Genomic DNA, 57,671 nt, shown 5'->3' with positions numbered 1-57,671 from the left:
AGCGAATTTGGTCTTGGTGCAGGTCTCTGGACCCGGGATACTAACCGTGCCTACCGCATGGGCCGGGCCATTCAGGCTGGCCGGGTATGGACCAACTGCTATCACTTGTATCCGGCGCACGCGGCTTTCGGCGGCTACAAACAGTCGGGTGTTGGGCGCGAAACGCACAAGATGATGCTCGATAGCTACCAGCAGACCAAGAACCTGCTGGTCAGCTATGACGCTAATCCGCTGGGCTTCTTCTAAGGCCCGGTTGCGTCCGCCCGGGACCGCTCCTCCCAGGCGGCGCGCTCTGTCTGGTTACAACGGACAGGGTTTTGTATTGATGTTCTGGATCATTGCGCGGCTTCGGCCGCGTTTTTTTATGCCCTATCGGTAGCTCACCGAACGGCAACCAAGGAGCCTCAAGCCCTACCAAATCGGGCCGAAACTAGTTCCAAAGTACCATTCTTGGGGTGGCAGTCGGGTGGTTAACTGAGGTTGTCGGCTTTGACCGACATGACCTATTCGTAAAACAAGAGGATCGACCTATGTGGACTAAACCGAGCTTTACCGATCTGCGTATCGGCTTTGAAGTCACCATGTACTTTGCTAATCGTTGAGCGGTCGGCACCCCGGCTTGCCGGGGTGTTTCCTTGATTAAGCCGATTCGGTGAACACCAGGAAAACCAATGCATATTCAGATACTAGGTTCGGCAGCAGGAGGCGGTTTTCCGCAATGGAACTGCAACTGCAATAACTGCGACGGGTTGCGCAAGGGCACCCTGCGCGCCAAGCCGCGCACCCAGTCTTCTATCGCGCTGTCCGACGACGGCGTCAACTGGATCCTGTGTAACGCCTCGCCGGACATCCGCGCCCAGCTCGAGAGCTGCCCGGTGCTGCAGCCCGCGCGCTCAGTGCGCGATACCGCCATTGGCGCCATCGTGCTGATGGATAGCCAGATCGACCATGTCACCGGCCTATTGACCCTGCGCGAGGGCTGTCCGCACCAGGTATGGTGTACCGACATGGTGCACGAGGACCTCAGCAGCGGATTCCCGCTATTCAAGATGCTTGAGCATTGGCATGGCGGGCTGCGCTGGAACCCGATCCCGCTGGCAGGGGAATTCAGCATTCCCGTTTGTCCCGCTCTGCGCTTTACCGCCATCGCTTTACGCAGCGCAGCGCCGCCTTATTCGCCGCATCGCAACAATCCCCATCCCGGCGACAACATCGGGCTGCTGGTGCGCGATCTGAATACCGGTGGGGTGCTGTTCTACGCGCCGGGGTTGGGGCAGCCGGATGCTCAGGTCAAAGCGCTGATGGCTGACGCCCACTGCCTGCTGGTGGACGGCACTCTGTGGCGCGATGACGAGATGGCCTTCGCCGGTGTCGGCGACAAACTCGGCAGCGAGATGGGCCATCTGCAGCAGAGCGGCGCCGACGGGATGATGGCGTTACTGGATGAGCAGCATGCCTCCCGCAAGATCCTGATTCACATCAACAATACCAATCCAATCCTGAATGAGGATTCGCCCGAGCGCGCCGAACTCACCCGGCACGGCATCGAAGTCGCCTTTGACGGCATGCACATCACGCTTTGAGGAGTTTATCTTGCAGCCCGAACCAATGAACGCCGACGCTTTCGAGCAGGCCCTGCGGGCCAAGGGAGCTTATTATCATATTCATCATCCCTACCATGTTGCCATGTACAACGGCACGGCCAGTCGCGAGCAGATTCAGGGCTGGGTCGCCAATCGCTTCTACTACCAGATCAATATTCCGCTGAAGGACGCGGCGATTCTGGCCAACTGCAACGACCCGGCCACCCGTCGCGAATGGATGCAACGGATTATTGATCACGATGGCGAGCAGGACGGGCAGGGCGGCATCGAAGCCTGGTTGCGACTGGGCGAGGCGGTAGGGTTGCAGCGCGAAGTATTGCTGTCGCAGGAACGGGTCTTGCCGGGTGTGCGCTTTGCGGTCGATGCGTACGTCAATTTTGCCCGCAGGGCGAGCTGGCAGGAGGCTGCCAGCTCGTCCCTGACCGAGCTCTTTGCACCGCAGATTCATCAGTCACGTCTGGATAGCTGGCCGGCGCATTATCCGTGGATCGACAGTCGCGGCTACGAGTATTTCCGCAAGCGCATGAGCGAGGCGCGCCGCGACGTCGAGCATGGCTTGCGCATCACGCTCAGCCACTACCAGACCTATGCTGCCCAGCAGCGCATGCTCGATATCCTGCAGTTCAAGCTGGATATACTCTGGAGTATGCTGGATGCCATGAGCATGGCCTACGAATTGGGCCGCGCACCCTACCACACGGTCACCAATCAGGCCGTTTGGCATCGGGGAATAGACCTGTGATCGCCTTCCAGCGGCACCAAGTGCCAATACTGCGTCCCGGGTTCCGGCTGCAATGGGAGCCGATCCAGAACAGCCACGTTCTGCTGTACCCCGAGGGTATGGTTAAACTGAATGACAGTGCCGCTCAGGTGCTGCTGCTGATCGATGGCGAGCGGCCGATTGACGACATCATCGACAGCCTGTCCGGTCGGTTTCCGAATGTTCCAGGCTTGGATGAAGATATCCTCGCCTTTATCGAGGTGGCCAATGCTCAACACTGGATCAAAATCTGCTGACAGCCCGCTGACGCCGGAGCAGGGGCCACCGTTGTGGCTGCTGGCCGAGCTGACTTATCGCTGTCCGCTGCAATGCCCCTATTGTTCCAACCCGCTGGAGTTCGCCAATCACAAGGATGAGCTGACGACGGCCCAGTGGATAGACGTCTTCACCCAGGCTCGGGCGCTGGGTGCGGCCCAGCTTGGCTTCTCCGGTGGCGAACCATTGGTGCGCGAGGACCTGATCGAGTTGATCGAGGCGGCCCGCGAGCTGGGGTTCTATACCAATCTGATTACCTCGGGTATGGGGCTGACCGAGCAAAAGATCAATGCGTTCAAGCAAGCGGGGCTCGATCACATCCAGATCAGCTTCCAGGCGTCCGACGCGGAGATAAACAACATGCTTGCCGGTTCGCGCAAGGCCTTCGAACAAAAGCTGGCGATGGCTCGCGCGGTGAAAGCGGCCGGATACCCCATGGTGCTGAACTTCGTCACGCACCGGCACAATATCGACGAGATCGAAAAGATCATCGAACTCTGTCTGGCGCTGGAAGCCGATTTTGTCGAGTTGGCGACCTGTCAGTATTACGGCTGGGCGCACCTGAACCGGGCTGGTCTGCTCCCCACCAAGGCGCAACTGGACCACGCTGAAGCCGTCACGCAGCGCTACCGGCTTAAACTGGCTGCCGAAGACCACCCCTGCAAACTGATTCTGGTGACCCCCGACTACTATGAAGAGCGTCCCAAGGGTTGTATGAACGGCTGGGGCAATATTTTTCTGAGTATCACTCCAGATGGGACAGCGTTACCCTGCCATAGCGCGCGGCAACTGCCGGTAACCTTCCCGAATGTCACCGCACACAGTCTGTCGCACATCTGGTACGACTCATTTGGCTTCAACCGTTTCCGCGGTTACGAGTGGATGAGCGAACCCTGCCGCTCCTGTGATGAAAAAGAAAAGGATTTTGGCGGCTGCCGGTGTCAGGCGTATATGCTTACCGGAGACGCCACCCAGGCGGACCCGGTGTGCAGCAAGTCGCCGCACCACGACAAGATTCTGGCTGCTCGTGCCGAGGCAGAACTGCCCCAGCCCCCCATAGAGGCACTGACGTTTCGTAATGAACGTACCTCGCGAATCATCTGCAAAGGCTGAACAGCCTGGATTCTGGACCAGCTCTCTGGACGCGGCGCAGGCGGTCGCAGCAGCGAGCGATTATGCTGATCTGGTCTGCGACGAGCAGCGTCTGCTGTGGGTCGAGTTTCATCCTGAGGACGGTCGTAGTCTGATTCATGAGTGGACAGAAGCCGGCCAGCGCTGCCTGACCCCGCCGGGTTATAGCGCTCGCAGCCGCGTCTACGAATACGGTGGTGGTGCATTGTGTCTTGCCTCTGGCTTCCTGTGCTTTGTCAACGAAGACGATCAGCAGATCTACGTGCAGGGTCTGCACGATCTAGACTGCCGAGCGCTGACTCAGCGCGGCGATTGCCGCTACGGCGCACTGCTGAACGATCCCTTGCGTGATCGCCTGATTGCGCTGGAGGAGTGCCACACGGCAACGGCAGTTGAGCATCGGTTGGTGGCGATCAGTTACGCCGGTGAGCGTGACGTGATCACTGAGGGGGCTGATTTCTACAACAGCCCCTGCCTCAGTCCGGACGGTCTGCACCTGGCCTGGATCGAGTGGGACCGACCGCATTTGCCCTGGACGCAGACCCGGCTCATGTCGGCTGTGGTGAATGATCGGGGGCAGATCGTCAGTAAAAAATCGATTCCATCTGCGCAGCCCGAGGTAAGTCAGCCCGAGGCGTTTCTGCCCGAAGCCTTTCAGCAGCCGCAATTCGACTCTTCGGGGGAATTGTTGTGCCTGACTGATCGCAGTGGGTACTGGTTGCCTTGGCGCGTGCTCGCCGACGGCGGATTGGAGTCTGTGCCCAGCCAGACGGCAGATCACGCCCCAGCGCCCTGGCAGTTGAACCCACGACATGTTCTCGGTTTAGCCAATGGCTGGTTGGCGCTCAGCTGGCTGGAGGGCGGCTACGGGCATCTGGCCTTGCGGCATAACACCAGTGCCGAAGAGCGTCGGCTAGCACACGGTTATCAGCGTTTCCGCTCACTGGCGAGCAACGGGCGCTGGTTGTTCTGTGTCGCCGGCTCGGCCCTGTGCAGCGCAGCAATAGTGCGTATTGATCTGCACACACATGCGCTGCAGATTATACGAGAAGTCCCTGCAGCCTTGCCGGCAGAGGAAGTATCGCAACCGCAGAGATTACTTTATATGAGTGGAGGCGGTGACATCGCACATGGGTATTTCTACCCTCCGTGCAACTGCATTCACGCTTCACCCGAGACTCTGCCGCCATTGCTTATCTTCACCCATGGCGGTCCCACGTCGGCCACCTATGCGGTACTTGATAACCGGATACAGTACTGGACCCAGCGCGGTTTCGCCGTTGCAGACCTGAACTATCGCGGCAGTGTGGGGTTCGGCCGCGCCTACCGCCAGCGTCTGCAGGGGCAGTGGGGCGTGATCGATGTTGAGGATGTGCTGGCGGCCATTGATAACTTGGTTGCTGCAGGGCGTGTGGATGCTGCAAAGGTATTTATCCGTGGCTCCAGTGCGGGTGGCTATACCACGCTGTGTAGCCTGGTTGCAGCCGGTGGCCGCTTTCGGGCGGCGGCCAGCCTGTATGGGGTAAGCGATCCGTTAAGGCTGCGTGCCAATACCCACAAGTTTGAAGCCGATTACATCGACTGGCTGATCGGCGACCCTGCCTGCGATCCCGAGCGCTACCTTGCGCGCTCCCCGCTGGAACGGGCTGCTGAGATCACCACCCCGGTTATTTTCTTCCAGGGCCTACAGGACGGGGTGGTTTTGCCTGATCAGACCGAGCGCATGGTTGCGGCGTTGCAAACCCACGGCGTCCCGGTCGAATGCCTTACCTTTGCCGATGAACGTCATGGCTTTCGCGCCGCGCAGACACTGCGCAGCGTGCTGGAGCACGAGCTGGCGTTCTATCAACGCTGGCTGCAGGATTGAACGTGCAGGCATCCACCAACTGAATCATCGCGCGCACGATAATTGGAGCTGCTCCCCAGCACGCCTGGCGCCGCATGCAGCGGTTTCAGACTTCCGGCGACGCAGCCGCATTTTGCCAGAGCGTATCAGTCGCAATGATGCTGCCCTGTTCCAGGCGTTTTTGGGCTTTAGCCGCTTGTTTTGCCGCGCTGATGCTGGCCACGCATTGGTCGTCATTGTTGAGGATGACGATGCATTCCAGGCATTGAATGCACTCGTTGTAGTCGATACTGCCGTCGCGGTTGATGGCGCCGATTTCGCAGTGGTTCTTGCAGTGCTGACAGGGCTTGCCGCAAGCGTCGATACGTTTGAGCCAGGAGAAAAGATGATATTTGCCCAGCATGGCCAGGCCAGCACCCAGTGGGCAAAGGTAACGGCAATAGAACTTGTGCACGAACAGGCCAAGGCCCAGTAGAACCAACGCATACAGCACAAAAGGCCAGTTACGTACGAAAAACAGGGTGATAGAGGTTTTGAACGGCTCGATTTCGGCGAGGCGCTCAGCCAGGGTCAGAGAGATAAACGCAGTGGCCAGCAGGCCGATCAGAACAGCATATTTAATCCATTGCAGGCGGCGGTGTAGTGGGTCCGCGATTTTCCATTGCCTGATGTGCAGCTTCTTGGCCAACCAGGCGAGCATTTCCTGTAACGCACCGAACGGGCATAGCCAGCCGCAGAATAGTCCCCGGCCCCAGATAAACAGGCTGATGAAGGTGAAGCTCCAGAGAATGAATATCACCGGGTCCATCAGGAATACGCTGAGGTCGAAATCACTGCCCAGCGCAAGCAGTAGGGTGAAGATATTCACTACCGACAGTTGCCCCTGGGCATACAAACCGAGAAACACCAAGGTGAAGACCAGAAAGCCGCCACGAAATAGATGAAAGGCGCGGCTGTGACGGCTGATACGCTGTTGGAATACGAAAACTCCCGTCAGTAACACCAGCGCCAATAAGGTGATCCCCACTTGCCATCCGCGCTCCTGCCACATGCGCAGCCAGATGGGCTTAGGCTTGGCAACCGCCGGGGGAGGTTGAATATCGAACAGCGCTGGGTCCAGCGTTAGCGCCTGGGTAAATAGGGCGTTATCTTCGACCAGTGGATTGCGTTTGAGGCTGACGTTCAGTTGCAAATCAGCTGGCTCGGCGGGGTTGAATCCGGCGTGGGGCTTGATTCGGAATATATGCGCTACAGCGTCGCGCAGCGGCGTGTTGAGCACCTCCAGTACGGCGCCATTGTTATAGTTCATGTCGTGCAGTTCGATTGCCTTGTTGTTCTGCATCAATACCAGGCGGCTGGGCGCGGTGGCGGGCGTGAAGTCATCAGGTACATGGCGGTAAAGACCATCGGAAATCACCAGCAGGGCCTGTTCATTGGCTTTCAGCTCTTGACTGAGCTTGTCGAACTCGACTTGACCAAGCAGGTTGCGACCACTGTTGGGCGTGTTCAGATAGGCAAAATAGACTTCGCTGAAAGGCTGCTCGGCACTGTCTATCTGCAGGCTCGGAAAGTAAGCCAAGCGCTGAGCCAGAGCTGTCTCGGCCTCGGCTTGGGAAATATGCCAGCGTTGCAGGTACTGGCGGTCCAGCAGCTGCTGCCAATCCAACGGCTCGAATAGATCGACTCTAGGTGTTGCCAAAGGGCTGCTGGCGAATCCTTCGAGAAGCTGGCGGGCGACGCTCATGGCGGCGATTAATACTGTTTCATTGAGAATAACCACGGACACCGTGGCCTTACTTACGCCATCGAATTGGGTAATAGAGGTGCCATCGACTGTCTCTGCCTGGCGACCGCCGACGACAATCGGCGTGCTGATATCCTGCTGACGGTACTGTTCAACGAAATCAAACAGCGCCTGCTCGCCCAGCCCGTGAAGAAACACCGGCTCATGGTGCTCAACTACCCTGACGCCGCTAAGCACGCCCTGTGGGTCCATGCCGATCAACAGGCGAATAGGCTTGCCGGAGAAACCCTGTAGATTGGAGTAGTCATTAGACTCAAAGGCGTAGCCGAGCAACTCGTCAAGCTGATAGACACTGTAAACCGGTGGTCTTTCCTGCTTGGGCTCGATGCGGGTAGCTTTGGGAAACAGTGCCTGGATCTGATTGTCATTGATCGCAGCGGGCGAGGCCTGGCTCAGCAGCAGACAGAACATACAGAAGGCCCGTAGACCGCTGGTTAGAAAAGAACGGGCTGACATGGATAACCCCGTGCCGAGTTGTGGTCTTGTCCATGGTGAACGTCAGATCTGCCCAGAGCCATGCGACTTGCGAGCAACCTCGGCGCTACTTAGGTCGTACTATGTGGCAGCGGTTTAACTGGGTTGGAAGGGCTTGGTTAGGTCAGTACTGGCTTATGGTCCAGCGCTAAATCAGGTACTCTTGGAGGACAACAACAAGCCAGTCGAATCGCCATGTCCTACGATATAAGTCAGTTACGCAAGTTCGTTACACCAGAGATCATCTTCGGTGCCGGAGCGCGCAAGACCGTTGCCAACTATGCCTCCACCTTTGGTGCAAAAAAGGTTCTGCTGGTATCCGATCCTGGAGTCCAGGCCGCAGGTTGGCTCGCTGATGTCGAGCAGAGTCTGCTGGATCAAGCTATTGATTACGTGCTCTTCACCCAAGTATCGGCCAATCCGCGTGTCGAAGAGATCATGCTGGGGGCCGAGGTATACCGCGCTGCCGGTTGTAACGTCATTGTTGCAGTGGGCGGTGGCAGCCCCATGGATTGCGCCAAGGCAATTGGCATTGTGGTCGCGCATGACCGGCACATTCTCACCTTTGAGGGCGTTGACACCATACGTGCGCCCATTCCTCCGCTGATCATGGTGCCCACCACCGCAGGCACCTCGGCCGATGTGTCGCAATTCGTGATCATCTCCAATCAACAGGAGAAGGTGAAGTTCTCCATCATCAGCAAGGCGGTGGTGCCGGATGTATCGTTGATCGATCCGGAAACCACCTCGACCATGGATCCGTTCCTGTCCGCCTGTACCGGTGTTGATGCACTGGTGCATGCCATTGAAGCCTTCGTATCCACCGGCAGTGGTCCGATGACGGACGCGCACGCGCTGGAAGCCATGCGCCTGATCAATGGCAATCTGGTGGAGATGATCCAGAATCCGCAGGATATTGTACTGCGCGAGAAAATCATGCTCGGCAGCCTGCAAGCGGGGCTAGCGTTTTCTAACGCGATTCTCGGCGCAGTGCATGCCATGTCGCACAGCCTTGGCGGGTTTCTTGATCTGCCCCATGGGCTATGTAACGCGATCCTGGTAGAGCATGTGGTGGCGTTCAATTATGCCTCGGCACCTGATCGCTTCAAGATCGTGGCCCAGACCTTGGGCATTGATACCCGCGGGCTGACTACGCCACAGATCCGGCAGAGGCTGGTCCAGCACCTGATTGATCTGAAAAAAGCGGTTGGATTTGAACAGACCCTGGCCATGCATGGCGTCAGCATGACCGACCTGCCGATGCTCTCGGTGCATGCCATGCATGACCCCTGCATTCTCACCAACCCTCGCGAGTCCAGCCTCAAGGACGTTGAGGTGGTGTATGCAGAAGCCCTCTGATCCACGGCGTGAGGTTCTTACCGGTTTGCTGGGGCTCGGGTCTCAGTCCTCGCGCAAGAGCTATTATCCTGAACTGCTGGCGCGGTTAGAGGATCTTGAGGCCGAGCGCAACCGTTACAAATGGCTATTCGAGAATGCGCTGCACGGCATTTTTCAGGCCGGGCTGGGCCAGGGCTTTGTGTCCGTCAATCGAGCTCTGGCACGCATGCTGGCGTATTCTGATGCGCAGGCACTGCTTAGCCGCCACCAGGCCAGTTGGGCGGGAATCTTCGTCGGCGGCGAGAATGAATTCAAGACCATCCACCGCACGCTAATGAGCCAGGGTGAGCTGGCAGGCTACGAAACCCGCCTGTTACGAGCCGATGGCCAGCAATTGGATGTTCGCATCAATATGCTGCTCAGGCCTGATGCAGAGGGTCCTGTGGTCGAGGCCTTTGTCGCCGACATAACAGAACGCAAGAGTGCTCAGGCAAGCATGCAGCGGCTGAATGAGGACCTGGAACGACGTGTTCAGACGCGCACCCAGGAATTGGAAGCGCTGAATGCCGATCTGCGCTACGAGATCATTGAACGTGAGAAAGTTCAGCGGGCTCTGCGCGACGCCCGCGATGCTGCCGAGCAAGCCAATGCCAGTAAAGATCGCTACCTTGCCGCAGCCAGCCACGATCTGCTGCAACCCATGAATGCCGCGCGGCTGTTGATGTCGACCCTGCGCGAACGAACAATGCCGGCTGCCGAGGCGCAGTTGGTCGAGCGCTCCCACCACGCGCTTGAAAGTGCCGAAGATATGCTCACCGACCTGCTGGATATCGCCCGGCTGGACCAGAGCAACGTCAAGCCTGAACTGGGCAACTACAGTCTTGCCGAACTTATCGAATCGCTAGTAGCCGAATTCCAAGGGCTGGCGGAGGTAAATGGCGTCGAGCTGCGCATGCACCCGGCGGTGTGGGCGGTCCATACCGACTACCGGCTGCTCAGTCGCATTTTGCGCAACCTCCTGAGCAATGCTATCCGTTATACCGATCAGGGCGCGGTACTGATCGGCGCTAGACGCCGAGGGTCTAGGATCGATATTCAGGTATGGGATACCGGACGCGGCATTCCTGCCGCCCAGTTTGGCGCTATTTTCAAGGAGTTCAATCAGCTCTCTCAGGCGGCTGGCCAGCAACTGGACAGACAGGGCAAGCGCAAGGGCGTGGGACTGGGCCTGGCCATTGTTGAGCGCATCGCGACGCTTCTGGCAGCGCGCGTGGAAGTGCGCTCCCAGGTTGGCCGGGGCTCTGTGTTTTCGGTCAGTGTCCCGCTGGCTACGCAGGTTCCGGCAGTACCGCTGCCCTCAGCAGGTATCCTCGAACGGCTTGCCGAACCGCTTCAGGGGCGACTGTTGCTGGTGATCGATAACGAGCAAATCATTCTTGACAGCATGTGCGACCTGTTGGAGCAATGGGGCGCCAATGTGCGGGTGGCCGTTGATGTCGAATCCGCGCTGGGGCAGCTTGGTGGGGCGGTTCCAGACGCGATTATGGTCGACTATCACCTGGACAATGGTTGTAATGGTTGTGACGCGGTGAGCCGCTTGCGCAGCCATTGGCAACGAGCCGTCCCGGCAATAATGATCACCGCTGATCGCAGTGAACACTGTCAGCAGACCCTGCGTGAACTGGGTATCCCGGTGCTCAACAAGCCTCTGAAGGCCGGCAAGCTGCGCGCCATGCTCGGGCAGATGCTCAAGGCGTGATCAGGCGTAATGCTTTGGTGTCAGTCGCTTGCTACTTTGGTGGTGCTTGCGAATACAACCTTAGCCTGTAGCGTTATTCTGGTCTCCCATGGCCTCCCGTGGCCTGCCCAGGAGCGCCGCCCCCGTGCATTGTATCCCACTGGCTGATACTCCCAATGACGGTCGTGACCATCGGCTTTATCAGCATGCCAATGGCTTGCGCTGCCTGTTGATCAGCGACCCCTGCGCCAGTCTTGCTACCTGCGTGGCCCAGGTAGACGCGGGTAGCCACGACGAACCCGCCAACCAACCCGGCCTGGCGCACTTGCTGGAGCACATGTTGTTTATGGGCTCGGAGCGGTATCCCCAGTCCGGCTCGTTCCCGGCACTCGTGAGCCGCTGTGCAGGACGTTTTAACGCTAGCACAGCCGCAGAAGCCACCCGGTTCTTTTTCAGTGTGAGCCCGGCAGGCCTTCCATCCTGTATCGCCCAGTTGGCCGATATGCTGGCGGCTCCGTTGTTCGCGCCGGACCTGGTGGGTGTCGAGCGGCAGGTCATAGACGCGGAGTTTCATACTCGCCTGGCCGATGATGCGCTGCATCAGCAGGCCGCACTGGCGACTGTGCTCAATCCTGAACACCCGATGAGCCGTTTCAGCGCGGGTAACGCTATCAGCCTGACAGGTTCCGACAGCGCGCTGGCGTTGCAGCTGCGCCACTTTCACCAGCAGCATTACCGCGCCGCAGATATGCTACTGATATTGCACGCCAATCAATCGCCGAGGGCATTGCTGGCGCTGGCGACGGCATTTGCGGACCGGCAGAGCCCTGGCAGGCGACCGGAACGCACTCGTCCGCGGCTATTTGCCGAGCATAAGTTGCCTTGCCGCCTTCAGCGTGAGGCCGTGCATAGTGCGCCCAAATGGCAAATGGTCTATCCACTGACCGGGCTCGATTGGCTGGCACACGACAGTACCGGGTCGTGGCTGTGTGAGTGGATTGCCAGTCCCAGTCCTGCGGGTGCCCTGGGCTGGCTGCGGGAGCGCGGTTTGGTTGCCGAACTCAATGTGCGGATTGATGACCTGTCCGATACTCAGGGGCTGCTCTGTGTTGAGTTGGAACCTCTGCTTAAGCTCAAGGATTATCGGCAATTGCTCGACGCCTGGCAGATGTGGTTGAACTGGCTGGGGGATGCAGACCCGCAGTGCTGGCCTACCGAATCCCGCACCCGGCTGCTGGATCAGGCGTTTTCCCGAGGCCCCCAGGGTGATCCAGTCGAATGGCTCAAAGTGCTGGCGCACCGGTTGATGCGCTTGCCAGTCGAAGCTTTGTTTGAACCCTCAGCCAATCGGCAGCCCGTCAGTGTTCAACGTTGGCGGAGCTTGCTGGGTCAATTGCAGCCGGCGAGATTGCTGCTGGTGCAGCCGCATTGCCATACGCGCTGGACGGGGCGCACCGAGTGGACCGGGACCGGCTACCAGAGCCAAGGGCTGAGGTGGCGCGTGCCGGTTCAGAAGGCACCGTTGAGATCGGCGGACGGTCCCCATTTCGATTTCCCGGTCCCAATCAGTGACTCCCCGGAAGCCTTCCCCGACTTACCGGGTCTTCGATTGCTAGAGCTGCCGCCCCAGAACAGTGAGGCCGGGCCGGCATCACAACAGCTGCAGACACGTTTGACCTGGTGCTGGCCAGCAGGACAAAGCACTGAAGCGCAGCGGTTTTTTCTGCAATCCTGCTGGGCGTTGCAGATCGAATCCCTGGCACGCCGTGCCGAGCTGTGCGGGGTGAACATCGCCTGGCAGCAGGGCCCGGGTGTGCTGAACCTGACGTTATCAGGCCCGTCGGACGGCGCTGGCGATCCTTTGCTCAGCATTCTTCGCAGCGTACTCAGTGCCATTACACAGCGTCCAACCCAACCACTGCTCGACCTGGCCTGTCACCGGCTACACAGCTGGCAGGCCGAACAGGCCGCGCAGTTGCCTGCGTATCGTTGCCTGGCGGTCCTGGATACTTTGCTGGTCTCCGAGAATGCCGAGCTCTGCACTTGTCTGGCTGCTGCATGCCCCGGTGGCTGTATCGGCTCGTCAGACAGAATGAGCACGGCAACGGCTTTGAGCCTGTGGCGGTATTTACGCGAGCAGGCACAACTGCTCTGGCTAAAACCGTCAGTCTGGCCCGACAGTACGCTCGACAGTCAATTGCTGGTTGCCGGATTTCCGGGCCTGAAGCGCTGCTTTGGCTGGGTCGAGACAGGTTCGAGGGTATTGTCCGAGGGCATCGAGTTGCGCAGTGTCTCGGTGCTGGCGCCCGATCGTAGCCAATTGCTCTATTGTCAGGCGCGCAGTGCCAGCGCACCTGATCGCGCGGGCTGGCGGCTGCTACAGCAGCTGCTGGCCAGTCCGTTCTTTGACAGTCTGCGTACCCGACAGCAACTGGGGTACTGGGTAGTGGCTCGCTATCATCCGGTTTCGGGATGGCCTGGTCTATTGTTTCTGGTTCAGTCGCCTAGTCACGACCAGGGGCAGATAACCGCCGCCGTGGACCAGTTTCTTCTGGAGCAGCAACAGTGGGTAGCGGCCATCCCCTTTGCTGACGTCAAGGCTCAGGCAGAGCGTCTGGCTGACGTGCTTGAGGCTCGGCAGAACTCCACTGAAGACGCGTTTGAAAGCCACTGGCACAGCTTGCTGGGGCGTACCGACGCCAGCCTGCTTGCCGAGTGCGAGGCCCTGCGTTACATGCAGCCGGAGCAGTGGCAAGCCCTGCAGCAGCAACTCTGGAAACGCCCGGCGCGCCTGCGCCTGATCAGCGAAACTCCTCCCAAGGTAGCGAAAAACCCACACCTGCCAAAGCACGAGACGGGCAGGGCTTTGTAACCACAACCAAAGCGCAGTGGTTTCAAGCCCTAGGCAGAATGGGGCAGGGGGTAAGGCTTTCCGATAATCGACTGGACGCTTTCATTCCGTCAGCCATCGATTCCATCGGAGAGCATATGAACAAGAAAAAATCGGCCTACCCTCTGTTGACCGCCCTGACGGCGGCCATCCTCAGCGCCCCGGCGAGTGCAGCCATTACCCTGTATGACCAGGACGGCACCACCTTCTCGGCGGATGGTTACGTTAACGCCTTCTATGTCCAGACCGAGACCGACAACATTGACGACACGCTTGATCGTGACCAGTCACGGGTCAAGATGGGCTTCCTGCCTAATTACATAGGTTTCACGATGGGCAAGGAGATGGACAGCCTTACCCTCGGCGCCCGTTCGTCCTTCTGGGTCACCATCAATGACAGCGAAACCAACGGCACCAGCACCGGGATCGACGTGCGGCAGTTCTACGGTACGGTAGCGGGTGAGTGGGGCGAGGTGCTGGTGGGTAAGGATTTCGGCCTGTTTTCACGCTCAAACATTTTCGTCGACGAATTTCTCTCTGGCTACGGTCAGGTTAGCGACACCCTGGGTTTGGTTGATGGCGGTGGCGTGTCCTTTGGCAATATTGGCACCGGCTATCCTTATCCCTTCCCGAGTGCACAGATTACCTATCGCTCACCGGTCATGAGTGGCTTTCGCGTCGCGGTAGGCATCATGGATCCGGTGGATACGACGGATGATTCCCTGGTGGGCAAGAACTACCAGGATACCCCGCGTTTCGAATCTGAAATCACCTACCAGACCCAATTGGGCGGCGTGGATCTTTTTAGCTGGGTTAACGGCATGCGCCAGAAGTCGGAAAATACCGACTCCTCGGTCGATTCAGTCACCTCCCAGGGGTTGGGTTACGGTCTGCAGGCGAAGATGGGCAATCTGTCATTGACCGCTTCCGGCTTTGACGCCGAAGGCGTCAATCCATTCTTTACCAACAACGCTGGCGAGCCGGTTCTGCGCGAGATCGACAGCACTGGGTATCTGCTACAGGGGTCTTACAAGTTTGCTGGCAAAACTCGCGTTGCCCTGTCATTCGGCAAAACCGAAGACGACGGCAACGGTCTGGGCTTCAAGGCCGACTATGAAACCCGCGGTCTGGGTGTGTTCCACAGCATCAATGACAATTTGACGCTGGTAGCCGAATACAACCAGTTCGAAATTGAAGATCGCACTAACCGTCTGACTATCGAGGAGACCGACACGGTTGCACTGGGTGTTGTACTTAGCTGGTAGATCCAGGCAGGCAGTGCAGACAACCGAAGCCAAGCTTCGGTTGTTTTGTTTAAGGGGGTTCAATTTGCTTGAGATGGGGTTATGTGCGCCTTAGGACTCATTCATCCAGTACTCAAGTAGCATATTGATGCGCTCCGCGCCTTCCTAGAATCAATGCTGGGGCACAATGCCCCGTCACGGAGCCGACACATGCACTGCACAGCGGAACAATGCTTCCTTACAGCCATGACCAGCGCGCAGGATCCGGTGCAAGCCGCTGGGGAGCTGGCCGCTCAGTTACGCCATCCCAGTCTTGGCTGTGTATTGTTTTTCTGCTCTGCAGAGTACCCGCTGGCGAGCCTGGCAGCGGCATTGGAAGATGCCTTTGGTGCGGTGACGGTGATCGGCTGTACTAGTGCTGGCGAGATTACCGCGGCTGGATACGGACGCGGTTGTATCAGTGCCATTGGCTTTGACGCTAACGCCTTTGCTGTGGATTGCACCCTGATTCGCGCGCTGGACAAATTCACCCTGGTTGATGCGCAAGCCGCCGTCGAGCAGATGCTCAATCACTGCCGGCAGGTGGATCTGGCGCCGATCAAGGATCGAACCTTTGCCCTGACATTATTGGATGGTCTGTCCAGCCGGGAAGAGGTGGTGCTGTCCACGCTGAGTACGGCATTGGGCAGTATCCCGCACTTTGGCGGTTCCGCCGGCGATGATAATCATCTGAGCCACACGCATGTCTATTACCAGGGCGGATTTCACACCGGTGCTGCGGTACTGGTCATGATCAATACCTGGCTGGATTTTGAAGTATTCACCAGCCATCACATGCAGCCGATGGATGCCAAGCTGGTGGTTACCGCAGCAGACAGTGAGAGCCGTACCGTACTGGAGCTCAACGCCGAACCAGCCGCTGAGGAGTACGCGCGCCTGGTCGGTGTGCCGGTTGAGGAATTGAAGCTTTCGACCTTTGCCCTCAACGCCCTCGCTGTGCGTATTCGCGATCAGTTCTACGTACGTTCCATTCAGCGGGTCAATGCGGATCATAGCCTCACCTTCTACTGTGCGGTGGATACCGGCATTGTGCTCACCGCCATGCAGCCTGGCCCCTTGTTGCCGGGTCTGCGTCTGCAGTTGGAAAAGCTCCGCCAGCGGCTGGGCGAGCCGGTACTGATCATTGGCTGCGATTGTTTCTTGCGGCGTATGGAAGCGGAGTTGCGCGGGGAAGATGACAGCTTGTCGGCCTTTCTCGCAGCCAACAAGGTAGTGGGCTTCAATACATACGGTGAGCAATACAACGGCATGCATATCAACCAGACGTTTACTGGGGTCGCCTTTGCCATACCTGAATGAAGTGCTACCGGCGACATCAGAGAGCGCTGAACTCAAAGCGCTGCGTGTCGAGAACAACAAGCTGCGGCGCATCAATGCGGCGCTGATTGAGCGCGTGGAATCCAGCTCCAGCCAACGTACCGAAAGTTACGCGGCCTTTCAGCACTCGGTGGAGCTGGCCGAGCAGGTACGCGAGCGGACCCACGCCTTGAACGAAACCATGGCCGAATTGCAGGCCAGCAACCGCTTGCTGATCGATGCCAGGGCGCACGCCGAGCGCGCCCACCATCACCTGACAGATGCCATTGAAAGCGTCTCTGACGCCTTTGTGTTGTTCGATAGGCACGAACGCATTGTGCTGTTCAACAGCCGCTTTGCCGCCTTCTGGAAAGGCACGCGGGCGGGCGTCAAGGCGGGCACCTCATTGGCCGAGATTAAGCGTTTAGCAGTTAGCACCGGGCTGGTAACCGAAGTGGACGCCGCAGCCGACGGTCATGTGCTTTATCAGTTACGCGGCATGCGCTGGGTTCAGGTCAGTGAACGACTGACCAGCGAAGGCGGCCTGGTGATCATGTACACCGATATCACTGATCTCAAACAATCGGAAACCGCACGCCGGGAAAAAGCCCTGGCGCAGAAAACTCGGCTGTTGCAACGTACTGTCGATAGCCTGTCCCAAGGCGTGGCCGTGGTTAATGAAGAAGGCGCGCTGGAGGTTTGGAACGGACGATTCCTGGAATTGGCCGGCCTGGCGCCGATCGAGGCACATCGCCCCTTTGCCGAAGTCATGGAAGACAGTGAGCTAGAATTACTGGCCCCTAGCCGGCAAGGTTTCTCCAGCGCCGCCCAACTGACCTGCGAACAGCGGCTGAGTAACGGGCGGGTACTCGAAGTGCGTACCCACCCAATGCCTAGCGGCGGTTACGTCAACACCTATACCGACATTACCGAGCGTGACCTGTACGCCAAGGCGCTGCTGGAAAGTGAACGCTGGGTCAGGCTGATTACCGACCACGTGCCGGCGTTGATCGCCTATGTGGGTGAGGATCTGACCTACCAATTCACCAACAAGGTATATGAAGAATGGTACGGTTGGCGGCGCGGCGAAACCCAGAGTAAAAGTCTGCGGCGAGTACATAGTCCTGAGCAGTTTTCCCGCCTGCAACCCTACATAGAACGCGCCTTTCAGGGCGAAAGCGTTACCTTTGAATTTGCTGAACATAATGCCCAGGATCAGGAGCGTTATCTGTTGCGCTCCTACGTTCCCAACCTGGATGCACAGGGGCGGGTGATCGGGATATTTGTCCTGATCCGCGATATCACCGATCGACGGCGTACTGCAGAAGCCTTGCATGAAGCCTATCAACACTTGGAGCAGCGGGTGCTTGATCGTACTCAGGAACTGACTCAGTTGAACTCGCAATTGCGCCAGGAGATCAGTGAAAGTGCTCAGGCTGAAGCACGCTTGCGCGAAGCCAAGCGCGAGGCGGAGCAGGCGAACATGTCGAAAACCAAGTTCCTGGCCGCAGTCAGCCACGACCTGCTGCAGCCATTGAATGCGGCTCGGCTGTTTACCGGAGCGCTGCTTGAGCACGAGGTGCCGGCTGCCAGCGTGCAGCTTATTCGCCAGGTCAGTCACTCGCTGGGGGATGTGGAGAATCTGCTGGGTACGCTGGTGGATATTTCCAAGCTGGATGCGGGGGTCATCAAGCCCGATATTGCCGCGTTCAAACTCTCCGAGTTGCTCGACAACCTCGCCAATGAGTATCGCCAGATCGCCGCGGTAGAAGGTCTGGATATGCGCTTTGTCGGCTGTGATGCGGTGATCCGCAGCGACGCCCAATTATTAGCCCGTATCCTGCGTAACTTTCTCAGCAATGCGATCCGCTATACCCAGTCCGGTCGCCTGCTGTTGGGCTGCCGCCGCCAGGCACATGGTTTGCGTATTGAGGTTTGGGACACCGGCATGGGTATTCCCAGCGACAAGCTGCTCGAAGTGTTTCAGGAGTTCAAGCGGGTCAATCCCAACGCGAACACCAAGGATCGTGGCCTGGGTCTGGGGCTGGCGATTGTCGACAAGATTGCCCGGATGCTCGGGCATCGTATTCGGGTGCGTTCCTGGGAGGGGCGAGGCTCGGTGTTCTCGGTGGATGTACCGTTCGGGCGATTGCTGGCGCAACCTGAACATGTCACGGCATTGCCTGCCGGCCTGGACTATCGCCTGCGAGGTGCGCGGGTCTGGGTTCTGGATAACGACGCCTCGATCTGTGCGGCCATGCGGACGCTACTGGAAGGCTGGGGTTGCCAGGTAGTCACGGCATTGTCTGAGGAGGACCTGGCCAGTCAGGTGGATAACTTTCATGCCGCAGCCGATCTGCTGATAGCCGATTATCACCTGGATAACGATGTTAATGGTGTGGATGTGGTGGCGACCATCAATGCGCGGCGAGGACATGCATTACCGGTGTTGCTGATCACCGCCAATTACAGCAACGAGCTGAAGCTGCAAGTACGCCAGTTGGGGCACGTTCTGATGCACAAGCCGGTCAAGCCACTAAAGCTCAAGGCTGCCATCAGCCATCTACTGAGCACGCAACGCGACCAGTAGAGGATCGCTCAGCGTCTCAGGTAGGAGCTGAAGTCAACATCACTTGCCGACAGTATTGCCTGCACCCGGTTATGCACGTTCAGCTTGCGCAAAATCGCCGAGACATGTGCCTTGACCGTGGTTTCGGCAATTTCCAGATGGTAGGCAATCTGCTTGTTCGACTCGCCCTTGGCCATGCGCTCCAGTACCAGCAATTGCTTGCGGGTCAGCGCATAAAGCAGCTCGGGTGACACGGGATGTTCCTCGGGAAGTCGGCGGGTTACCACGCGATTTGAGCGAATAATGTCTGAAGGCAGGTAAACATTGCCGGCCATGATCTGCTCGATGGCTTTGGTCATTTCCGCCCGTGGTGACGATTTGGTTATAAACCCGACGGCACCGTAGGTAATGGCTTGCAACACCACCTGCTTGTCCTCTTCGGCAGAGACAATGACTACAGGGATGGAGGGGGATTCGTTGCGCAGCGTAATCAGGCCGTTCAATCCGTGCATGCCAGGCATGTTGAGATCGAGCAGAATCAGGTCCAGGTCGTCATGCTCCTGGGCGATTAGCAGAGCGCTGTCCAGGTCGTTGGTTTCAATCAACTCTGCGCCAGCAAAGCCGGTGCTGATGACATTGCAGATGGCTTCACGGAATAACGGGTGATCGTCGGCTATCAGTATCTTGTACATGGCCAGTTTCAACCTGTTTTGTTGTTGTTTTATTTGGGCTCGGGGTAGAACAGTGTGCGCTACCATGAGCATTGCTACTTGAGCATTACACCCCGAGTAGTCTGTATTGCAAATGATACATTGGCACAGTAAAGCAGTACTAAAGTAGTAAATTGTATCGCCGCACTGCGTCAATGGCCGGGTGGCCGGCGAACTGCGGCGTGCTGCGGGTTGAAGGTGACGACCGCCGCGCCGGTGACGACTATCAGCAGGCTCAGGCAGACCAGCAAAGCCTGGCCGTTGAACTGCAGGTACAGGGCAAAACGCACTAATTCTACCGCATGGGTAAACGGGTTCAAGCTGCATATCCAGTATAGCCATTCGCTGGACTCGCGCATTTTCCACAGCGGGTAGAGCGCCGATGAAAGAAAGAACATCGGAAAGATGACGAAATTCATCACCCCGGCGAAGTTCTCCAACTGGCGTATGCCGTTGGACAGCAGCAATCCCAGTGCGCTGAGCAGCAGGGCTGCCAGCAGCAGTGCGGGGGCTGCAGCCAGCAGGCCCCAAAGTGGTGGCTGAATATCGAACATCCAGGCGATCGCAAGAAACGCGTAAACCTGAATCAAAGAGATCAGCGCACTGGCGGCCAGCTTACTGATCAGCAGAAAGGGTCGGGGCAGGGGGCTCATCAGTAGTACCCGCATACTGCCCATCTCGCGGTCGTAGACCATCGACAGCGATGCTTGCATGCCATTGAACAACACGATCATGCAGCATAACCCAGGCAGAATGTAGGTTTCGTAGGTGATATAGGTGGCATAGGGCGCCATGATCGAGACACCTAGCGCCGCACGAAAACCCGCGGCAAAGACCAGCAACCAGAGTAACGGGCGTACCAGCGCGCTGAGAAAGCGTGAACGTTGCTGATAAAAGCGCAACCATTCCCGTTTGAGTACACCGTTAAGGCAGGCCAGATAGGCAGCCGGGTTCATGCGGGTGCTCCAGCGTCCTGGGTCATGTGCCGGAAGGCCTCGCTCAGGCTGGCATGGCCGGTCTGAGCAATAATGCCTGCCGCGCTGTCCGCTGCCAGGACCCGCCCACAATGCAGTACTATCACCGGGTCGTTCAAGGCAATTTCGTCCATCAGGTGGGTGCTCCAGACGACAGTAAGCTGCCGTTCTGCGCACAAAGCACGAATATGCCGGTTGAGCGCCAAACGGCTGGCCGGATCTAGGCCGGCACTGGCCTCGTCCAGCAGTAGAATATCTGGCTGATGCAACAGCGCTCGGGCGATTTCCACGCGCCTGCGGTGCCCTCCATTTAGTTCGCGCACGCGCTGGTGCTGGTGCTCCAGTAAGGATTGGCGTGCCAGCTCCTGTTCTATTCGCGGTGCCGCTGCCCGGCTGCTCAGGCCATGCAGGGCGGCATGGTAGGCGAGGTTCTGATGTACGCTCAGATCCAGGTCCAGCGTGCTTTGCTGGAACACCACACCGAGCTGCCGCAGCGCCTGGCGGGGTTGCCGGCGGAGAGACACTCCGCCAACCCGGATATCGCCCTGTTGCAGCCGGTATAACCGGCTGAACAATGCCATCAGCGTGCTCTTGCCTGCCCCATTGGGGCCCAGCAGCGCATTCAGCCGGCCAGACTCAATGCCGAAGCTGACCTGATCCAGTGCGAGCTTGGCGCCATAATTGAAGCTGACCTGCTCGACTTGCAAGGCGCTGGAGGCGTTCAAGGCGTGACCACGACGCCCCAGGGGTAGCGGCCGACCTTGATAGTATTGACGGCCTTGAGTGATCCTACATCAATCACTGAGACATCGCCGCTGACGCCGTTGGTGGTCAAGAGTTTGCTTTGGTCGGTGTTGAACGCCATGTGCCAAACGCGGCGGCCCACCAGAATGTAATCAAGCACCTCATAGGTTTTGGCGTCCACCACAGCCACATGATTGGCCGGGCCCAGGGCAACAAAGGCGTACCGACCATCGTCACTGAGCTTGACCCCAACCGGCTGGATACGATCCGGATGAATTCCCTTGATCGCGAAGTTGATGGTGTGAGTGACATCCCGGGTGGCTACATCGACTATTTTTACCGTGCCGCCGATCTCGGCCGACGCCCACAGTAGGCTACTATCCTTGCTGAATTCCACGTGCCGGGGGCGTTGATCCACCAGGGTATTGTCTACCAGCGTATTGGTGCTGGTATCAATCCAGTGCAGCATGTTGCTGGTTTCACTGGTATTGACCGCCCATTTGCCATCCGGACTGACGCCCATGCCCTCAGGCTCGACGCCCACATCAATCTGCGCCAGTACTTCACTGGTTTCAACGTCGACCACGGTGACCAGGGCGTCATCCTCGTTGGAGATGTAGAGCCAGCGATCATTATGGTGCAGCGCGAATTGTTCGGGGTCAGCGCCTGAAGGCAGTTCCTTGATAATCTTGCGGGTGGCCAAGTCGATGATTTGCACCCGATCCGAATCGCTGGCGCAGATATACAGCAGCTTGTTATCGCTGGAGAGCAATATGCCGCGCGGACGCAGCCCCACATCGATGGTCTCTACCACCTGCATGCTGTCCAGATCGATAACTGAAACGGTATTGTCCTTTTCGTTGGTCACGTAGGCGGTTTCGGCCAGGGCATTCAGGCTAAAGGCGGCGGACAACAGAGCGCCAGCGAGCAGTGACAGGCTGAATCTCTTCGTTGGCAGACGATGAGTGGGCAGGGGGTAAGTGGCGTGGCTGTTCTTGTACATGGGTACTCCTGGTTCTTGTTGTTGGAATATTCGGTGACCCGGCCGGTATCAAAGCAGCCGGCATTTGCTCTCGGGTTGGTCAAACCCCAGAGTGTCGAGATCGGTCTGTGGATGCAGAAAGCCTTCCTGTGGTGAGTTGCTGACCAGCGCGCGGGGTTGTACCAATGGAATGGGCTGGCGTAGCTGGCCGTTCCAGGTGCGATAGCTCAGTTTGCGGCCTTTAAAACCGTCCAGAGGCAGTTTGTCGGACAGACTGAGTGCTCTGACCGCGGCCGCATCGGCGCTGTGCAGCGTGGTTACCGCCGCACCGAAGGTGCGTATACCCAACCATGCAGCGAAGTCCAGGCTATTCATCCAGCGGCCAGCTTGCTGTTCAAAGCGCTTTTGCAGCTGGGCAGCGCCATAGGTTTCGACCACTTTATGCCAGCCTAGCGGAGTGAGCCCCTGAGTGCCGGCTACCGGCCGTGGATACCAGGTGTTGTAAGGGATGTATTCACCAAAATCACCGCGCTCATCAGCCACTACCACGACGTCATACTCGGCTGTTTGAGTAAACAAAGGGACCTCTGCTTGTGCGGTACGGCGCAAATCGGTATCGAAGCTCCAGACCTTTTCAGCCACGATTTTGTGCCCGAATCGTTGGGCCGAGCGCTTCAGTGCGGCCGCGTAGGCCAGGTCGGCATCCGTGGGGCCGCTGATCAGTAACCAGCGCGTCAGTTTGCGTACTGTCAGAAATTGCGCCAGCGCATCAGTCAGCATGGCGCGGCTGGGTAGTGTATGCAGCACGTTGGGCAGGCATTGATCCGTGCGTAGCGTGTCGTCGTAACTGCCGGCGTTGATCAGCAGGCTATCAGCCGCAAACTCGTTGGCCAGCTCGGCCAGAGCCTGGCTGGGCAAGTTGGTGACGAACAGCCGCACGCCCTGAGCGTGCAGCGCTCTGGCAGCATCCAGGGTCGCTTGCAACTGCGCTTCAGAAGCGATCAGCAATTGATAGTCGTGCTTCAGAAAGCGCCCGGTACTGTTGTTGTCTGCTACTGCCAGTTGCGCGCCCTGCAGCCCGGCATCGGACGGTTCAGGGATGACGTTAGACATGATCGGGCCTGGGTCTGGAGTCCAACTGACATACGCCATATTGACCGTCAGCGTCTCGGCTTGACTGCTGGTGGCCACCACACTGGCGCTGAGGACGGCCAGAAAATAGAACAGGGAATGCAAAACCATTGGGCGCATGTGGACTCCTTTTGTGCTGGGTTCAGCATGGGAGCTGGCCGGAGCCTGGTAAATATGAAGAAAGTACCAATCAGCCAGTACCAAGGTAGTATTCCGACGTTTTATTCAAGCCTTAGGATGGTTTGTAGTGTTTTAAACCAATCAAGGAATACGCCAATGCGCTCCATTTCGACTGCGACGCGACTGACGGTCTGGGTGTGCTTGGCCTTCAGCATAGTGTTGCTGGTCACCATGGGCGTATTGCTCAAGCAGGCGGAAAAGGACGTTGTGCGTGAGCTGCAGGGCGGGCGGGCAATGGCGCTGAGCCTGTTTGAGATCCTGGCTCAGCAGCAGGTCTTGCCGCCTGTGGAGGTGCTCGATGACCTGCGTCATGTGCATATCTCGCGCGCTGGCGACCTAGCCGACCCAGGCAAGGACCAGTACACCGCAAGCTCAGTGCCGGCATGGCTGCTGCGCTGGATGCAACCAGCGATAGACGAGTCCTTTGCACCCGTCTCTTTGGACTTCGCCGATGGCCAGCGATGGCTGATCAGCCCTGACCCAGTTGATGAACTTGAGGAGGTCTGGGAGTCGGTGTTGCTGCTGCTGGGCGTATTTGGCGTTGCCTTGGTATTGTCGTTACTGGCTATCCACCTCTCCTTACGCAGAGGGCTAAAAGCCTATCGACACTTGCTTGAAGCATTGCAACTGATCGGGGTTGGCAAATTGCAGGCCCGACTGGCGCCCAGTAGTCAGACCGAGCTCAATCAGTTGGCCAATCGCTTCAACCTTATGGCAGGGGCATTGCAGCGAGCAGAAGCGAGCAATCAGCAACTAACCCGTGCGCTGATGACGCTGCAGGAGAAAGAGCGCATGCAGCTGGCTCATGCCCTGCATGATGATCTGGGGCAATATCTAACCGGTATCCGCGCCCAAGCCTACATGCTTGGCGAGTCAGCCGGCCGGCCCGATCTGGTTCGGCAGCATGCGCAGTGCCTCTTGGAGGCATGTAGTGGCTTGCAGCGCGGCTTCCGGGCACTGGTGAAAGATCTGCATCCGGTGGTGCTAGACCGGCTCGGGCTTGAGCAGGCACTGCGTCAACTGGCTGGGCAATGGCAGCAGCAACAAGGTATCCAGTGTGTGCTTGAGCTGGATGATGCTTTGCCGCTCCTGGAAACCGAACAGCGCACGCATTTGTATCGGCTGTTGCAGGAAGCCTTGACCAACGTCGCCCGGCATGCCGAAGCCCGCTCCGTATGGGTGCGGCTGGTGCTCCAGGACGAAGTGCTGCAAGTCAGCGTGCAGGATGATGGCCACGGCTTGAAAGACCAGGACGAATCTTGTGGCGTGGGTATGCGATCAATGCAGGAGCGCGCGCGCTGCCTGAAAAGCACACTGCAAGTGACCTCCAGCCCTGGCACGGGTGTGTTGGTGTCTCTCACCATTCCGCTGAAGGAGCTCGCCGCATGAATATTCTGTTGGTTGATGACCACGCCATTGTTCGGCAAGGCTATACCAGCCTGCTGGCCATGACCTTTACCCAAGCTCATATCCGCGAGGCGACCAGTGGAGAAGAGGCCATTAGCGCCGCCCAGCAACAGGTGCCTGACCTGGTGGTGCTGGATATCGGGCTACCGGGCATCAGCGGTATTGAAACCGCCCGGCGCCTGCTGCTGCGCTGGCCTTCACTGCGTATTCTGTTTTTCAGTATGCATGATGAGTTGCCGTTGGTGCGTCAGGCGTTAGCTGCTGGCGCACTCGGCTACATCACCAAAGGCGCAGCGCCGGATGTGTTACTCGAGGCAGTGCGGCGTTGCCTGGGCGGGCACCGCTATATCGAACAGGACTTGGCCACTCAACTGGCCTGCGCCGGTACCGATGGCACGCTAGACCCGCGGCTCAAATGCATGACTCAGCGCGAGTTCGAAATTTTCGTCATGCTGGCCAAGGGCACACCGCCCAGGCGGATCGCCAGCCAGTTGTGCATTAGCAGCAAGACGGTGTCGAATAATCTGACGGTGCTCAAGCAGAAACTGAATGTCAGCTCTCTGACCGAACTGGTCCACCTGGCTATCGATACCGGTGTCATTCGTGTACAGGTGGCTTGAGCGCGTCAGCATGTGTCACTTTTCCCAATCGACAGGGCAGGCAGTGCAGTTGCTCATGTGCATGTTGAGAAAGGTGCCGTAGTGCAGTCGGGCACCACTCATATCGGCAGATTCCAGGTTGGCGTGGTTCATCTTTGACTCCTGCAGATTGGCATCGCGCAGATCGGCGCCCTTTAGATCCGCCTTGGGTAACCAGGCCATCTCCAGGTTGGCGGCCCGCAGGGTGGCGTCGTGCATGCTGGCACCACTGAAACGGGCAAATTCAAGGTTGGCTCCGGTAAAATCAGCATTCTTGAACTGACCGCCTTGGGCCGTTAGGTTCCAGGCCTGAGCGCCAACAAAGCTGGCACCCACTGCGCTTACACCCCGCATTGCGGTTTGTTGCAGGCTCGCCCGATTGAGATTGGCCCCATCCAGTTTGGCATTGTCCATCTTCGCCTGATCTAGTCGTGCATGTCGCAGGTCAGCGCCGCGCAAGTCTGCACCCACAAGGTCGGCCTTGCGCAGGTCCATATGGCGCAGGTCAACATTGCGCAGGTCAACGCCAGGACAGCGAGTGCCGGGCATCAAAGCACAACCGTTCACGGTGACCACATCTTCCTCCGCGAGGTCGGCATCTTGCGCGGCAAGAGGTTGGGCAGCGATGATCCCTAAAACGAGAAAGCTTGTGGCAAATAGCGATTTCATTGTTTCAGCTCCCATGGCAACGCCCGGTCGTGCCGGGCGTGCCTCAAGGTTTAAAGGAGTTAAGGGTTCAACGCTTGGCGCTGCTGGTATCCCAGCTAGGTAGTTTGAATACCCAGAACGAACCGCCCTGTGCAACGGGCTTGGTCAGCTCGGCCATCTCGCCACCCCAGAGTGGCACTGCGCCGCCGTAGCCAGTGGTAACACCGATGTACTGCTCACCATCCATTTCCCAGGTGATAGGCGGTGAGATGATTCCGGTGCCGGTCTGGAACTTCCAGACTTCCTTGCCGGTTTTGGCGTCGAAGGCCTTGAAATAGCCGTCACCCGTTCCGGTAAAGACCAGGTTGCCCGCAGTCGCCAGCACGCCAGCCCAGAGCGGCAGAGGTTCCTTGTGTTCCCACTCGACCTTACCGGTAGTGGGGTTCATCGCACGCAGGATGCCGACATGGTCATCAAACATGCGTTTGATCCGGAAACCCATGCCCAGGTAGGCAGAGCCCTTGTTGTAGCTAACTTCTTCGGTCCAGTAGTCCTCTTTCCAGTGATTGGCTGGCACATAGAACAGTCCGGTATCCTGGCTGTAGGCCATGGGGTTCCAGTTTTTGCCACCCAGGAACGGCGGTGATACTTCTACCGCTTCGCTGCGTTCCTGGCCGGGCTCCAGCCGAGCGGGACGCTGCCCTTTATTTTCTACTGGGCGGCCGGTCTTCAGGTCGATATGGCTTGCCCAAGTGATGTTGTCGACGAAGGGGAAGGCGTTGGCCAGCTTGCCGTTATTACGATCCACGACATAAAAGAAGCCGTTGCGATCCGCATGAGCGGTGGCCTTGAGCGTTTTTCCGGCCTTGTCCTTGTAATCAAACAGCACCAGTTCGTTGTTACCAGAGAAATCCCAGGCGTCGTTGGGCGTGTGCTGGTAGAACCACTTGACCTCACCGGTGGTGGCGTCAACGCCGACCTGGCCGGAGGTGTAGAGGCTGTCGTAATCAGACGGTTTGCCGTCTTTGGAGGTACGCGCCCAGCCATTCCAGGGCGCAGGATTGCCAGCGCCGATAATAATGGTATTGGTCTCTGCATCGAAACTGGCGCTCTGCCAGGGTGCGCCGCCACCCTGGCTCCAGGCCTCAACCTTGCCAGTGGGCGAGTTCGGATCATCCGGCCAGGATGGTGCTTTTACGTCACCCGTGGGCGTGCTGTCTTTGCCGTTCAGGCGGCCCATATGGCCTTCAACGAAGGGCCGCATCCAGAGTTCCTTGCCGGTTTCCGGATCGCGGGCGAAGAGCTTACCCACCACACCGAATTCGTCGCCGGAGGAGCCGTGGATGAGCATAACTTTGCCGGATTTCTGATCTTTGACGATGGTAGGTGCACCGGTCATGGTGTAACCGGCCTGGTGGTCACCGAATTTTTCACGCCACACAACCTTGCCGGTATCCTTGTTCAGCGCCACCACGCCAGCATCCAGCGTGCCGAAGAATACATTGTCGCCATAGATCGCGGCCCCCCGATTGACCACGTCACAGCAGGGACGGATGTCATCAGGCAGGCGGTGGGCATAGCTCCACAGGCGTGCGCCGGTCTTGGCGTCCAGGGCGAAGATACGCGAGTAGGAACCGGTTACGTAAATCACGCCTTCATGAATGATCGCCTGGGATTCCTGGCCGCGCTGTTTTTCATCGCCGAAGGAATAGGACCAGGCTGGGGTCAACTTGTAGATGTTGTCGCTATTGACCTGGTTTAGCGGGCTCCAGCGCTGGGCGTTGGTCCCCATGCCGTATTGCAGCACGTTATGGGTCGAAGTGTGATCGTTGGCTATATCGTCCCAGGTGACAGGCTTGGCCATAGCATGGGGCGCAGCCAGGGCGATACTGGCGGCCATCGCCAGACACTTGACGGCCTGGGCGAGTGGGCTTGGAGCAGGAAGCGTTCTTGTTCTCATGGCAGTGTTTCCTTGTTGTTGGAGGAGGGCAGCAATGCTGGTCCACGTCACCATCTTGGTCAGTCGTCTTTTCTTCTGATACGGAAAATGACCCGGTCTTTGCGGGAAAAACACCCGGTTAGCTGGCGCTTGGGATGCCCTCAATCGGAGCGCTACTTTGGGGGGAATAAATCAATGCTTTCGGCTATTTTTGTTCCGAAACAGGCCTTACATGCCGGCAAAATCGGTCCTGGCAGTGTCCAGACGGCTGAAGTGCTTAATACCAACGAACTAATTTGCGACCACCAAAGCAGCATTGGGGTTAGGTCGGTGCGTTCCTACCATGGCCCTCGGATACTCAAATAATGATCCGTGCCTGACACGGCCGAGAGGTGAGCCAAATGATGCATTTCAAACAAGCCCTGAAGATAAGCGCGCTGGGATTACTATTGGCTTCTGGCCAGGCCCTGGCACACGGCAACGTCACGCCGCAGTCGGTGGATACCAAGAACCTGGAAAAGTTAGGCGATGAATGGGTCGAAACCAACCCCTATCGTGATCACCCGCAGCACGACCTGGCAGTGAAAATAGGTGCTTCCGCCTACAACCAGAACTGTGCGGCATGCCATGGCCTGGAGGCGATATCCGGAGGTATGACCCCCGACTTGCGTGAGCTTGAGTCCGGCGATTATGGTGATGAGTGGTTTAAGGAACGGGTCGTCAATGGCGCCGTGCGCGACGGCCGGGTGTATATGCCGCGTATGGGCGATGTGCTCAGCCAGGAGGCTCTGTGGGCCATCCGTACCTGGTTGGAAACTGTTGCAGTAGAGCAATAAAACATGCGCCGCCTGGGCATTCTCGGCTTGTGGTGCTGTTTGTTGCTGGCGCTGCCGGCGCACGCATTTAACATCACGCATATTCGCGACCATGATGAAATTATCGAGTCCGGATATCTTAAGGTGGCTGTCTACGAAGACTATCCCCCTTATAGCTTTATGCAGGATGGCCAGCCCCGAGGCGTCGACGTCGAGCTGGCCAAGGTGCTGGCTGCCGGGCTGGCGGTGGAGTTGCGACTGCAATGGATGACGCCGGACGAAACCTTCGACGGTGATCTGCGCAACCACCTGTGGAAAGGCCACTACCTGCGTCCCGGTCAGATCGCCGACGTCATGTTGCGTGCACCCAACGACAAGGCGTACAGCACCATGCGTGATGATCTGGGCCTGCCTGCCCACGAGCTGATTCACATGTTCGGCGCGTATCAGCAGGAGCGTTGGCAAGCCGCCTATGACCCGAAAAAGATCGACGCAGTACCCAGTATTGCGATCTTTCAATACCATCCCGTCGGCGTTGAGGAGGATTCGATTCCCTCGTTCTACTTGGCCAGTGTCATGAACGGCCAACTAAGCAAAATGACCCATCATTACCGCAGTCTGGCTCTTGCCTTCGAGGCCATGGAGGCCGGGGAGGTGCACGCGGTTATGGGCACGCAGGCCGAGATTGACTGGCTGCTTGCCGAGCATGCCGATGCCGGCATGCAGTTGACCGAGAATGCCTATCCGAATATGGGCAAACAGGTCTGGGACCTGGGGATGGCAGTCCATGACTCCAACCGCCAGTTGGCCTATGCCTTGGGTGATATTGCTGAAGCCATGGTGCTCGATGGGCGCATGGCCGCGCTCTATGCCGAGTATGGTTTGCGTTACATGTTGCCGAGTTATTACGCCGATATCTGAACCGGTTTCATGCTTGCCGGCTTGCATGGCAGTCTTGCTGTGCAGCCGGCTTTTTTTTGCCTGAGATCAGGGTATTGCTACCAAGTGATGAGGTAAATCACCCCTGGGTTGCATTGTTGAGAAGATCCTTGCGGCGAACAATCAGGGCCTGAGGCGGGAAAATTTCCCGGTTCTTCGCTGACTCGACCATCACAACAATACATCTCTGAGGTAGCAGCAATGACACACCGCTCATCCTTCGCCTTGACCGCCCTGGTAACCGCCATGAGTTTTTCCGGTTTGGCTGTCGCCGGCGTCACCTATGACGATATCAACAACGACGCGACCACCACTGACTCCATTGTCTCTTACGGCATGGGTACTCAGGGCCAGCGTTATAGCCCACTGACCATGCTCAACGACACCAACGTAGGCCAGTTGCAGCCCGCATGGGCGTTCTCGCTGGGTGGTGAAAAACAGCGCGGCCAGCAAGCACAACCGATGATCAAGGACGGGGTGATGTATATCACCGGCTCCTACTCGCGCGTGTTTGCGGTCGATGCGCGCACCGGCAAGAAGCTCTGGCAATACGACGCTCGTCTGCCAGACGGCATCATGCCCTGTTGCGATGTGATCAACCGCGGCGTGGCCTTGATCGATGATCTGGTGATCTTCGGTACGCTCGATGCCAAGCTGGTGGCCCTGCACAAGGACACCGGCAAAGTGGTCTGGCGCAAGACCGTAGCTGACTACAAGGCAGGCTATGCGATTACTGCGGCGCCGCTGATCGTCAATGGACGGTTGATTACCGGCGTGTCGGGCGGCGAGTTTGGTGTCGTCGGCAAGATTGAAGCCTACGACCCCACCAACGGCGAACTGCTCTGGACTCGGCCGACCATCGAAGGTCACATGGGTTATACCTACAAAGATGGTAAAGCCATCGAGGCAGGTATTTCCGGTGGCGAAGCCAACAAGACCTGGCCGGGCGATTTGTGGAAGACTGGTGGTGGCGCGCCTTGGCTGGGCGGTTTCTACGATCCGGAAACCAATCTGCTGCTATTCGGCACCGGTAACCCGGCGCCCTGGAACTCGCACATGCGCAAGGGCGACAACCTCTACAGTTCATCACGCCTGGCACTCAACCCCGACAACGGCACCATCACCTGGCATTTTCAGACCACTCCGAATGATGGCTGGGACTATGACGGGGTAAACGAGCTGGTGTCGTTCAACTACAAGGAAGGCAACAAGGAAATCAAGGCCGCCGCGACCGCTGACCGCAATGGCTTCTTCTATGTGCTGGATCGGACCAATGGCAAGTTCATCCGCGGCTTTCCCTTCGTTGACACCATTACCTGGGCCAAGGGGCTAGACAAGAACGGCCGGCCGATCTACAGCGAGGATCACCGTCCGGGTGCGCCTACAGAGTCCGGCGAGCAAGGAACCACCGTTTACGCAGCTCCCGCGTTCCTCGGCGGCAAGAACTGGCAACCCATGGCCTACAGTCAAGACACCGGCCTGTTCTACGTGCCGTCCAACGAATGGGGCATGGATATCTGGAATGAAAGCACCGCTTACAAAAAGGGTGCGGCCTACCTGGGCGCCGGCTTCACTATCAAACCGATTCATGACGACTACATTGGCGTACTCAGAGCCATGGATCCCAAGACCGGTAAGGAAGTCTGGCGCGTGAAGAACCCAGCGCCATTCTGGGGCGGGGTGCTCAGTACCAAAGGTAATTTGGTCTTTACCGGCAATCCGGAAGGTTACCTGATGGCCTTCAACGCCAAAAATGGCGAGAAGCTGTGGGAGTTCAACACCGGCTCTGGCGTCATCGGCAACCCGGTCACCTGGGATATGGACGGCGAACAATACGTATCTGTGCTGTCTGGCTGGGGCGGTGCAGTGCCCTTGTGGGGCGGCCAGGTGGCCGAGATCGTCAAGGACTTCAACCAGGGCGGCATGCTGTGGACGTTCAAAATACCCTCATCCGCTACGCTGACCAAGCGTTGACCTGATGGGTTGACTAGCAAGAGGTACGAGGGTCGGCTAGCCGACCCTTTTTTGTGGAACGCCTTCCAGACTCCCGGATGCACAACACCCACCCTCAGCGCAGGCATTCAGGCAGCTATTTGTCTCAGCGATGTAGTCCTAATGGCGCTCTTCCCAGCCGCTGATCATCGCTTTGAGATATGCCAGGGGCGTGTGTCCCGTAGTGGCGAGGTACAGATGCACAATCAGGAAGATAAGCATCAGAAAAGCCGCAAACGTATGAACCAGTGCAACCTGCTCAAGGTTCAACCATTCGGGCATATGCTGGGCCAACTTACCCCAGAACAGATAAAGCAGGCCGCTGAGCCAAATCAGCGGGTTGATCAGTAGCAGTACCCCCAGATAAGCGATGCGCTGGACTGGATTGTGCTTGCGCTCCTGAGTGACTTTGTAGGGGTGCGGGGCGCCGGTAAAAATGCCGTGGGCGTAGTACAGCGCCACACGCTGCATGTTGCTCAGCGTTGGGATGTACTGCCGCCATTGGCCAGTGGTGACATGCCAGAAAATGGCGAATACCCAGAGCCCTATCAACAGCCACGCGGCACTTTCATGTAGCGTAACTGCCGTACGGAAATCCAGCAGACTGTGACTGCCGTGGATGGCGAAGCCGCTGAACAGCAGCGTGATAATCAACGCCGCCTGCGACCAGTGCCAGAAGCGTTCAAAGCGCGTGAACAGATAGAGGCGTTCGCTCATCTCAGAGTTTCCTTCTGCGCCGATAGGTAAGAATGCGTAGCCCGCCATGCAGCAATACGCCGAGCATGGCCAGGCCGGCCAGGGCAAAGCCGGCGGTGTCTAGCCGGGTGCTGCGATCCTTGCCCGGCAGCCAAATGCCGGGCACGTCGGCCAGGCGGCTCACTCTGGAATGGCATTGGGCGCAGTCCAGCGCCTGCTCTGCAGGTGCAACCATATGGGTGATAGGCCAGAGCATCTCGGTATCGACGAAGCCGAACTCGCCGCTGTAGGGCGAGTCATTCGCCTCTGCTCCCGCTTGCAAGGCCTTGGCCCAGTCAAAGTTGTACCAGAATGCGGTCTCATCGGGCACGGCGGTATGCGGTACCAGTAGGTTAAGGTGTACCTGATCGTATGGCTGGCGGCCGTGGAAGGTTTTTACCGGCCATATGCGCGAATCTGCAGCCCCTGGAGTGCCGTGGAATACGTTGATCGGCACCCTTGTGGTCGGGTCGATGCGCGTGTCTGGCTGAACATAGGTAACCCGGCCGTCAAACCACAGGTAGTCGGGTACCAGGTTTTCACCCAGTACGAAGTCGCCCTTGCGGCTGTCGTAGATTAGGTGGCCCTTAGCGTCCCGGGTCTGGTACGGGTTGCCCGTTGCATCCATCTTGCCTGCGGTGGACCAGTCCCAGGCCATCTTGGTGGGCACTCCGCCGCGGGCGAAAGTTGGGATGTGGCAGGTCTGGCAGGCGAGGGTGCGTGTGTGTTCATTTAGACGCCCAGCGTGCAGGGGGTTGTCTTGGTGCGGGCGATCGCCATGGCAGGCTTGGCAAGTGGAGGGATTGCGCGCGCTGCGTTCGCCGCGAATGATGGGCGCGTGCGGGTCTGCAGCCGTTACGCTGATACGGCTGCCGGCGATTTGGTGCTGTTCAGCGACATGGCAGGTAGAGCAACTGAAATCGAGTCCGTCGCTAGCCATGTGCACGTCGAGACTGCGTGGCGGATCGTTCAGCGACGAATCGAGATCGCCATGCTTCACCCCGTCGCCGCCTCCGCCGTAATAATGACAGGTGCCACAGGTCTGACGAGAGGTTTCGCCGATGGCCCGCGCCACTGCAGCCAGGTCAACCGGGTCAATGAATATGCCGGAGCCGGGTGCGGTTTCGCTGCGTACCAGGGGTGGGTGGCCAGCCAGGCCGGCGAGCTTCAGGTAGTTGCCGGTATTGTGACAGGCCAGGCAATCGACCTTGCTCTGGTTGGTGAAGTCGAAATCGGCATCCTTCCAGCCGTAGCCAACATGGCAGGATTGACAAAACGCCTCATTGGAGCGGTCACCTATGCAAAAGCCGTTCAGCATGGTTTTTTTACCCAAGCGCTGGCCAGTATCCGGGTTGAGATAGTCCCAGGTCCAATGGCGGGTTTGCATCACTTGTTCAGCCGCCTTGGTATGGCAGCCGAGGCAGGCGCGGGTAACCTCTTCGCCACTGGCGAAGGGCCCTTGCAGCTCCTTAAACAGGCTGTGATCGGCAGTGGCGGCCAGTGTCAGCCCTGGCATTAGCAGGGTAATCCAGAGCAGCCAGACCGATACCCGCTTTGAACTCGTCATCAGTACCTCTCGCCATTGCAAACCGGGTGTGAGTTAACGGCTATTGTTTAACTGTAGTTCAGTTTAGCCTGCATCCTCACGGTCATCCTGGGCCCGCAGGAACAGGTTAGTCCTCGGTAACCAGCCCCATGGGCAAGTCATTGTCATCAGGAAAGTGCATGGCGATCTCCTGCAGGGCGGTGGCTAGCAGTTCTTCGACCACGGGATGATAAAACGGCAGTTGCAACAGACTCTGCGCCGTTTCGCCACGTTGGATTGCCCAGGCCAGCAGGTGGGCCAGGTGTTCACCGCTGTTGCTTAGCAAAGCTGCCCCCCGCAGCTGGCCGGTATCGCGGTCGGCATAGATGTTCAGCAGGCTGTTTTCGCCACCGAGAATGCGCAGCCGGCCGTTGCTCTCACCTGAGGCACTACCGATCAATAGCTGGTGCGGATCCAACTGACTCAGCCGTGCGCCAACTGAAACGACATCCGGGTTAGCGAACACGATCCCCAGTGGCACCCTGCGCCGAAAGCGCGTGCGCAGCTGGCGGGCGGCATTGTAGCCGGCGATGCTGCCGTCATCGGCGGCTTCGTGCAGCAGCGCGAGCTGGCCGTTGGCGTCACCAGCAATAAACACTGGCCAGTCCCCGAGTTGCAGGGTGGCGGGATCGAACAGCGGTACTCCGTGCTCGTCCACGGCAATGCCGGCGTCGGCCAGGTTCAAGCCGTCGGTGTTGGGTCGGCGGCCGATGGCTACCAGCAGCAGGTCGACCTCGGCAGCCCGTTCGCCGGAGCGCAACATCACGCCCTGTTCGGTCCGCTCCACAGTGGCTGGAGGCCCCAACCACAAGGTCATTTCCTTTGCGAAGTGTTCTTCTGCGCGGGCCGCCACTTGCGGGTCATCAATGCCTGCCAGGTTACTACCGCCGACCGCAGTCACTTGCACGCCCAGGCGAGCAAGTGCCAGACCCATCTCCAAGCCAATAGCGCCAAGACCTAACACCCCGATCCGCTGCGGTAGTTGCTCGAGTTCGAACAGTTGGTCGGTCGTCACCAGGCGATCGCGTACGGGGCTGAGCCAGGCTGGCATCTGCGGCCGTGAGCCGGTGGCAATTACCACCGCATTGGCGCGCACGCGCTGCACACCCTGGCTAGTGCTCACCTCCAGCAGAGTCGGTTCGATAAAACGCGCGCGGCCTTCAATCAGTTGCTCGCCTGCAGCTGTGCGCGCCTTCTGAGCCGCCTTATTGGAAAAGTGATCACGCTGGGCGCGCAACGCCGCCCAGGTGCGCGCCAAATCCAATTGCGGGGTTTCGCCGCCACTCATGCCAAAGTGGTTCATCTCGGGTCGCGCCTGCCACAGCGCGGCTGCATGCAGTGCCACCTTTGATGGCATGCAACCCACCCGTGCACAGGTGGTGCCCAACGGACCGTGGTCGATCAGGACGAAACTGCGCCCGGCACGGCGTACTTCGCGCAAGGCGTAGAGGCCTGCGGTACCGGCTCCAATGATGGCAACTGCGGTGCGGATTTCGGGAAGCATGGCAAACAACTCCTGGGGCAAAATACAAACAACTCAGCCCCGGCGCGCGCTGGTAAGCACGTGGCGGGGCTGAGCGCTCAACAAGTGACGAGCTTTACAGCGACTTGGTGGAGAAGTACCAGTCGGTGGTTTCATAGCCTTCTGTTGCACGCTTCTCGGCGTCTTCAGCGGTTTTGGGTGGCGGCACGATGACCGGCTTGCCGGGGCACCAGTTCTCCGGTGTGGCCACGCCATGGGTGTCTGAAGTTTGCAGGGCTTCCAGCAGACGCAGGAACTCGTCAACGCTGCGACCGTTGCTCATCGGGTAGTAGACCATAGCCCGCAGGATGCCCTCGGGATCGATAAAGAAAGTCGCCCGCACCGCCTGGGTGTCGGCGGCGCCGGGATGCACCATGCCGTAGGCACTGGCCACTTTCATTGAGATGTCTTCGATGATCGGGAAGGGGATCTCCACGCCGAACTTCTCCTTGATGTTGCGCATCCAGGCTAGGTGGGAGAACAGGCTGTCGATGGACAGACCGAGCAACTCGCAGTTCATAGCGGTGAACTTCGGGGCTGCTTGGGCAAAGGCGATGAACTCGGTGGTACAGACTGGAGTGAAGTCGGCCGGGTGGGAGAACAGGACCAGCCACTTGCCACGGTAATGTTCCAGCGAACGGTCGCCGGAGGTAGTGCGTGCGGTAAAGGCCGGAGCGGGTTCGTTCAGCCTTGGGAAGGTCATTTGTACAGTGTTTTCCATGATGTTTACCTCTGGGTAGTGGTACGGGACATCTGCTGTGTCAGCGCTCGCTGGATGCTTTTTATACCCCTGGGGGTATTGCGCTTTGACTAGACTAACAACACTCAGCCGGGATGCGGTCAAAGGTTTTCTATCGATGGCATAGCTGATATCAATGCCTGAGAAAAGGCCGGTTCAGCTTATGCCAGCCGGCAGAAGCCTTTAGCGGCCAATGCCGATCGACGGACGGTTTTTGGCTTCAGTCGAACGCCGGCAGAGCTGGCTTGACCACGGGCTTGCCCGCCTCACACCAGGCCTCGAAGCCGCCCTGGATCGACACCACCTGCAGGTAACCCATCTCCTGCAATGATTGTGCGGCCAGCGCCGCACGGCCGCTGTTCTTGCAATACAGCACCAGCTTGAGGTCGCGTGCAGACAGCTCGGGGTCGTTGCTCAGTTTGAATTCCAGGAGGCCGCGAGGAATGTGAATGGCCCCCGCAATATGGCCGGCATGAAACTCATCGGCTTCGCGCACATCGACCACTACATCGGCTTCGCGAATGGCGGTGTCGGCATCCTGCAATGCGATCTCATGGATGCGGGTTTTAGCGTCGGTTACCAGGTCGTGAGCAGTTTTCATCAGGGTGTCCTATGGGTGAGAGGCTGGGTAGATAGCGGATGGGTCACTTGCGGGGCCAGGGTTTTCAGCGCGTCAAACTGGCTGATAAAGACCTGCCCACCAAAATGCTCGAGGAAGCTGGAACGGCGCAGTTGATCCATCACCGGGCCTTTAACCTCGGAAAGGTGCAATTGCACACCGGCTGTTTGCAGGCGCTCAACGATGGTCTCCAGCGAATCCAGAGCGCTGGCATCAATCAGGTTGACCCCAGAGCACATCAGTACCAGGTGGCGGACCTGCGGGCGGCTGGCAATGAGCTCGCTGATCCGGTCTTCAAGGTAGCGGGCGTTGGGGAAATACAGGCTCTCATCGACCCGCACAGACAGCACGCTGGGCGACTCGATCACGGCAAATCGTTCGACATTGCGAAAATGCTCGCTGCCTGGCACCTGGCCGACCACGGCCATATGTGGCTGGCTGGTGCGCCAGAGAAACAGCAACAGCGAGAGGCCCACGCCGATCAGAATGCCGGCTTCGACACCAATCAGCAGCACGCCGAGCAGGGTGGCCAGTTGTGCAGCGCCATCCTGGCGCGAGTAACGCCAAGTGCGGCCCAGTGAACCGAGATCGACCAGGCTGAGCACGGCGACGATGATGGTCGCGGCCAATACCGCATGCGGCAGATTGTGTAACAGCGGGGTCAGCAGCATCACGCTGAGGGCAATGCCGATGGCGGTGAACACGCCGGCCATGGGTGTCTGCGCGCCAGCATCGTAGTTGACCACCGAGCGGGCAAAACCGCCGGTAACCGGAAAGCCGCCACTGAAGGCCGCGCTGAGATTGGCGGTACCCAGGCCGAGCAGTTCGTTGTCGGGCTCGATGCGCTGGCGGCGTTTGGCGGCCAGGGTCTGGCCAACAGAAACAGACTCGACAAAGCCCACCAGGCTGATCAGCAGCGCTGCGGGTAATAGTTGTAGCGCCAGCTCAAGGTCTAGCGTGGGTAGTGCCAGCCCGGGCAAGCCCTGGGGGATAGCGCCGACCACTTTGACCCCGGCCTGATCGAGCTGCAGCCAGGACACCGCCACAATCGCCACAACAATCGCCAGTACCGGCCCAGCCTTGGCCAGGTTGCCGGCCGTCTGAGCGGATAGCCCCAGCCGTTGCAGCGCCGGTTTTAGCCGTGCCCGCGCCCACCACAACCAGGCCAGACTGAGCAGGCCAATCAGCAGGGTTTGCCAATGCATAGCAGGTAAACCTTGCCAAAGCTGCGGGATAATCTGCAGCAGGCTAACGCCCGAGGCGGAGATACCGAACAGGTGCTTGAGTTGGCCGATGGCGATCAGAATACCGGAGGCGCTGATAAAACCGGACACCACCGGGTGGCTGAGAAAGTTGGCAAGAAACCCCAAGCGCAAAAACGCCATGCCGCTGAGCAGCAGCCCAGACAGCAGGGCCAGGAGCATGGCCGCGCCTATGTAGGCTTCGCTGCCCGCCGGGAACAACGGCGCCAGCGCTGCGGCGGTCATCAGCGAAACCACCGCCACGGGCCCCACCGCCAGCGTGCGGCTGGAACCAAAGAGCGCATAGGCCAGCAGCGGAAGAATACTCGCATACAGCCCCATCACTGGGGGCAAACCGGCGAGCATGGCATAGGCCAGGCTCTGCGGGATCAGCATCAGCGTCACGATCAGCGCGGCCATGCCATCCTGGGTTGCTTTGCTGCGGTTGTAACGCCGCCCCCAGGTGAGGCAGGGGAGCCAGTGGCTCAGTTTCATTTACCTTGTTCCTTGCCAAAATCACAGGCTGCTGCTGCTTCAACGGCTGCAGGCTCATGCGGCAGCCGCTTGGGCTTGGCCAGCCATTCGCGGCCACGCAGCATCATGTCGAAGTAGATAGCCGGCATCATCTTTACCTTAAGGTCCCAGGCCAGACGGCGCGGCACGGTCGGGTCAAGAGGGAAGGTCGGCAGCAGCTTGCCGCCGTAGCCGAACTCGGCCAGCACAACCTTGCCGCGCTCGACGGTCAACGGGCATGAGCCATAACCGTCATAGAGCGCGCGCGGGCCTTTGCCAGCGAGCACGGCGATGACGTTTTCGGCCACCACCGGCGCCTGCTTGCGCACCGCGGCTGCGGTTTTGGCATTGGGTGCGGCGCACACATCACCCAGGCTGAAGATATTGCCGTAGCGCGGATGGCGCAGGGTTTCGTGATCGGCTTCAACCCAGCCCTCGGCATTCGCCAGCGGGCTTTGGCGGATAAACTCCGGTGCGCGCTGGTTGGGCACGGCATGCAGGAAGTCGAAGGATTTTTCGATCACCTGGGTATTACCCGTTGCATCAACCTGGTTAAACCAGGCCTTACGCGCCGGACCATCGACAGCGGTCAAGGTAGTGTTGAAATTCAGCTGAGCGTTGTAGCGCTCGACGTATTTCATCAACGGCGGCACGAAGGCAGGTACGCCGAACAGCACGGCACCGGCGGTGCAGAACTCCACATCGATATCCGGCAGTACGCCTTGCTTTTGCCACCAGTCGCAAGACAGGTACATGGCCTTCTGTGGCGCCCCGGCACATTTGATCGGCATTGGCGGCTGGGTAAATAGCGCGCGGCCATGGCGCAAGCTCTGCACCAGTTGCCAGGTATAGGGCGCCAGCTCGAACTGATAGTTCGAGGTCACGCCATTCTTGCCGAGGGTCTCCTTCAGCCCTTCGACCGCATCCCAGTTCAGACTCAGCCCCGGGCAGACGATTAATGCGCGATAGCCGACCCGGTTGCCATCTTCGAGCACAACGCATTGCTGCTCAGGCTCAAAGCCCGCCACGGCGGCACGAATCCACTGCGCACCATGGGGAATGCACAGCGCCATCGAACGTTCGGTGCGCGCGCGATCAAAAATACCCGCGCCTACCAGTGTCCAGCCGGGCTGGTAGTAGTGATGCTCGCGTGGCTCGACCACGGCAATACGCAGGTGAGGCTCACGCTGCAAGAGGCTGGCCGTGACCGCACAACCGGCTGCTCCACCGCCCACCACCAGTACGTCGTAGCGTTGGGTTGGTGAGGTACTGGTTTGTGGCACGGTTACGGGGGATTTCTGCCAGCGCTGCTCCAGGCGTTGCGCCAGGCCGCTGATGTCATAACCGCTGGCCCGTGCGCTATTGAGCAGCACCACGGGATCCAGGTGATGGGCTTCGCTCAGAGCCCAGAGGCTGGTCGAGCGCGTACCGGTACGGCAGAACGCCAATACCGGGCCGCGCACCTGGTTGAGCAACTCGGTAAAGGCGCTGACATCGGCATCGCTGATCTGCCCGGAAACGACTGGCAGGTAGTGGTACTCAAGGCCGCTGGCCTGCGCTGCAGCCTCCATATCCGCTGAGCTGGGCTGGCCTTCGCCCTCATTATCGGGGCGATTGTTGATCACACTGCGAAAACCAGCGGAGGCCAGGGTGCCCATGTCCGCAGGTTGCAATTGCGCCGCCACTGCGATGAAGGGGCTTAGGTGTTTCAGCGTATCCATGGTCAGTACCTCAGAGCACGTCGAGGGGGATTTTCAGGTAGCGGATACCGTTATCCTCGGCTGGCGGCAGCTCCCCGGCGCGCATGTTCACCTGCACCGACGGCAGGATCAGGGTCGGCATGCCCAGGGTGGCGTCACGGGCGCTACGCATCGCGACGAAGTCCGACTCATTGATGCCCTCGTGCACATGCACATTGTGCGCACGCTGTTCCGCGACGGAGGTCTGATAGAGAAACTCATCGCGCCCTGGTGCCTTGTAGTCGTGGCACATAAACAGGCGCGTTGCATCTGGCAGGGCGAACAACTTGCGGATCGACTGGAACAGCGTGTGCGAGTCGCCACCGGGGAAATCGCAGCGCGCGGTGCCGTAGTCCGGCATAAACAGAGTATCGCCAACAAATCCGGCATCGCCGATCAGGTAGGTCATGCAGGCCGGGGTATGGCCTGGGGTGTGGATGGCACGGGCCTGGACGTTACCCACCTGGAAGGTGTCGCCGTCCTTGAACAGGTGGTCGAACTGGCGGCCATCAGTGGCGAACTCAGTGCCGGCATTAAACAGCTTGCCGAAGGTGTTCTGCACGATGGTGATGTTCTCACCAATCGCCAACTGGCCGCCCAGTTCGCGTTTCAGATAGGGCGCGGCCGAAAGGTGGTCAGCGTGCACATGGGTTTCCAGCAACCAGTCGACCTGCAGTTGCTGGTCTTTTACATACTGGATCAGGCGATCAGCACTGTCATGCGCGGTGCGCCCGGACGCGGGGTCGTAGTCCAGTACTGAATCGATGATGGCGCAGCGCTTGGTGCTGGGGTCGGTGACCACATAGCTGTAGGTGTAGGTGGCAGGATCAAAAAATGCTTCGACGTTGGCTTGCATGGCAGTGCTCCTTCTCAGATACCCCAAGGGGTATGTATTTAAGAAAGATCGTAACTAATTTTTGGTTCTATGCTTAGATTAAAATGGAATATAGCGGGCTAGGCTTGTCTTCTTCTGTCATAGCTGGCACCTATCTGCATGAAATACCTAGGTTTATTCCTGACTTAAACCATAGTCTTAGATGCAGCTTGAGTTTCCAGGAAACGCATTGATACACAATGCGCACCGGCGCTAATCAAACACAGCCGCAGGTTGTTCGGTTATATTGCGCTAGCTGATGTGCAGCCTATCGATGCAGCTGCAGGCAATCATGAGAGTGCATATGAATAACCATGAAGCAAAAAGCCGCGATGCCATCCTCAAACGCCTTGCCCGAGTGGAAGGGCAGGTGCGCGGTATCCACGCGATGATCCTGCGTGGGGAAGAATGCGAGGCCGTTGCTCAGCAGTTCAGCGCGGCGCGCAAGGCGCTCGACAAGGCCTACCAGGAGATGCTGGTATGCCTGGCTGAGGATGCCATCCTCGACCCAGATCAGAGCAACGCCGAGAAGCTGACACAGCTGCGGGCCATCTTCACCAAATACACCTGAGTGTTGTTCACTCAGGGCAGCGCCTCGCTCAGGGGCGATACATCTTTTCCGCGTTCATCTTGGTGCTCCAGGGCAACCCGCTGTTCTGCCAGCCACCTTGCAGCCGCATACCGGCCTGTGGCCCGTCCTTGAGGCTGGGGCCCTGGAATCCGTCGATCACGTAACGTGCGTTAGGGAAGCCGTTGGCGCGCAAAAATTGGGCGCTGGGCTCGCCGCGTTCGCTACCCGAACGGCACAGGGTGATTATCTCGGCATCATGGCTCAGCCCGCGCTTGTCCAGCTCGGCGCTAATCTCGGCAATAAAGTTGGGGTTCTGGGCGACCTGATAAGACCCCCGGTCGTCATCCCAAACGCTGCGATCGACCAGCAGGTAGGGCACATTGACGTGAACGGAATCGGTAAAACCGACGAACATGATCTCCACCGGATCGCGGACATCAACGAATAACATAGTGGCATCAGCTTGTTCGGTTCGAGCGTGCACTTGCTCGGCGCTGACGGCGATATCAACAGCGTGTGCGCTCAAGCTCAACAGGCTCAGACAGGTTGCAGCGATCAGGTGTTTCATGATGATTGTCCTTGTCAGTGGTCATTAGGGTATAGCGGCAATGCTGTCGCGTAGCTTAGCACTATACCCCTGGGGGTAATTGATCAAGCTCAAGCATAACGGCTTTTCAGCTTGATGCTTAGCGCTTTTTTGCGCTAAAGCCTCCGCCGCCTGAGTCCTGTATCATCAGCCGCTTCAATGTCATGAATACGAAGCGACCGTGGCCACCCTCAAGTACCTCAACGGATACAGCCCCAACCTGCAACAGCAGGTTCAGCAACTGATCGACAAGAATCAGCTCGGCAGTTGGCTGGAACAGCGTTACCCGCGGCAAGCCCAGCACCTGATCCAATCCGACGCCGCGCTGTACGACTACACCCAGCGCCTCAAGCAACAGCACATGCGTAGCAGCAACCCTGTCAGCAAAGTGTTCTTTGATACGCGCATGCACGTCATCGACAACGCCCTGGGCCTGCACCAGTTTGTCAGCCGTGTGCAGGGCAGCAAGCTCAAGCGCAAGAACGAAATCAAAGTCTCCGCCATCCTCAAAACCCTGCCCGAACCGCTACTGCGAATGGTCGTGGTGCATGAGCTCGCGCACCTGCGCGAGAAAGAGCACAACAAAGCCTTTTACCAGCTGTGCCAGCATATGGAGACGGACTATCACCAGTTGGAGCTGGATTTAAGGTTGTTTTTGACGCTGCGGGGGTAGGGCGTTCTGCTGCCGCATCTGCCAGCCGGTTCCCAGGTGAGAACGAAGAGGCTATCCTCCCAAGATCATGTCCCGGGCAGACCATATGAGCTATCAGCCGCCATTCACCTTAACTTCCACCATCGTTCATCTGGTCGCCGAGATCAGCGAGATGGTAGGCAAGGTTTCTGCGCAACAGAATAAAGAGAAGGATCTAAGGTTACGGCGTATCAACCGTATCAGGACAATCCAGGGATCGTTGGCGATAGAGGGTAATACTCTTAGCGAAGCACAAATCACAGCCATTATTGAGGGCAAGCGAGTCCTTGCACCGCCCCGCGAGATTCAGGAAGCCCGTAATGCCATCAAGGCCTACGAGGGGCTGTTAACCTGGCAGGCAACTAGCGAACAGCATCTGTTGCAGGCGCATTCAGTCATGACTCTGGGTCTGGTGGATGACCCAGGTGTTTATCGACGCGGCGGCGTAGGTGTTATGAAAGGCGATCAGGTAATCCATATGGCGCCACCGGCTGATCGTGTTGCCATTTTGATGCGGCAGTTGATGGAATGGATCGGAGCTACGGACCATCATCCCCTGATCGTCAGTAGCGTGTTTCATTATGAGTTCGAGTTTATACATCCGTTTAGTGATGGTAACGGACGTATGGGTCGGTTGTGGCAAACCCTGATACTTAGTCATTGGAATCCTCTACTAGGGTACATGCCGGTAGAAAGTATGGTGCACGAATCCCAAACGGCATATTACCAAGCGCTCAACGACAGCACCCTAAGAAGTGACTCAGCGCCCTTTATCGAGTTTATGTTGGGGATGTTGCTGAAAGCGCTGGAACAAGCCGCTGGCGCCACCCCCCAAGTTAGCCCTCAACACACCCCCCAAGTCATTCGGTTGCTGCATATACTAGAAGGCAGCATGAGTAGAGAGGAGTTGCAGCAAGCATTAGGGCTCACGGATCGCAAATCGTTTCGTGCTCGCTATCTGCTTCCTGCGTTGGCCGCAGGTTATATAGAGATGACGTCACCTGACCGGCCGAACAGCAAGCTTCAGCGGTATCGGTTAACGCAGAGCGGCAAAGCTGCACGACTGGGGCCAAGCAACCCAATATAATCGGGAATACGGCTATTCGCGCCTCATTTCAGCGGCTGCACCTTGAACACCGCCTTGGCCGTCGCGCAGAGTTGATCATTGGAATAGATATTTGCGTCAGCAAAGCACAACGATTTACCAACACGCGACGGCGTCGCCCGCACTTCCACCCAATGCCCCACGTGCGCGGTGCCGAGAAAATCAATCGTCATACTCACAGTCACCAGGCCGCCGATGTTCTCCAGTTGCCTGGCGCAACTGAGCCCCATGGCATTGTCCGCCAGCGCCGAGAGCAGCCCGCCATGTACAAAGCCGCGGCTGTTGACGTGCGGCGCATCGGCTAGCAGGCCCAGGCAGAAGGTAGTCTCATCGCTGGCAGCATAAATCGGTTCCCAGGGATTGGTCAGGCCGCTCTTGCGGGTGTGGGGTTTGAAACCGGCGGGTATAGTTTGAGCGTTTTCCATAAGATTCTCCGAGCGTAAATTAACTATATAGACCAGTCACTATAATTAAGTGTTGAGCTAAAGCAACACAAGCAGAATGGGTTTAGATCTTCCGTCGTAGAGACAAATCCACACAGATAATGCAAAGTGGTTCACATAATGAAGCGGGCCCAAGCGCACGGGCCTGACCGCCCTCTTGCTGACAAGGATTTTGGAGAGAACGTGTCCGAGATAAAGCTGTTGACCGAAAAAGTTCTGGCATTCCGCGATGAGCGCGACTGGAAGCAGTTCCATAACTCCAAGGATCTGGCGCTGTCACTGGTACTGGAAGCGACGGAAGTACTGGAGATCTTTCAGTGGAAGCAGGACCAGGCCGCCATCGACGGCGTTGCCCTGGAGCGCAAGCAAGACCTCGCCGACGAACTGGCCGACGTGTTCTGCTACACGCTACTGATGGCCAACGACCTGGGCATCGATCTGGCTGAAGCCCTCAAAGCCAAGATCGAAAAGAACAACGCCAAATACCCGGTAGACAAAGCCAAAGGCTCCGACAAAAAATACACGGAGCTATGACGGTTGATCATCTATCAGACAGACAAACAGCATTTTCTGGATGATGTGTTCAAGCATGATATCGAAGCAATCGTGCTGGACTCCTTTCGCCACCGCACCGGCAGAAGCGTATCGAAAGAAGAGATTCGTTCCTGGGCCTCCTCGCTCAATTACATGGGCAAAGTGCTGAACGACGACGCCATTCCCAATGACTGCGGCGTCGCTATCGAATACATGATTCCGCAGACCGCCAAGCGCGTTGATTTTCTGCTGACAGGCAAGAATCACGAAGACAAGGACTGCGTCGTCATCGTCGAGCTCAAGCAGTGGGAGTCGGCGCGCAAAACCGCAAAAGACGGGATCGTCTCCACCCGCTTTGCCCGTGGCGAAGCCGAAGTAGGCCACCCCTCGTATCAGGCCTGGTCCTACGCCGCCTTGCTGGAGGGCTACAACGAGGCTGTATATGACGGTGGCGTGCAACTGCGCCCCTGCGCGTACCTGCATAACTATGCCGACGCCAAGGGCCCAATCAATGATCCTTTCTACGCCGACCACATAGAGCGCGCGCCGCTGTTCCTCAAGGGTGATGCAGAGCGCGACCGCCTGCGGCAGTTTATCCAGCAGCACGTTAAATATGGTGACAAGGGCAACACACTCTTTCTGATTGAAGGCGGGCGCATTCGCCCTTCCAAGAGCCTGGCGGACGGCCTGCTTGGGCTCCTCAAGGGCAATCAGGAGTTCGTACTCATCGACGACCAGAAATTGGTCTACGAGAACGCCCTGAGCCACGCCAGATCCGTGCGCGAGAAGGGCAAACGCGTTTACATCGTTGAAGGCGGCCCCGGCACCGGTAAGTCGGTGGTAGCGGTCAATCTGCTGGTGGGTTTGACCAAAGCGAATATGGTCGCCAAATACGTCACCAAGAACGCCGCGCCCAGGGCCGTGTATGAAGCGCGACTGGTCGGCTCGTACAAGAAGACCTATATCTCCAACCTGTTTGTCGGCTCCGGCGCTTTTACCGAAACCGGCAGCAATGAGTTTGATGCCCTGGTGGTTGATGAAGCGCACCGACTGAATGAAAAGTCTGGCCTGTATGGCAACCTGGGTGAACACCAGATCAAGGAAATCATCAACGCCGCCCGGCTTTCCGTGTTCTTTATCGATGAATCACAGATCGTCACGCTCAAAGACGTCGGTAAAAAAGAAACCATCCGCCAATGGGCTGCCGAGCTGGGCGCTACGGTGATCGAAGGCGCGCTGGAATCCCAATTCCGCTGTAACGGCTCTGACGGCTACTTGGCCTGGCTGGACAACACCCTGCAGGTACGGCCAACCGCCAACGACAAGCTGGACGTGGCCGAGTACGACTTTCGCGTGCTCGACTCACCAACCGAACTCAAGCAACTGATCCTCGAGCGCAACCACGAAAGAAACCGGGCACGCATGGTGGCTGGCTACTGCTGGAAGTGGCCAAGCAAGACCAATGCAGCCGCCTACGACATAGAAATGCCAGAGCACGACTTCAAAGCCCGCTGGAATCTCACCAAAGACGGCGGACTGTGGATGGTCTCTGAAGACTCAGTGCATGAAGTGGGATGTATTCACACCTGCCAGGGACTTGAGGCGGATTATATTGGCGTGATCGTCGGTGATGACCTAGTGGTACGTGATGGGCAAGTTATCACCCGCCCAGAAAAACGCGCCTCATCCGACCGCTCCATCTCAGGCCTGAAAAAACTAGCTAAAACCGACCCGGAACTGGCCAAGGCAAAAGCCGACGCCATCATCAAGAACACCTACCGCACATTGATGACCCGCGGCATGAAGGGCTGCTACGTCTACTTCACCGACGCAGAAACCGCAGCTTTCTTCCGCAACGGGCTGGTTTGCGCAAACACTCAGACGAACTCGCAAAACGATGATCAGCCCGACCAGTCAGTGATCGACGCCACAACTGAACTGCCATTTACCGTACTGCGCGGCGAGGAGGGCAGAACCAACTCCCGCGCAGTACCGCTGATCCCATTGCAGATAGCCGCAGGCTCATTCTCCGAGTCCCAGGCCCTGGATACCGATGTGGACGAATGGGTGGAGCTTCCGGATGGCTTCAGCGCAAGCGAAGACTTGTTTGTCGCTCAGGTAGTAGGCGAATCAATGAACCGCCGCATACCCAACGGCGCCTGGTGTTTGTTCCGCGCCAATCCGAAAGGCACACGCCAAGGCAAGATAGTGGTAGCCCAGCATCGCAGTATTGATGATGCCGAAACAGGCGGTAGCTTTACGGTGAAGAAGTACTACAGTGAAAAGGTAGCGGCCGAGGGTGGTGCAGGGTGGGCGCATCATCGCATCACTTTATCTCCAGAGTCTACGGATAGCTCGTTTCAGCCGATTGTTCTGGGAGCAGAAGAGCAGTATGAGGTGAGGGTGTTGGCTGAGCTTGTTGTGGTTTTGGTTTAATTGAACGGCTACTTTCGGCAAAAAGCGATCGCTTGAAGAGTGTCCAAGAATTGGCGCTGACAAAATGAAAGCCCGCTTTGTGCAACTTCCTTCGCGACCTTGGCTTGGGGTGATACGGTCGCTTGAGTAGCGCATCGAAACATGGCATTGTGCCTTCAAAGGGAGTTGAGGTGACCGGTCATGAAGAAAAAGAACGTGTTCATTAGCCATGTCCACAAGGACGATCATGGGTTGCAGAAGTTAAAGGATTTGCTGGCCCCTAAAGGCTTGGAAGTAAGGGATTCCTCAATTCATACCGGAAAGTTCAATAACGCCACTAACGAGCAATATATCAAGACTCAGATCCTTGCGCCTGCTATCAACTGGGCGGGAATTTTTATCTGCTATGTATCGTCGCAGACAAAAGATAGCGATTGGGTTAATTGGGAAATTGAATACGCGGCTAAGCAGGGCAAGCGTGTTGTCGGCATTTGGGAACATGGCGAGAAAGAATGTGAGCTCCCAAGTGCTCTAGAGGAATATGCCGACGCTATGGTTGGGTGGAACGGTGACGCAATCATTGATGCGATCAACGGCAAGGACTCTTGGGAGAAGCCTGGTGGTGAAGCCTATGACCCAATGCCGCTAAAAAGGCATCCCTGCTAATGGCTCGTATTCATTCCTATGTCGTGCGGTACGACAGTGGTTTCGCACCTAATCCCTTCTACAGTTACTGCACGCTTGCAACCTGTAAACCCAGAATTCGTAAAATAGCCCACGTGGGTGATTGGGTTGTAGGTAGTGGCAGCAATGATCGAAGCGTTCGACTTGGCGGGCGTCTAGTTTATGCAATGCGTATAACTGAAACGATGACATTTGATCAATATTGCTCAGATCCTCGATTTGAATCTAAGAAGCCGTATCGTAATGGCAGCCGGAAACAAAGTTGCGGGGACAATATCTATTTCAGAGCTGAGGTTGGGGCCGACTGGGAGCAGCGAGACTCGTTTCACTCCCGCCCCGACGGTTCGCTTAATCCGGATCACGTTACACGTGATACAAGCGTTAACAGAGTTTTGATCAGCGACGATTTTGCGTATTTTGGAGGCAACGGTCCGCAATTTCCTGATGAGCTGGAAGATCAGCAAGGTCGAAACATATGTAAAAAAGGAATTGGATTAACCACCTTTACTGATGCACAGCTAATTTTAGATTTTGAAAAATGGATTCGCAGTTTTGGTGTGTGCGGCTATCACAGTGCCCCATTCGAATGGCTGACTCTACGTAGGTGACCGATGAAAAAACAAGGTTCACTCTTGCTGTCAGATTATGCTGCGGAAATTGCAGCTACAGACGTACTTGATTCGCACGACTTCAATCCAGTCCTCCAAGGTCTATACGGGGAAGTTGGTGGGATAATGGCGACGGCAAAAAAAAATGTCCGAGAGAAAACTGCCTATCCCGCTTTCAAGAGGGCGGCAGAAGAAGAATTTGGCGACACTCTCTGGTACCTGGCTGCAATCTGTAGACGTATGCAGATACCTCTTGAAGACATCTTTGCGGAAGCCGCAAATCACGGTGATTTCAGGAATGTGGGAGCCGCAAGTGATGTAACTGAGGGTGCATTTGCCTATATTGCCGTGCCCGTAGACTCGACTACTTCTTTAGACGCTACTTTGGTCCGTCTTGGGCAATCTGCGGCGGCTTTTCTGGGAAGTACTCCATCTCGTACCAATTTGGTTTCTTTCGCACGAGCATACTTGGATGCAATGAACGCCGCCAAGCTTGCTTTTTCTGAAGTGGCTCGCGGCAATCTCAGTAAGGCTCGTGGCGCTTTTTTGGAGCCTCAAGCAGCAGATTTAGTTGGCCTTGATTTTGATAGTGATTTTGGGATTGAAGAGCAGCTGCCTAGGTACTTCAAGATAAGGATTAATCAACGGGGAGGAAACAAGAGCTATCTCCAATGGAATGGGGTGTTCATTGGAGATCCTCTGACTGACAGCATTGGAGGTGACGATGGCTATCGGTTTCATGACGTTTTCCATTTTGCTTATGCTGCAATCTTGCACTGGTCACCTGTCATGCGGGCGTTGATCAAGCACAAACGAAAGAGTATTCCGGGGTATGATGAAGAACAGGACAGCGGTCGGGCCATCGTCGTGGAGGAAGGGGTTTCTGCATGGATATTTACCAGAGCCAAGGAACTGGATTTCTTCGAGGGCCAAGAAAAGCTTCCGCTTCGTCTTCTCAAGACAATTAGCGAATTCGTGACTGGTTACGAAGTAGAAAAATGCCCATTGAAGCTCTGGGAGCGGGCCATTCTGGATGGCTACGCTGTCTTTCGACAGCTAAAGGCGAACCAAGGTGGCTGGATTGTTGGTAATCGAGAACAACGCACTATTACATACATGCCGCTTGAGTCTGAATAATGAAGATCCACCCATTCGTTGACGCTGTGGCCTCGCTTCAGTTTGAAAATTGCTTCAATCCTTACTCGGATCGTTGTGAAATTCATGATCGACACGATGCACCGCGTCGCCGCGCCGTTATCCTGTCAGCTATGTTGCGTCGTGCAGCGGAGAAACCCGTAGATGCGATATGGATTGGTAGAGACCTCGGTTACCGCGGAGGGCGCCGTACTGGCTTCGCTCTAACTGACGACGTTCACATGTGTCAGCACGCTAGGCGTTGGAATCTTGACCTGGTCTCTGAACGACCGACGATAGGCAATGCTGTAGCCGAACGGACTGCTGCGGTGATTTGGGGCCAATTAGAACAGATTGATGCTCGCATTTTTCTGTGGAACGTCTTTCCTCTTCATCCACATGAGTCAGGAGATCCGTTCACGAATCGGCAACACAACGCGCGTGAGAGGCGAGCAGGTGAAGAGCTGCTCCGGCAGCTCATTGTCTTACTACGCCCCGCTCGCATTGTGGCGATAGGTAAAGATGCTGCAGTTGCGGCTAAACGCATCACGGATTCGGTGCCCGTGATTTGCGTTAGGCACCCTAGCTACGGAGGCCAGACCCAGTTCCAGAAGCAGATTTCTGAACTCTATGCGCGTTCTGTGATGAGCACTGGGTCGTTGTTATGATGGGTTCTGCTTCTAGATGAGTCCTGCAAACCAGTCTGTCAGGTGGCAATGATTAAGTTGCATGCCAACGCAGCTGGTATCAATTTTTGGGTACAAATGTTTTCGCGGTTGAGGGTCTACTACCGTCGAGCAAGTTCGCCGGGGATGTTTACACAACTTCGCCTTGAATTTTGAATGCGAGGTGCGCGTGAAAGATTTGCGCAAAATCTATATCGGTAAGATCAGTGCCGGCAAAGTAACCATGATCCATTGCTAGATTCAAGGCCGCCCCGCCAGGGGAAGGTATAGGTAGAATTTTAGCTGTGGGATGAAATTTCTTGAACATTTTATGCTCGATTTCCACTCCTTCCATGCCGCCAATGAAAACAGCGGCAATGAGGTCATCTCGCGAAAGCATTTTTTCCCGCATTAGCAGCAGGCTCCCATCTCTGTCATCGGGAATTGCTTCTGTGAAGACAGTATTCTGGAAACGGTCGTTTTCTTCCGGGTAGCGATCCTCGAAAAATCTACTTTGATACAGAACAACGGCCTCAGAATAATCAATGCCTAAGTCTTCGCAAACGTTCCAAATCATGGGCGTTATTGCGGGATGGCCTCCCCATACAATCTTGTGTTGACGGATGACGGTTATGAGCAGTTCCCTCACAGCGCACTGGATGAGAAATGGGTCGGCAGTTTCGTGGTACGAGCCGCGACCCAACAACGGAACACTGGCTGAAAGGAATACGGAACTCATGGCTAGGCCTCCCAATCTGCAAATTGCCAACCAGCTTCACTGGCTTTGACACACCGTGCAGACTGGATGTGCTGGCCTAACCAGTCCAAATGCTCGAGCCACCGGGGATGCAATCCAACGTGATCGTAAACAACGGCAACCGACTTATCTGGTGAATTTGTGGATGCTTCATGCAATGTGGTTGACGTGGGAACCCCGGCGATTGGGTAGACTACTACACTCCTGCCATCCGGGAGTTCGATATAGACCGCCTTGTTAGGGCCAACTCCGACAAGTCTCCCGCCAATTGTTTGGACGGCATTGCGCAGATTGCTCACCAGATTGACTGAACGGACCGCATTGCTTTGGCTGCGAACCTCTTCAAGCTGAAGACAGATTCGCTCCACAGCGTTGTCATCGAGGCGACCTGTGGCCACATCCACTTCTTCAGGCAATAACTCCGCACGACTGGCAGTGGCTGTTCGAGAAGATGGCGTGCAATCTGGCCAGCCCACCCGTAAAACGCTTATGCCTTTCGCCAGAGCGCGTCCAAACTCCGCGCTTGTCCAGCGGCTGCCAAAGTAACCTGGTGTATCAAGCATCACGAGAACATCGGAATCACAAAGGCGATGCCATAGCATCGCCTGGAAATCTTCCGCAGGCGGAATACCATGCGTATCGAGAAATACGTCGAATAGCCGAGCGGACAAAGCATCGAAGAGTTGCAAGGCGGCCTCGCGGGCTTCACCTCGACGGTAGCTTACAAATACTCGGCGCTGGCGAGGTAGTAACCCTGCACACTCCAGCAAGGCGGTCGCCACACGCTGTGGTCCGTTAGCCTTATAGGCTAAGCAGTTGAGCGGTCTTAGTAGTTCAGGAATCTCTGTACTAACTTGATCGACGTCGGAAGCTATTGGTATTACCGGAATGCCTCGTTCTAGCAACTTAGCAACATTACCAAGAACCGGATTTTTGCCCCCGAAAAATACTGCAGCTGACGAGCGTTGTTGGTCGGGGTTAAACGCATTCGGTTGCACCTCCCATCCGACTTCATGCCCTAATCGTAAGTTGAACATGCCAACCGCTGCCCCGACGATTTCTTCAAGCTCAGAAACTTGAGCGGCGCTGGGCGAGCCTAATACTGCAAGTTGATATAGGGCGGCCATGCTCTTCCTTGTGATTTACAGTGACAACCTTGGTTGTCGAAACACAAGCTTGTCTGAACTTAGAAACAGAAGATCGGTAAGCATCCGGCAATCTTGACTGTTGCTAATGCCATTGATGCCATGAGCTTACGGAAGATCGCCTCCTTGAGCAACTCACTACAAATCCCACCCCGGTAAACCGGGACCAGTCCAAGATTGATTCCCGCTGCGGGTATAGCAGGAGAAACTGGGGGGCAGATGAACATTTCACCCGAGCTAACAATCGGTGAGGGCTGCGCGAAAAAGTGACAGATCAATTTATCGTTAACCATCACTTATTCGCTGCGTTAGCACATCGAACACTAGTTCCGCATTGAAAAGACGGGACAGCTAGTTCAAATGGCAAGTGCTGGCGGTTACTGCGCCTGTATCCAGCCGTCCTTGGCTTTAGCCATTAACATTTCCGAGCGTTGTACCGAGCGGCCGACGAGCGGTGCTGTCGCATCCACTTCTACATCGCAGCGGTAGACATCCGTGCGTTCTTCTTCGCAGCCATGGAGGGTGACGTCGTGGATCTCGACTTTCAGCATGCCGGACATGCTCTCGCCGCCGAGATCACCCAACATGGCGGACATCTGCTCCATTTGCGCTTCCAGCAGCGCTTTGACGTCCTTTTCCGACGGCCCGCTTGAGCAAGCGCTGAGCAGTAGGGTTGAGCCCAGCAGGAGCGCTCCGTAAATGGCTTTTTTCATTCTGATCCCTGATGTTGGTTGTGTTGCAATGCATTGCCTGTCCGCCAGCGAGGTTATGTCAGATGCTCGCGCGGGGCAATACGAGAGAAAATCAGGGTCTTGTCTTTTACCTGTGAGTGAAACGAGCAAAAAGCAAGACCCTCGCGTCTCTGTGCTATGGCGTTGATAAGCCGCTGACTCTGCTGATCCGCTCATTTTTTGTACGGAGTTTCTCATGTCGATATTTTGCCTGTATTTCGACACATAAACTTGTTGTGTCGAAACCATCGACATAAACTGGCAGCTAATTGAAACGTGTCGAAAACCTCAGGCGAATTAAACATGTCTTGGCGAGCCGATCAGCCTTATAACGCGCTTCCGCTTTTACCGCCTGAGCGCCAGCAGATTGAAACGGTGTCCATTCTAAAAGCCTGTATTAATGCGCGTGCCGCACTGGCAGAGCTCAAGCAGGCAGGTCAACTGTTGCCCAATCAAACGCTGCTGATCAATTTGGTGCCGCTGTTAGAAGCCAAAGACAGTTCTGAAATTGAAAATATCGTCACTACCATGGATAGGCTTTTCCAGTTCGCTAAGGAGGACAGCGCGGCCGACGCCGCGACCAGGGAGGCTCTGAGCTACCGCACGGCCCTTTATGAAGGTTTCAAACAACTCAATCGCCGACCGCTATGCATCACCACGGCCACAGAGATTTGCAGCACTCTAAAGGCTCAGGAGATGGATATTCGTAAAATCCCAGGCACCGTTATCGGTAATCAGGATACAGGAGAAGTGGTATATACGCCGCCGGTAGGCAAGGGCGCTATTCGGGATCTATTGGGTAATTGGGAGCAGTTTCTCTATGCCGAAGACGATATAGACCCACTGATTAAAATGGCGATTAGTCATTACCAGTTTGAAGCAATACACCCGTATTTCGACGGCAATGGTCGCACAGGCCGCATTCTTAACGTGCTCTACCTGATTGAGGAGAAGCTCCTCACTCTGCCCATTCTGTATCTGAGCCGTTATCTCCTTCAGCATAAACAGGACTATTACCGGCTCCTCACCCAGGTTACCCGCGAGCAGGATTGGCAGGCGTGGATTCTGTTTATGCTGCGGGGCGTGGAGGTCACGTCCAACTGGACTTGTGCCAAAATCGAAGCGATTAGACGACTCATAGAGCATACCTCCGAGCACGTGCGCACGCAGCTGCCCAAAATTTATAGCTATGAACTGATCCAGCTCATCTTTGAACAGCCCTACATCCGCATCAGCGATCTGGTTGAACGTGACATTGCCAAGCGCCAAACCGCCTCCGTTTATTTAAAGCAGCTTTGCGAAATAGGGGTGTTAACAGAAAAGTCGGCGAGCAAGGAAAAACTTTTTGTTCACCCCAGGCTGGTCACGTTGATGAGCCAGGACGGTAATGACTTTGACGGCTACCAGGGATAGTGCAGCGAGCCTCAAAGATTCGCCGGCAGCATTAACTCTTTGGTTCGATAAGCTTCAAAAAGCAGCGCCACTACCCGACCCTTAAGAGCGTTTCGGCTGGGCAGAGGCTCTACAGTTCCTACAGATTCGTATCGGTCACTGCACCTTCCGAGGCCGAGGCGACTGTTTTGGCGTATTTCGCGAGCACGCCGCGGGTATAGCGCGGTGCGGGTTGTTGCCAGCTGCTCAGGCGCCGGGCGATTTCTTCGTCAGTCAGGTTGAGGACGATTTGCCGGGCTTCCGCGTCGATGGTGATCTCGTCACCGTCCTGCACAATGGCTATTGGGCCGCCGGCCTGGGCTTCTGGTGTGACATGGCCAACCACAAAGCCGTGGCTGCCGCCGGAGAACCGGCCGTCGGTAATCAGCGCCACCTTGTCACCCAGTTCCTGGCCCATGATGGCTGAGGTGGGGCTAAGCATTTCGCGCATGCCGGGGCCGCCTTTGGGGCCTTCATAGCGGATAACCAGCACATCACCGGCGACTATAGTGCCAGCGAGTATGGCGGTCATGGCTTCTTCTTCGGAGTGAAATACCCGGGCCTTGCCGGTGAACTGCAAACCTTCCTTGCCGGTGATCTTGGCGACGGCGCCGTCTGGGGCCAGGTTGCCCTTGAGAACGACCAGATGGCTGTTGCGCTTGATCGGGTTATCGAAGCCGCGAATGATGTCCTGCCCTTGCGGGTAGGGCTGCACCTTGGCCAGGTTGTCGGCCAGCGTCTGGCCGGTGACGGTCAGGCAGTCACCGTGCAGCAGGCCGCGCTCCAGCAGCATCTTCATCAGTGGCTGAATACCGCCAATCTGGATCAGCTCGGACATCAGATATTGACCACTGGGGCGCAGGTCGGCCAGTACCGGTACTTTCTGGCCGATGCGGGTGAAGTCGTCCAGGGTAATCCGCACGCCGATAGTCGAGGCCATGGCGATCAGATGCAGCACGGCATTGGTTGAGCCGCCTAGGGCGATAACCAGGGTAATGGCGTTCTCGAAGGCTTCGCGGGTCATGATGTCGCTGGGTTTGATGTCCCGGCGCAGCAGTTCGAGAATGGCTTGGCCGGCGCGTTCACAGTCCTGGGTCTTGTCTGCGGATACCGCGTTCTGGGCCGAGCTGCCAGGCAGGCTCATACCCATGGCTTCAATGGCCGAAGCCATGGTGTTGGCGGTGTACATGCCGCCGCAGGAGCCCGCACCCGGAATCGCCGTTTCCTCGATCTGCTTAAGCTCGATATCGGATACCGTACCCTTGGCATGGCCACCCACAGCCTCGAATACGGAAATGATGTCGGTGTGGTTCTTGCCCGGGCGCACGGTGCCGCCGTAAATAAAGATGGCCGGCCGGTTCAGCCGCGCCAGGCCCATGATGCAGCCGGGCATGTTCTTGTCGCAGCCGCCGATGGCAATAATGCCGTCGTGGCCCATGCAGCCGGAGACCGCTTCGATGGAGTCGGCAATGATCTCGCGCGATACCAGCGAGTACTTCATGCCTTCGGTGCCCATGGAAATGCCATCGGAGATGGTGATGGTGTTGTAGATCACGCCTTTGCCGCCAGCTGCATTGACGCTGGCATTGACCGTCTCGGCCAGGGCATTGATGTGCATGTTGCAGGGCGTAACCATGCTCCAGGTGGAGGCCACGCCAACTTGAGGCTTGCGGAAGTCATCACCACTGAAGCCAGCCGCATGCAGCATGGCGCGGCTGGCGGCGCGCTCGACGCCGTCCACCACCTGGCTGGAATGTGTGCGTGAAGGCTTGGCGGGGGTGTTGTCGTCAGTCATTGCTGCATGCCTCTAAAGTTCGGGTGATTTCAACGGGCTTTGGCCAGCTATCTTGCTAGCCGAACGCTTGTTTGCACTCTATCACGCTAGACCAGGTATACGGCTTTGAGAGATCGGCCTGATAAGCGGCAAACAGCGCTTGCGCAGGTTTGATGTAGTGCGGCGGCGTGGTTCACTGAGGCGAGAACAGCGTCAGCCAAACCTGAACATTGCCCCTTCGCGTACCCTGGAAACGGGCGTAAAGCGCCGCCATACAAGGCTCCAGCAACCTGAACACCCCCGACTGCTTGCCTTGCTAGCATGAACCCTTGTCCACTGTTCAAGGGAACTCACTACCATGACTGCTCAGATTTCATCCGCACCACTGACCATCCGTCGCTTGCTCTCGCGCAAGGATCAACTGCATGAAAGCCGAATCGAGGACTGTCAGATCGAGGTGAGACTGCGGGAGGGCGAGGCCATCATTCAGCTGGAACGCTTTGGCCTGACAACCAACAACATCACCTATGCGGCCTTTGGCGATGCCATGGGCTATTGGAACTTTTTCCCGACCGGCCAGGACGACTGGGGCCATATGCCAGTGTGGGGGATTGGCCGCGTGGTCGCGTCTGTTGCCCCAGGCATTGAGGTGGGCGAGCAGTACTTTGGCTACTACCCCATGGCCACGCATCTTAAAGTGC

Annotated in this window: 51 protein-coding genes and 1 pseudogene (2 of these 52 cut by a window edge); 30 read left to right on the top strand and 22 right to left on the bottom strand. The window is 57.3% G+C overall.

Annotated features, from left to right (window positions below; all coding sequences use genetic code 11):
- From exaC to K787_RS0110560, 7 genes are all read left to right on the top strand, one after another.
- Nucleotides 1–246: the 3' portion of an acetaldehyde dehydrogenase ExaC gene (gene exaC, locus K787_RS0110585; protein ID WP_022962781.1), read on the top strand. It extends 1,275 nt beyond the left edge of the window; only the last 246 of its 1,521 coding nucleotides appear in the window; the start codon falls outside the window, past its left edge; it ends in the stop codon at nucleotides 244–246.
- Between the two features lie 284 nt (nucleotides 247–530).
- Nucleotides 531–602: a pyrroloquinoline quinone precursor peptide PqqA gene (pqqA, locus tag K787_RS24710; RefSeq protein WP_081941331.1), complete on the top strand. Its 72-nt coding sequence runs from the start codon at nucleotides 531–533 to the stop codon at nucleotides 600–602.
- A 69-nt stretch (nucleotides 603–671) separates the two neighbouring features.
- On the top strand, nucleotides 672–1,583 hold the full coding sequence (gene pqqB / locus K787_RS0110580; protein ID WP_022962780.1) for a pyrroloquinoline quinone biosynthesis protein PqqB: 912 nt from the start codon (nucleotides 672–674) through the stop codon (nucleotides 1,581–1,583).
- 25 nt (nucleotides 1,584–1,608) lie between these two features.
- Nucleotides 1,609–2,346 (top strand): pyrroloquinoline-quinone synthase PqqC, encoded by a 738-nt coding sequence (gene pqqC / locus K787_RS0110575; protein ID WP_022962779.1) that lies wholly within the window; start codon nucleotides 1,609–1,611, stop codon nucleotides 2,344–2,346.
- Nucleotides 2,343–2,621, top strand: coding sequence for a pyrroloquinoline quinone biosynthesis peptide chaperone PqqD (gene pqqD, locus K787_RS0110570; RefSeq protein WP_022962778.1), 279 nt, complete (start codon nucleotides 2,343–2,345; stop codon nucleotides 2,619–2,621). The genes pqqC and pqqD overlap by 4 nt, the downstream gene beginning before the upstream one ends.
- The gene (pqqE, locus tag K787_RS0110565; protein WP_022962777.1) at nucleotides 2,593–3,753 is read left to right on the top strand and encodes a pyrroloquinoline quinone biosynthesis protein PqqE; all 1,161 of its coding nucleotides are present in this window, start codon (nucleotides 2,593–2,595) and stop codon (nucleotides 3,751–3,753) included. Before pqqD ends, pqqE begins: the two co-directional genes overlap by 29 nt.
- Nucleotides 3,719–5,638: an alpha/beta hydrolase family protein gene (locus K787_RS0110560; protein WP_022962776.1), complete on the top strand. Its 1,920-nt coding sequence runs from the start codon at nucleotides 3,719–3,721 to the stop codon at nucleotides 5,636–5,638. The genes pqqE and K787_RS0110560 overlap by 35 nt, the downstream gene beginning before the upstream one ends.
- Before the next feature lie 85 nt (nucleotides 5,639–5,723).
- Here the strand turns inward: K787_RS0110560 and K787_RS0110555 are convergent, their stop codons facing one another.
- A complete protein-coding gene (locus K787_RS0110555; RefSeq protein WP_022962775.1) occupies nucleotides 5,724–7,877 on the bottom strand; it encodes a 4Fe-4S binding protein in 2,154 nt (717 codons plus the stop codon).
- Nucleotides 7,878–8,090: 213 nt separating this feature from the next.
- Here K787_RS0110555 and ercA point away from each other — a divergent pair, with 213 nt between their 5' ends.
- The 6 genes from ercA (at nucleotide 8,091) to K787_RS0110525 (ending at nucleotide 19,051) form a co-directional block, all read left to right on the top strand.
- Complete coding sequence (gene ercA / locus K787_RS0110550) at nucleotides 8,091–9,254, top strand: alcohol dehydrogenase-like regulatory protein ErcA (protein ID WP_022962774.1); 1,164 nt, start codon at nucleotides 8,091–8,093, stop codon at nucleotides 9,252–9,254.
- Complete coding sequence (locus K787_RS0110545; RefSeq protein WP_022962773.1) at nucleotides 9,238–10,992, top strand: PAS domain-containing hybrid sensor histidine kinase/response regulator; 1,755 nt, start codon at nucleotides 9,238–9,240, stop codon at nucleotides 10,990–10,992. Before ercA ends, K787_RS0110545 begins: the two co-directional genes overlap by 17 nt.
- 124 nt (nucleotides 10,993–11,116) lie before the next feature.
- On the top strand, nucleotides 11,117–13,843 hold the full coding sequence (locus tag K787_RS0110540) for an insulinase family protein (RefSeq protein ID WP_022962772.1): 2,727 nt from the start codon (nucleotides 11,117–11,119) through the stop codon (nucleotides 13,841–13,843).
- A 116-nt stretch (nucleotides 13,844–13,959) separates the two neighbouring features.
- Nucleotides 13,960–15,126: a porin gene (locus K787_RS0110535; RefSeq protein WP_022962771.1), complete on the top strand. Its 1,167-nt coding sequence runs from the start codon at nucleotides 13,960–13,962 to the stop codon at nucleotides 15,124–15,126.
- Between the two features lie 189 nt (nucleotides 15,127–15,315).
- A complete protein-coding gene (gene nosP, locus K787_RS0110530) occupies nucleotides 15,316–16,464 on the top strand; it encodes a nitric oxide-sensing protein NosP (protein WP_022962770.1) in 1,149 nt (382 codons plus the stop codon).
- Nucleotides 16,448–19,051 carry a hybrid sensor histidine kinase/response regulator gene (locus tag K787_RS0110525; protein ID WP_022962769.1) on the top strand — a complete coding sequence of 868 codons (2,604 nt, stop codon included), beginning with the start codon at nucleotides 16,448–16,450 and terminating at the stop codon, nucleotides 19,049–19,051. The genes nosP and K787_RS0110525 overlap by 17 nt, the downstream gene beginning before the upstream one ends.
- 8 nt (nucleotides 19,052–19,059) lie before the next feature.
- On the opposite strand, the gene K787_RS0110520 is transcribed toward K787_RS0110525, so the two are convergent.
- The 5 genes from K787_RS0110520 to K787_RS0110500 all read right to left on the bottom strand — a co-directional run bounded on the left by K787_RS0110520 (nucleotide 19,060) and on the right by K787_RS0110500 (nucleotide 23,691).
- Nucleotides 19,060–19,722 (bottom strand): response regulator, encoded by a 663-nt coding sequence (locus K787_RS0110520; RefSeq protein WP_022962768.1) that lies wholly within the window; start codon nucleotides 19,720–19,722, stop codon nucleotides 19,060–19,062.
- A 170-nt stretch (nucleotides 19,723–19,892) separates the two neighbouring features.
- Nucleotides 19,893–20,696, bottom strand: coding sequence for a lanthanide ABC transporter permease protein PedC (locus tag K787_RS0110515; protein WP_022962767.1), 804 nt, complete (start codon nucleotides 20,694–20,696; stop codon nucleotides 19,893–19,895).
- Nucleotides 20,693–21,439, bottom strand: a complete 747-nt coding sequence (locus K787_RS0110510; protein ID WP_022962766.1) for a lanthanide ABC transporter ATP-binding protein PedB/LutE — start codon at nucleotides 21,437–21,439, stop codon at nucleotides 20,693–20,695. The genes K787_RS0110515 and K787_RS0110510 overlap by 4 nt, the downstream gene beginning before the upstream one ends.
- Complete coding sequence (locus K787_RS0110505; RefSeq protein WP_022962765.1) at nucleotides 21,436–22,461, bottom strand: YVTN family beta-propeller repeat protein; 1,026 nt, start codon at nucleotides 22,459–22,461, stop codon at nucleotides 21,436–21,438. Before K787_RS0110505 ends, K787_RS0110510 begins: the two co-directional genes overlap by 4 nt.
- 48 nt (nucleotides 22,462–22,509) lie before the next feature.
- Complete coding sequence (locus K787_RS0110500) at nucleotides 22,510–23,691, bottom strand: lanthanide ABC transporter ABC transporter substrate-binding protein PedA1 (RefSeq protein ID WP_022962764.1); 1,182 nt, start codon at nucleotides 23,689–23,691, stop codon at nucleotides 22,510–22,512.
- Between the two features lie 156 nt (nucleotides 23,692–23,847).
- Here K787_RS0110500 and K787_RS25060 point away from each other — a divergent pair, with 156 nt between their 5' ends.
- Both K787_RS25060 and K787_RS0110490 read left to right on the top strand, forming a co-directional pair.
- Complete coding sequence (locus K787_RS25060; RefSeq protein WP_022962763.1) at nucleotides 23,848–25,140, top strand: sensor histidine kinase; 1,293 nt, start codon at nucleotides 23,848–23,850, stop codon at nucleotides 25,138–25,140.
- Nucleotides 25,137–25,778 carry a response regulator gene (locus tag K787_RS0110490; protein WP_022962762.1) on the top strand — a complete coding sequence of 214 codons (642 nt, stop codon included), beginning with the start codon at nucleotides 25,137–25,139 and terminating at the stop codon, nucleotides 25,776–25,778. Before K787_RS25060 ends, K787_RS0110490 begins: the two co-directional genes overlap by 4 nt.
- Nucleotides 25,779–25,793: 15 nt before the next feature.
- Here the strand turns inward: K787_RS0110490 and K787_RS0110485 are convergent, their stop codons facing one another.
- Together K787_RS0110485 and exaA are read right to left on the bottom strand one after the other, a co-directional pair.
- A complete protein-coding gene (locus K787_RS0110485; RefSeq protein ID WP_022962761.1) occupies nucleotides 25,794–26,465 on the bottom strand; it encodes a pentapeptide repeat-containing protein in 672 nt (223 codons plus the stop codon).
- 67 nt (nucleotides 26,466–26,532) lie between these two features.
- Nucleotides 26,533–28,404, bottom strand: a complete 1,872-nt coding sequence (exaA, locus tag K787_RS0110480; RefSeq protein WP_022962760.1) for a quinoprotein ethanol dehydrogenase — start codon at nucleotides 28,402–28,404, stop codon at nucleotides 26,533–26,535.
- Between the two features lie 383 nt (nucleotides 28,405–28,787).
- On the opposite strand from exaA, the gene pedF reads away from it, so the two are divergent.
- The 3 genes from pedF (at nucleotide 28,788) to K787_RS0110465 (ending at nucleotide 32,111) form a co-directional block, all read left to right on the top strand.
- Nucleotides 28,788–29,219, top strand: coding sequence for a cytochrome c-550 PedF (gene pedF / locus K787_RS0110475; RefSeq protein ID WP_028614830.1), 432 nt, complete (start codon nucleotides 28,788–28,790; stop codon nucleotides 29,217–29,219).
- A 3-nt stretch (nucleotides 29,220–29,222) separates the two neighbouring features.
- Nucleotides 29,223–30,119, top strand: a complete 897-nt coding sequence (locus K787_RS0110470; RefSeq protein WP_022962758.1) for a substrate-binding periplasmic protein — start codon at nucleotides 29,223–29,225, stop codon at nucleotides 30,117–30,119.
- A gap of 219 nt (nucleotides 30,120–30,338) precedes the next feature.
- A complete protein-coding gene (locus tag K787_RS0110465; protein WP_022962757.1) occupies nucleotides 30,339–32,111 on the top strand; it encodes a PQQ-dependent methanol/ethanol family dehydrogenase in 1,773 nt (590 codons plus the stop codon).
- Between the two features lie 138 nt (nucleotides 32,112–32,249).
- Here K787_RS0110465 and K787_RS0110460 read toward each other — a convergent pair whose 3' ends face one another.
- The 8 genes from K787_RS0110460 to K787_RS0110425 form a co-directional block, all read right to left on the bottom strand.
- The gene (locus K787_RS0110460; protein WP_022962756.1) at nucleotides 32,250–32,846 is read right to left on the bottom strand and encodes a cytochrome b/b6 domain-containing protein; all 597 of its coding nucleotides are present in this window, start codon (nucleotides 32,844–32,846) and stop codon (nucleotides 32,250–32,252) included.
- A 1-nt stretch (nucleotide 32,847) separates the two neighbouring features.
- Nucleotides 32,848–34,431, bottom strand: coding sequence for a tetrathionate reductase family octaheme c-type cytochrome (locus tag K787_RS0110455; RefSeq protein ID WP_022962755.1), 1,584 nt, complete (start codon nucleotides 34,429–34,431; stop codon nucleotides 32,848–32,850).
- Nucleotides 34,432–34,537: 106 nt separating this feature from the next.
- Entirely contained in the window at nucleotides 34,538–35,953 is a 1,416-nt protein-coding gene (locus K787_RS0110450) for a dihydrolipoyl dehydrogenase (RefSeq protein ID WP_022962754.1), read from the bottom strand.
- Nucleotides 35,954–36,047: 94 nt separating this feature from the next.
- A complete protein-coding gene (locus K787_RS0110445) occupies nucleotides 36,048–36,692 on the bottom strand; it encodes a peroxiredoxin (protein WP_022962753.1) in 645 nt (214 codons plus the stop codon).
- 238 nt (nucleotides 36,693–36,930) lie between these two features.
- Nucleotides 36,931–37,311: a rhodanese-like domain-containing protein gene (locus K787_RS0110440; RefSeq protein WP_022962752.1), complete on the bottom strand. Its 381-nt coding sequence runs from the start codon at nucleotides 37,309–37,311 to the stop codon at nucleotides 36,931–36,933.
- Nucleotides 37,311–39,065: a SulP family inorganic anion transporter gene (locus K787_RS0110435; RefSeq protein WP_022962751.1), complete on the bottom strand. Its 1,755-nt coding sequence runs from the start codon at nucleotides 39,063–39,065 to the stop codon at nucleotides 37,311–37,313. The genes K787_RS0110440 and K787_RS0110435 overlap by 1 nt, the downstream gene beginning before the upstream one ends.
- A complete protein-coding gene (locus tag K787_RS0110430; protein WP_022962750.1) occupies nucleotides 39,062–40,804 on the bottom strand; it encodes a bifunctional protein tyrosine phosphatase family protein/NAD(P)/FAD-dependent oxidoreductase in 1,743 nt (580 codons plus the stop codon). The genes K787_RS0110435 and K787_RS0110430 overlap by 4 nt, the downstream gene beginning before the upstream one ends.
- A gap of 10 nt (nucleotides 40,805–40,814) precedes the next feature.
- On the bottom strand, nucleotides 40,815–41,678 hold the full coding sequence (locus K787_RS0110425; RefSeq protein WP_022962749.1) for an MBL fold metallo-hydrolase: 864 nt from the start codon (nucleotides 41,676–41,678) through the stop codon (nucleotides 40,815–40,817).
- A 322-nt stretch (nucleotides 41,679–42,000) separates the two neighbouring features.
- Here K787_RS0110425 and K787_RS0110420 point away from each other — a divergent pair, with 322 nt between their 5' ends.
- Entirely contained in the window at nucleotides 42,001–42,267 is a 267-nt protein-coding gene (locus tag K787_RS0110420; RefSeq protein ID WP_028614829.1) for a metal-sensing transcriptional repressor, read from the top strand.
- 28 nt (nucleotides 42,268–42,295) lie between these two features.
- Here the strand turns inward: K787_RS0110420 and K787_RS0110415 are convergent, their stop codons facing one another.
- Nucleotides 42,296–42,835 (bottom strand): rhodanese-like domain-containing protein, encoded by a 540-nt coding sequence (locus tag K787_RS0110415; protein WP_022962747.1) that lies wholly within the window; start codon nucleotides 42,833–42,835, stop codon nucleotides 42,296–42,298.
- Between the two features lie 199 nt (nucleotides 42,836–43,034).
- On the opposite strand from K787_RS0110415, the gene K787_RS0110410 reads away from it, so the two are divergent.
- Together K787_RS0110410 and K787_RS0110405 are read left to right on the top strand one after the other, a co-directional pair.
- Nucleotides 43,035–43,526, top strand: coding sequence for a M48 metallopeptidase family protein (locus K787_RS0110410; RefSeq protein ID WP_022962746.1), 492 nt, complete (start codon nucleotides 43,035–43,037; stop codon nucleotides 43,524–43,526).
- 85 nt (nucleotides 43,527–43,611) lie between these two features.
- Nucleotides 43,612–44,631, top strand: a complete 1,020-nt coding sequence (locus tag K787_RS0110405) for a Fic family protein (RefSeq protein WP_028614828.1) — start codon at nucleotides 43,612–43,614, stop codon at nucleotides 44,629–44,631.
- 23 nt (nucleotides 44,632–44,654) lie between these two features.
- Here K787_RS0110405 and K787_RS0110400 read toward each other — a convergent pair whose 3' ends face one another.
- Nucleotides 44,655–45,074, bottom strand: a complete 420-nt coding sequence (locus tag K787_RS0110400; RefSeq protein ID WP_022962744.1) for a PaaI family thioesterase — start codon at nucleotides 45,072–45,074, stop codon at nucleotides 44,655–44,657.
- 201 nt (nucleotides 45,075–45,275) lie between these two features.
- Between K787_RS0110400 and K787_RS0110395 the strand changes: the two genes are divergently transcribed.
- From K787_RS0110395 to K787_RS25760, 7 genes and pseudogenes are all read left to right on the top strand, one after another.
- Nucleotides 45,276–45,626 (top strand): nucleotide pyrophosphohydrolase, encoded by a 351-nt coding sequence (locus K787_RS0110395; protein ID WP_028614827.1) that lies wholly within the window; start codon nucleotides 45,276–45,278, stop codon nucleotides 45,624–45,626.
- Nucleotides 45,627–45,629: 3 nt separating this feature from the next.
- Nucleotides 45,630–47,489 (top strand): annotated as a pseudogene (locus tag K787_RS0110390) (DNA/RNA helicase domain-containing protein); the annotation flags it as partial.
- A 54-nt stretch (nucleotides 47,490–47,543) separates the two neighbouring features.
- Nucleotides 47,544–48,062 carry a LexA family protein gene (locus K787_RS25515; RefSeq protein WP_235801923.1) on the top strand — a complete coding sequence of 173 codons (519 nt, stop codon included), beginning with the start codon at nucleotides 47,544–47,546 and terminating at the stop codon, nucleotides 48,060–48,062.
- A gap of 180 nt (nucleotides 48,063–48,242) precedes the next feature.
- Nucleotides 48,243–48,707, top strand: coding sequence for a TIR domain-containing protein (locus tag K787_RS0110385; protein WP_022962741.1), 465 nt, complete (start codon nucleotides 48,243–48,245; stop codon nucleotides 48,705–48,707).
- Complete coding sequence (locus K787_RS24695) at nucleotides 48,707–49,333, top strand: Nmad2 family putative nucleotide modification protein (protein ID WP_084672028.1); 627 nt, start codon at nucleotides 48,707–48,709, stop codon at nucleotides 49,331–49,333. Before K787_RS0110385 ends, K787_RS24695 begins: the two co-directional genes overlap by 1 nt.
- 3 nt (nucleotides 49,334–49,336) lie before the next feature.
- Nucleotides 49,337–50,470, top strand: coding sequence for a nucleoside triphosphate pyrophosphohydrolase family protein (locus K787_RS0110380; protein WP_022962740.1), 1,134 nt, complete (start codon nucleotides 49,337–49,339; stop codon nucleotides 50,468–50,470).
- Entirely contained in the window at nucleotides 50,470–51,135 is a 666-nt protein-coding gene (locus K787_RS25760; RefSeq protein WP_022962739.1) for a uracil-DNA glycosylase, read from the top strand. Before K787_RS0110380 ends, K787_RS25760 begins: the two co-directional genes overlap by 1 nt.
- A gap of 148 nt (nucleotides 51,136–51,283) precedes the next feature.
- Here the strand turns inward: K787_RS25760 and thcA are convergent, their stop codons facing one another.
- The 3 genes from thcA to K787_RS0110360 all read right to left on the bottom strand — a co-directional run bounded on the left by thcA (nucleotide 51,284) and on the right by K787_RS0110360 (nucleotide 53,747).
- A complete protein-coding gene (gene thcA, locus K787_RS0110370; protein WP_022962738.1) occupies nucleotides 51,284–51,871 on the bottom strand; it encodes a Thoeris type III anti-phage system protein ThcA in 588 nt (195 codons plus the stop codon).
- Between the two features lie 2 nt (nucleotides 51,872–51,873).
- Complete coding sequence (gene thcB4 / locus K787_RS0110365; RefSeq protein WP_022962737.1) at nucleotides 51,874–53,016, bottom strand: Thoeris type III anti-phage system protein ThcB4; 1,143 nt, start codon at nucleotides 53,014–53,016, stop codon at nucleotides 51,874–51,876.
- 395 nt (nucleotides 53,017–53,411) lie between these two features.
- Nucleotides 53,412–53,747 carry a hypothetical protein gene (locus K787_RS0110360; RefSeq protein WP_022962736.1) on the bottom strand — a complete coding sequence of 112 codons (336 nt, stop codon included), beginning with the start codon at nucleotides 53,745–53,747 and terminating at the stop codon, nucleotides 53,412–53,414.
- A 321-nt stretch (nucleotides 53,748–54,068) separates the two neighbouring features.
- On the opposite strand from K787_RS0110360, the gene fic reads away from it, so the two are divergent.
- Complete coding sequence (gene fic, locus K787_RS0110355; protein ID WP_022962735.1) at nucleotides 54,069–55,178, top strand: protein adenylyltransferase Fic; 1,110 nt, start codon at nucleotides 54,069–54,071, stop codon at nucleotides 55,176–55,178.
- Between the two features lie 118 nt (nucleotides 55,179–55,296).
- On the opposite strand, the gene ilvD is transcribed toward fic, so the two are convergent.
- The gene (gene ilvD, locus K787_RS0110350; protein WP_022962734.1) at nucleotides 55,297–56,991 is read right to left on the bottom strand and encodes a dihydroxy-acid dehydratase; all 1,695 of its coding nucleotides are present in this window, start codon (nucleotides 56,989–56,991) and stop codon (nucleotides 55,297–55,299) included.
- A gap of 337 nt (nucleotides 56,992–57,328) precedes the next feature.
- Here ilvD and K787_RS0110345 point away from each other — a divergent pair, with 337 nt between their 5' ends.
- Nucleotides 57,329–57,671: the 5' end (the start) of a DUF2855 family protein gene (locus tag K787_RS0110345; RefSeq protein WP_022962733.1), read on the top strand. It continues 779 nt past the right edge of the window; 343 of the gene's 1,122 nt are visible here — the first part of the coding sequence; the start codon lies at nucleotides 57,329–57,331; the stop codon falls past the right edge of the window.

It is taken from the genome of Halopseudomonas pelagia CL-AP6, from assembly GCF_000410875.1.
Classification (GTDB): Bacteria; Pseudomonadota; Gammaproteobacteria; order Pseudomonadales; family Pseudomonadaceae; genus Halopseudomonas; species Halopseudomonas pelagia.
Note: the sequence above shows the minus strand (reverse complement) of the source record. Positions and strands in the feature narration are given on the sequence as shown.

Bases quoted from the DNA above. Each gene is read 5' to 3' on its own strand.
- pqqB (WP_022962780.1), top strand. From the start codon at position 672: ATGCATATTCAGATACTAGGTTCGGCAGCAGGAGGCGGTTTTCCGCAA.
- pqqC (WP_022962779.1), top strand. From the start codon at position 1,609: ATGAACGCCGACGCTTTCGAGCAGGCCCTGCGGGCCAAGGGAGCTTAT.
- pqqE (WP_022962777.1), top strand. From the start codon at position 2,593: ATGCTCAACACTGGATCAAAATCTGCTGACAGCCCGCTGACGCCGGAG.
- K787_RS0110560 (WP_022962776.1), top strand. From the start codon at position 3,719: ATGAACGTACCTCGCGAATCATCTGCAAAGGCTGAACAGCCTGGATTC.
- K787_RS0110555 (WP_022962775.1), bottom strand. From the start codon at position 7,877: ATGTCAGCCCGTTCTTTTCTAACCAGCGGTCTACGGGCCTTCTGTATG.
- ercA (WP_022962774.1), top strand. From the start codon at position 8,091: ATGTCCTACGATATAAGTCAGTTACGCAAGTTCGTTACACCAGAGATC.
- K787_RS0110545 (WP_022962773.1), top strand. From the start codon at position 9,238: ATGCAGAAGCCCTCTGATCCACGGCGTGAGGTTCTTACCGGTTTGCTG.
- K787_RS0110535 (WP_022962771.1), top strand. From the start codon at position 13,960: ATGAACAAGAAAAAATCGGCCTACCCTCTGTTGACCGCCCTGACGGCG.
- nosP (WP_022962770.1), top strand. From the start codon at position 15,316: ATGCACTGCACAGCGGAACAATGCTTCCTTACAGCCATGACCAGCGCG.
- K787_RS0110520 (WP_022962768.1), bottom strand. From the start codon at position 19,722: ATGTACAAGATACTGATAGCCGACGATCACCCGTTATTCCGTGAAGCC.
- K787_RS0110515 (WP_022962767.1), bottom strand. From the start codon at position 20,696: ATGAACCCGGCTGCCTATCTGGCCTGCCTTAACGGTGTACTCAAACGG.
- K787_RS0110505 (WP_022962765.1), bottom strand. From the start codon at position 22,461: ATGTACAAGAACAGCCACGCCACTTACCCCCTGCCCACTCATCGTCTG.
- K787_RS0110500 (WP_022962764.1), bottom strand. From the start codon at position 23,691: ATGCGCCCAATGGTTTTGCATTCCCTGTTCTATTTTCTGGCCGTCCTC.
- K787_RS25060 (WP_022962763.1), top strand. From the start codon at position 23,848: ATGCGCTCCATTTCGACTGCGACGCGACTGACGGTCTGGGTGTGCTTG.
- K787_RS0110490 (WP_022962762.1), top strand. From the start codon at position 25,137: ATGAATATTCTGTTGGTTGATGACCACGCCATTGTTCGGCAAGGCTAT.
- K787_RS0110485 (WP_022962761.1), bottom strand. From the start codon at position 26,465: ATGAAATCGCTATTTGCCACAAGCTTTCTCGTTTTAGGGATCATCGCT.
- exaA (WP_022962760.1), bottom strand. From the start codon at position 28,404: ATGAGAACAAGAACGCTTCCTGCTCCAAGCCCACTCGCCCAGGCCGTC.
- pedF (WP_028614830.1), top strand. From the start codon at position 28,788: ATGCATTTCAAACAAGCCCTGAAGATAAGCGCGCTGGGATTACTATTG.
- K787_RS0110470 (WP_022962758.1), top strand. From the start codon at position 29,223: ATGCGCCGCCTGGGCATTCTCGGCTTGTGGTGCTGTTTGTTGCTGGCG.
- K787_RS0110465 (WP_022962757.1), top strand. From the start codon at position 30,339: ATGACACACCGCTCATCCTTCGCCTTGACCGCCCTGGTAACCGCCATG.
- K787_RS0110460 (WP_022962756.1), bottom strand. From the start codon at position 32,846: ATGAGCGAACGCCTCTATCTGTTCACGCGCTTTGAACGCTTCTGGCAC.
- K787_RS0110455 (WP_022962755.1), bottom strand. From the start codon at position 34,431: ATGACGAGTTCAAAGCGGGTATCGGTCTGGCTGCTCTGGATTACCCTG.
- K787_RS0110450 (WP_022962754.1), bottom strand. From the start codon at position 35,953: ATGCTTCCCGAAATCCGCACCGCAGTTGCCATCATTGGAGCCGGTACC.
- K787_RS0110445 (WP_022962753.1), bottom strand. From the start codon at position 36,692: ATGGAAAACACTGTACAAATGACCTTCCCAAGGCTGAACGAACCCGCT.
- K787_RS0110440 (WP_022962752.1), bottom strand. From the start codon at position 37,311: ATGAAAACTGCTCACGACCTGGTAACCGACGCTAAAACCCGCATCCAT.
- K787_RS0110435 (WP_022962751.1), bottom strand. From the start codon at position 39,065: ATGAAACTGAGCCACTGGCTCCCCTGCCTCACCTGGGGGCGGCGTTAC.
- K787_RS0110430 (WP_022962750.1), bottom strand. From the start codon at position 40,804: ATGGATACGCTGAAACACCTAAGCCCCTTCATCGCAGTGGCGGCGCAA.
- K787_RS0110425 (WP_022962749.1), bottom strand. From the start codon at position 41,678: ATGCAAGCCAACGTCGAAGCATTTTTTGATCCTGCCACCTACACCTAC.
- K787_RS0110420 (WP_028614829.1), top strand. From the start codon at position 42,001: ATGAATAACCATGAAGCAAAAAGCCGCGATGCCATCCTCAAACGCCTT.
- K787_RS0110415 (WP_022962747.1), bottom strand. From the start codon at position 42,835: ATGAAACACCTGATCGCTGCAACCTGTCTGAGCCTGTTGAGCTTGAGC.
- K787_RS0110405 (WP_028614828.1), top strand. From the start codon at position 43,612: ATGAGCTATCAGCCGCCATTCACCTTAACTTCCACCATCGTTCATCTG.
- K787_RS0110400 (WP_022962744.1), bottom strand. From the start codon at position 45,074: ATGGAAAACGCTCAAACTATACCCGCCGGTTTCAAACCCCACACCCGC.
- K787_RS0110385 (WP_022962741.1), top strand. From the start codon at position 48,243: ATGAAGAAAAAGAACGTGTTCATTAGCCATGTCCACAAGGACGATCAT.
- K787_RS24695 (WP_084672028.1), top strand. From the start codon at position 48,707: ATGGCTCGTATTCATTCCTATGTCGTGCGGTACGACAGTGGTTTCGCA.
- K787_RS0110380 (WP_022962740.1), top strand. From the start codon at position 49,337: ATGAAAAAACAAGGTTCACTCTTGCTGTCAGATTATGCTGCGGAAATT.
- K787_RS25760 (WP_022962739.1), top strand. From the start codon at position 50,470: ATGAAGATCCACCCATTCGTTGACGCTGTGGCCTCGCTTCAGTTTGAA.
- thcA (WP_022962738.1), bottom strand. From the start codon at position 51,871: ATGAGTTCCGTATTCCTTTCAGCCAGTGTTCCGTTGTTGGGTCGCGGC.
- thcB4 (WP_022962737.1), bottom strand. From the start codon at position 53,016: ATGGCCGCCCTATATCAACTTGCAGTATTAGGCTCGCCCAGCGCCGCT.
- K787_RS0110360 (WP_022962736.1), bottom strand. From the start codon at position 53,747: ATGAAAAAAGCCATTTACGGAGCGCTCCTGCTGGGCTCAACCCTACTG.
- fic (WP_022962735.1), top strand. From the start codon at position 54,069: ATGTCTTGGCGAGCCGATCAGCCTTATAACGCGCTTCCGCTTTTACCG.
- ilvD (WP_022962734.1), bottom strand. From the start codon at position 56,991: ATGACTGACGACAACACCCCCGCCAAGCCTTCACGCACACATTCCAGC.